Annotated in this window: 60 protein-coding genes (1 of these 60 running past the window's edge); 40 read left to right on the top strand and 20 right to left on the bottom strand. The window is 62.4% G+C overall.

Annotated features, from left to right (window positions below; genetic code table 11):
- Both V474_RS20835 and V474_RS20830 read right to left on the bottom strand, forming a co-directional pair.
- Positions 1-106: the start of a heavy metal translocating P-type ATPase gene (locus V474_RS20835; RefSeq protein ID WP_051187041.1), read on the bottom strand. Its footprint begins 2189 nt before the window's first position; 106 of the gene's 2295 nt are visible here — the first part of the coding sequence; its start codon is at positions 104-106; its stop codon lies off the left edge, out of view.
- A 178-nt stretch (positions 107-284) separates the two neighbouring features.
- The gene (locus V474_RS20830; protein ID WP_021243457.1) at positions 285-1172 is read right to left on the bottom strand and encodes an NAD(P)/FAD-dependent oxidoreductase; all 888 of its coding nucleotides are present in this window, start codon (positions 1170-1172) and stop codon (positions 285-287) included.
- Between the two features lie 313 nt (positions 1173-1485).
- Between V474_RS20830 and V474_RS20825 the strand changes: the two genes are divergently transcribed.
- A complete protein-coding gene (locus V474_RS20825) occupies positions 1486-1758 on the top strand; it encodes a flagellar biosynthetic protein FliQ (RefSeq protein ID WP_021243456.1) in 273 nt (90 codons plus the stop codon).
- Positions 1759-1857: 99 nt separating this feature from the next.
- The gene (locus tag V474_RS20820; RefSeq protein ID WP_021243455.1) at positions 1858-3141 is read left to right on the top strand and encodes a hypothetical protein; all 1284 of its coding nucleotides are present in this window, start codon (positions 1858-1860) and stop codon (positions 3139-3141) included.
- 6 nt (positions 3142-3147) lie between these two features.
- On the opposite strand, the gene copD is transcribed toward V474_RS20820, so the two are convergent.
- A complete protein-coding gene (gene copD / locus V474_RS20815) occupies positions 3148-4083 on the bottom strand; it encodes a copper homeostasis membrane protein CopD (protein ID WP_021243454.1) in 936 nt (311 codons plus the stop codon).
- 4 nt (positions 4084-4087) lie between these two features.
- Complete coding sequence (gene copC, locus V474_RS20810; RefSeq protein WP_051035789.1) at positions 4088-4480, bottom strand: copper homeostasis periplasmic binding protein CopC; 393 nt, start codon at positions 4478-4480, stop codon at positions 4088-4090.
- A gap of 211 nt (positions 4481-4691) precedes the next feature.
- On the opposite strand from copC, the gene V474_RS20805 reads away from it, so the two are divergent.
- The 18 genes from V474_RS20805 to V474_RS20720 all read left to right on the top strand — a co-directional run bounded on the left by V474_RS20805 (position 4692) and on the right by V474_RS20720 (position 20273).
- A complete protein-coding gene (locus V474_RS20805; protein WP_017502273.1) occupies positions 4692-5288 on the top strand; it encodes a c-type cytochrome in 597 nt (198 codons plus the stop codon).
- Positions 5289-5423: 135 nt separating this feature from the next.
- Positions 5424-5705, top strand: a complete 282-nt coding sequence (locus tag V474_RS20800; RefSeq protein ID WP_017502274.1) for a hypothetical protein — start codon at positions 5424-5426, stop codon at positions 5703-5705.
- Positions 5702-6139 (top strand): periplasmic heavy metal sensor, encoded by a 438-nt coding sequence (locus V474_RS20795; RefSeq protein ID WP_031290470.1) that lies wholly within the window; start codon positions 5702-5704, stop codon positions 6137-6139. The genes V474_RS20800 and V474_RS20795 overlap by 4 nt, the downstream gene beginning before the upstream one ends.
- The gene (locus tag V474_RS20790) at positions 6136-6708 is read left to right on the top strand and encodes an RNA polymerase sigma factor (protein ID WP_021243451.1); all 573 of its coding nucleotides are present in this window, start codon (positions 6136-6138) and stop codon (positions 6706-6708) included. Before V474_RS20795 ends, V474_RS20790 begins: the two co-directional genes overlap by 4 nt.
- Before the next feature lie 93 nt (positions 6709-6801).
- On the top strand, positions 6802-8697 hold the full coding sequence (locus V474_RS20785) for a copper resistance system multicopper oxidase (RefSeq protein ID WP_021243450.1): 1896 nt from the start codon (positions 6802-6804) through the stop codon (positions 8695-8697).
- Positions 8694-9959 (top strand): copper resistance protein B, encoded by a 1266-nt coding sequence (locus tag V474_RS20780; RefSeq protein ID WP_021243449.1) that lies wholly within the window; start codon positions 8694-8696, stop codon positions 9957-9959. Before V474_RS20785 ends, V474_RS20780 begins: the two co-directional genes overlap by 4 nt.
- Positions 9950-10675 (top strand): PepSY domain-containing protein, encoded by a 726-nt coding sequence (locus tag V474_RS20775; RefSeq protein WP_031290469.1) that lies wholly within the window; start codon positions 9950-9952, stop codon positions 10673-10675. The genes V474_RS20780 and V474_RS20775 overlap by 10 nt, the downstream gene beginning before the upstream one ends.
- 42 nt (positions 10676-10717) lie before the next feature.
- A complete protein-coding gene (locus V474_RS20770) occupies positions 10718-11164 on the top strand; it encodes a DUF305 domain-containing protein (RefSeq protein WP_017502281.1) in 447 nt (148 codons plus the stop codon).
- 71 nt (positions 11165-11235) lie between these two features.
- On the top strand, positions 11236-11631 hold the full coding sequence (locus tag V474_RS20765; protein WP_017502282.1) for a DUF305 domain-containing protein: 396 nt from the start codon (positions 11236-11238) through the stop codon (positions 11629-11631).
- Positions 11632-11677: 46 nt separating this feature from the next.
- Positions 11678-12121: a DUF411 domain-containing protein gene (locus tag V474_RS20760; protein ID WP_021243446.1), complete on the top strand. Its 444-nt coding sequence runs from the start codon at positions 11678-11680 to the stop codon at positions 12119-12121.
- Between the two features lie 244 nt (positions 12122-12365).
- Entirely contained in the window at positions 12366-12542 is a 177-nt protein-coding gene (locus tag V474_RS26685; protein ID WP_231377893.1) for a hypothetical protein, read from the top strand.
- A 103-nt stretch (positions 12543-12645) separates the two neighbouring features.
- The gene (locus V474_RS20750) at positions 12646-12930 is read left to right on the top strand and encodes a hypothetical protein (RefSeq protein WP_021243444.1); all 285 of its coding nucleotides are present in this window, start codon (positions 12646-12648) and stop codon (positions 12928-12930) included.
- Between the two features lie 135 nt (positions 12931-13065).
- Complete coding sequence (locus V474_RS20745; RefSeq protein WP_017502287.1) at positions 13066-14295, top strand: TolC family protein; 1230 nt, start codon at positions 13066-13068, stop codon at positions 14293-14295.
- Complete coding sequence (locus V474_RS20740; protein WP_021243443.1) at positions 14292-15785, top strand: efflux RND transporter periplasmic adaptor subunit; 1494 nt, start codon at positions 14292-14294, stop codon at positions 15783-15785. The genes V474_RS20745 and V474_RS20740 overlap by 4 nt, the downstream gene beginning before the upstream one ends.
- Positions 15782-18925, top strand: coding sequence for an efflux RND transporter permease subunit (locus tag V474_RS20735; RefSeq protein WP_021243442.1), 3144 nt, complete (start codon positions 15782-15784; stop codon positions 18923-18925). The genes V474_RS20740 and V474_RS20735 overlap by 4 nt, the downstream gene beginning before the upstream one ends.
- A gap of 11 nt (positions 18926-18936) precedes the next feature.
- The gene (locus tag V474_RS20730; protein WP_021243441.1) at positions 18937-19329 is read left to right on the top strand and encodes a copper-binding protein; all 393 of its coding nucleotides are present in this window, start codon (positions 18937-18939) and stop codon (positions 19327-19329) included.
- 262 nt (positions 19330-19591) lie between these two features.
- Complete coding sequence (locus V474_RS20725; protein ID WP_148649496.1) at positions 19592-20020, top strand: hypothetical protein; 429 nt, start codon at positions 19592-19594, stop codon at positions 20018-20020.
- 58 nt (positions 20021-20078) lie between these two features.
- The gene (locus V474_RS20720) at positions 20079-20273 is read left to right on the top strand and encodes an SHOCT domain-containing protein (protein WP_021243439.1); all 195 of its coding nucleotides are present in this window, start codon (positions 20079-20081) and stop codon (positions 20271-20273) included.
- A gap of 19 nt (positions 20274-20292) precedes the next feature.
- Here the strand turns inward: V474_RS20720 and V474_RS20715 are convergent, their stop codons facing one another.
- The 4 genes from V474_RS20715 to V474_RS20700 form a co-directional block, all read right to left on the bottom strand.
- Entirely contained in the window at positions 20293-20679 is a 387-nt protein-coding gene (locus V474_RS20715) for a DUF302 domain-containing protein (RefSeq protein WP_021243438.1), read from the bottom strand.
- A 132-nt stretch (positions 20680-20811) separates the two neighbouring features.
- A complete protein-coding gene (locus V474_RS20710; RefSeq protein ID WP_021243437.1) occupies positions 20812-21570 on the bottom strand; it encodes a sulfite exporter TauE/SafE family protein in 759 nt (252 codons plus the stop codon).
- Positions 21571-21574: 4 nt separating this feature from the next.
- Entirely contained in the window at positions 21575-22111 is a 537-nt protein-coding gene (locus V474_RS20705; protein WP_021243436.1) for a rhodanese family protein, read from the bottom strand.
- Positions 22108-22440 carry an ArsR/SmtB family transcription factor gene (locus tag V474_RS20700; protein ID WP_021243435.1) on the bottom strand — a complete coding sequence of 111 codons (333 nt, stop codon included), beginning with the start codon at positions 22438-22440 and terminating at the stop codon, positions 22108-22110. The genes V474_RS20705 and V474_RS20700 overlap by 4 nt, the downstream gene beginning before the upstream one ends.
- A gap of 67 nt (positions 22441-22507) precedes the next feature.
- Here V474_RS20700 and V474_RS20695 point away from each other — a divergent pair, with 67 nt between their 5' ends.
- On the top strand, positions 22508-23395 hold the full coding sequence (locus V474_RS20695) for an MBL fold metallo-hydrolase (RefSeq protein WP_081659623.1): 888 nt from the start codon (positions 22508-22510) through the stop codon (positions 23393-23395).
- 203 nt (positions 23396-23598) lie between these two features.
- Here the strand turns inward: V474_RS20695 and V474_RS20690 are convergent, their stop codons facing one another.
- Positions 23599-24465 (bottom strand): undecaprenyl-diphosphate phosphatase, encoded by an 867-nt coding sequence (locus V474_RS20690; RefSeq protein WP_021243433.1) that lies wholly within the window; start codon positions 24463-24465, stop codon positions 23599-23601.
- A 65-nt stretch (positions 24466-24530) separates the two neighbouring features.
- Positions 24531-24890, bottom strand: coding sequence for a hypothetical protein (locus V474_RS20685; protein WP_236711371.1), 360 nt, complete (start codon positions 24888-24890; stop codon positions 24531-24533).
- Here V474_RS20685 and V474_RS20680 point away from each other — a divergent pair.
- Positions 24867-25631, top strand: coding sequence for an IS6-like element IS6100 family transposase (locus V474_RS20680; RefSeq protein WP_001389365.1), 765 nt, complete (start codon positions 24867-24869; stop codon positions 25629-25631). The two genes, V474_RS20685 and V474_RS20680, sit on opposite strands and share 24 nt — an antisense overlap.
- A gap of 18 nt (positions 25632-25649) precedes the next feature.
- Here the strand turns inward: V474_RS20680 and V474_RS20675 are convergent, their stop codons facing one another.
- Entirely contained in the window at positions 25650-26921 is a 1272-nt protein-coding gene (locus tag V474_RS20675) for an SNF2-related protein (protein WP_236711370.1), read from the bottom strand.
- Between the two features lie 503 nt (positions 26922-27424).
- On the opposite strand from V474_RS20675, the gene V474_RS20670 reads away from it, so the two are divergent.
- The 7 genes from V474_RS20670 to V474_RS20645 all read left to right on the top strand — a co-directional run bounded on the left by V474_RS20670 (position 27425) and on the right by V474_RS20645 (position 32549).
- On the top strand, positions 27425-27817 hold the full coding sequence (locus tag V474_RS20670; protein ID WP_037508254.1) for a DUF3768 domain-containing protein: 393 nt from the start codon (positions 27425-27427) through the stop codon (positions 27815-27817).
- Positions 27818-28003: 186 nt separating this feature from the next.
- Positions 28004-28180 (top strand): hypothetical protein, encoded by a 177-nt coding sequence (locus V474_RS26315; protein ID WP_020820482.1) that lies wholly within the window; start codon positions 28004-28006, stop codon positions 28178-28180.
- A gap of 13 nt (positions 28181-28193) precedes the next feature.
- Positions 28194-28958, top strand: coding sequence for a ParA family protein (locus V474_RS20665; RefSeq protein ID WP_037508252.1), 765 nt, complete (start codon positions 28194-28196; stop codon positions 28956-28958).
- Positions 28958-29890: a ParB/RepB/Spo0J family partition protein gene (locus V474_RS20660; protein ID WP_051924112.1), complete on the top strand. Its 933-nt coding sequence runs from the start codon at positions 28958-28960 to the stop codon at positions 29888-29890. Before V474_RS20665 ends, V474_RS20660 begins: the two co-directional genes overlap by 1 nt.
- 251 nt (positions 29891-30141) lie before the next feature.
- Entirely contained in the window at positions 30142-30678 is a 537-nt protein-coding gene (locus V474_RS20655; RefSeq protein ID WP_007684581.1) for a plasmid mobilization protein, read from the top strand.
- Positions 30671-31777, top strand: coding sequence for a relaxase/mobilization nuclease domain-containing protein (locus V474_RS20650; protein WP_007684583.1), 1107 nt, complete (start codon positions 30671-30673; stop codon positions 31775-31777). Before V474_RS20655 ends, V474_RS20650 begins: the two co-directional genes overlap by 8 nt.
- 139 nt (positions 31778-31916) lie before the next feature.
- Positions 31917-32549, top strand: coding sequence for a DUF6088 family protein (locus V474_RS20645; protein ID WP_007684585.1), 633 nt, complete (start codon positions 31917-31919; stop codon positions 32547-32549).
- Here the strand turns inward: V474_RS20645 and V474_RS20640 are convergent.
- The gene (locus V474_RS20640) at positions 32529-33185 is read right to left on the bottom strand and encodes a hypothetical protein (RefSeq protein ID WP_021223787.1); all 657 of its coding nucleotides are present in this window, start codon (positions 33183-33185) and stop codon (positions 32529-32531) included. The genes V474_RS20645 and V474_RS20640 overlap by 21 nt on opposite strands.
- A gap of 209 nt (positions 33186-33394) precedes the next feature.
- On the opposite strand from V474_RS20640, the gene V474_RS20635 reads away from it, so the two are divergent.
- Positions 33395-33598, top strand: a complete 204-nt coding sequence (locus V474_RS20635; protein ID WP_007684590.1) for a hypothetical protein — start codon at positions 33395-33397, stop codon at positions 33596-33598.
- Between the two features lie 177 nt (positions 33599-33775).
- On the opposite strand, the gene V474_RS20630 is transcribed toward V474_RS20635, so the two are convergent.
- Positions 33776-34324, bottom strand: coding sequence for a hypothetical protein (locus tag V474_RS20630; protein WP_007688040.1), 549 nt, complete (start codon positions 34322-34324; stop codon positions 33776-33778).
- A gap of 373 nt (positions 34325-34697) precedes the next feature.
- On the opposite strand from V474_RS20630, the gene V474_RS20625 reads away from it, so the two are divergent.
- On the top strand, positions 34698-34961 hold the full coding sequence (locus tag V474_RS20625; RefSeq protein ID WP_059153294.1) for a hypothetical protein: 264 nt from the start codon (positions 34698-34700) through the stop codon (positions 34959-34961).
- A gap of 6 nt (positions 34962-34967) precedes the next feature.
- Here V474_RS20625 and V474_RS20620 read toward each other — a convergent pair whose 3' ends face one another.
- Positions 34968-35882: an NAD(P)/FAD-dependent oxidoreductase gene (locus tag V474_RS20620; RefSeq protein ID WP_059153293.1), complete on the bottom strand. Its 915-nt coding sequence runs from the start codon at positions 35880-35882 to the stop codon at positions 34968-34970.
- Between the two features lie 4 nt (positions 35883-35886).
- Positions 35887-36888: an SDR family oxidoreductase gene (locus tag V474_RS20615; RefSeq protein WP_059153292.1), complete on the bottom strand. Its 1002-nt coding sequence runs from the start codon at positions 36886-36888 to the stop codon at positions 35887-35889.
- 349 nt (positions 36889-37237) lie between these two features.
- Between V474_RS20615 and V474_RS20610 the strand changes: the two genes are divergently transcribed.
- Positions 37238-38035 (top strand): DUF2189 domain-containing protein, encoded by a 798-nt coding sequence (locus tag V474_RS20610; protein WP_007688037.1) that lies wholly within the window; start codon positions 37238-37240, stop codon positions 38033-38035.
- Positions 38036-38041: 6 nt separating this feature from the next.
- Here V474_RS20610 and V474_RS20605 read toward each other — a convergent pair whose 3' ends face one another.
- A complete protein-coding gene (locus tag V474_RS20605) occupies positions 38042-38947 on the bottom strand; it encodes a LysR family transcriptional regulator (RefSeq protein WP_059153291.1) in 906 nt (301 codons plus the stop codon).
- A 101-nt stretch (positions 38948-39048) separates the two neighbouring features.
- On the opposite strand from V474_RS20605, the gene ilvD reads away from it, so the two are divergent.
- Positions 39049-40902 (top strand): dihydroxy-acid dehydratase, encoded by a 1854-nt coding sequence (ilvD, locus tag V474_RS20600; protein ID WP_007688035.1) that lies wholly within the window; start codon positions 39049-39051, stop codon positions 40900-40902.
- 247 nt (positions 40903-41149) lie between these two features.
- Here ilvD and V474_RS20590 read toward each other — a convergent pair whose 3' ends face one another.
- Together V474_RS20590 and V474_RS20585 are read right to left on the bottom strand one after the other, a co-directional pair.
- Positions 41150-41437 carry a MarR family winged helix-turn-helix transcriptional regulator gene (locus V474_RS20590; RefSeq protein ID WP_236711369.1) on the bottom strand — a complete coding sequence of 96 codons (288 nt, stop codon included), beginning with the start codon at positions 41435-41437 and terminating at the stop codon, positions 41150-41152.
- Positions 41438-41518: 81 nt separating this feature from the next.
- Positions 41519-42283 (bottom strand): IS6-like element IS6100 family transposase, encoded by a 765-nt coding sequence (locus tag V474_RS20585; RefSeq protein ID WP_001389365.1) that lies wholly within the window; start codon positions 42281-42283, stop codon positions 41519-41521.
- On the opposite strand from V474_RS20585, the gene V474_RS20580 reads away from it, so the two are divergent.
- The 3 genes from V474_RS20580 (at position 42260) to V474_RS20570 (ending at position 46348) form a co-directional block, all read left to right on the top strand.
- Entirely contained in the window at positions 42260-44230 is a 1971-nt protein-coding gene (locus V474_RS20580; protein ID WP_236711368.1) for a helicase-related protein, read from the top strand. The two genes, V474_RS20585 and V474_RS20580, sit on opposite strands and share 24 nt — an antisense overlap.
- Positions 44227-45990: a hypothetical protein gene (locus V474_RS20575; protein WP_007682682.1), complete on the top strand. Its 1764-nt coding sequence runs from the start codon at positions 44227-44229 to the stop codon at positions 45988-45990. The genes V474_RS20580 and V474_RS20575 overlap by 4 nt, the downstream gene beginning before the upstream one ends.
- 67 nt (positions 45991-46057) lie before the next feature.
- Positions 46058-46348 (top strand): hypothetical protein, encoded by a 291-nt coding sequence (locus V474_RS20570; protein ID WP_236711367.1) that lies wholly within the window; start codon positions 46058-46060, stop codon positions 46346-46348.
- A 217-nt stretch (positions 46349-46565) separates the two neighbouring features.
- On the opposite strand, the gene istB is transcribed toward V474_RS20570, so the two are convergent.
- Entirely contained in the window at positions 46566-47375 is an 810-nt protein-coding gene (istB, locus tag V474_RS20565) for an IS21-like element helper ATPase IstB (RefSeq protein WP_009823666.1), read from the bottom strand.
- On the bottom strand, positions 47375-48880 hold the full coding sequence (gene istA / locus V474_RS20560; protein ID WP_009823667.1) for an IS21 family transposase: 1506 nt from the start codon (positions 48878-48880) through the stop codon (positions 47375-47377). The genes istB and istA overlap by 1 nt, the downstream gene beginning before the upstream one ends.
- A 258-nt stretch (positions 48881-49138) precedes the next feature.
- Between istA and V474_RS20555 the strand changes: the two genes are divergently transcribed.
- The 4 genes from V474_RS20555 to V474_RS20540 all read left to right on the top strand — a co-directional run bounded on the left by V474_RS20555 (position 49139) and on the right by V474_RS20540 (position 56090).
- Positions 49139-50455, top strand: a complete 1317-nt coding sequence (locus V474_RS20555; protein WP_236711366.1) for a hypothetical protein — start codon at positions 49139-49141, stop codon at positions 50453-50455.
- Complete coding sequence (locus V474_RS20550; RefSeq protein ID WP_007682678.1) at positions 50433-52901, top strand: phospholipase D-like domain-containing protein; 2469 nt, start codon at positions 50433-50435, stop codon at positions 52899-52901. The genes V474_RS20555 and V474_RS20550 overlap by 23 nt, the downstream gene beginning before the upstream one ends.
- A 131-nt stretch (positions 52902-53032) precedes the next feature.
- On the top strand, positions 53033-53578 hold the full coding sequence (locus V474_RS20545; protein WP_007682677.1) for a hypothetical protein: 546 nt from the start codon (positions 53033-53035) through the stop codon (positions 53576-53578).
- A gap of 646 nt (positions 53579-54224) precedes the next feature.
- Positions 54225-56090: a reverse transcriptase/maturase family protein gene (locus V474_RS20540; protein ID WP_059153288.1), complete on the top strand. Its 1866-nt coding sequence runs from the start codon at positions 54225-54227 to the stop codon at positions 56088-56090.
- Positions 56091-56159: the final 69 nt, after the last annotated feature.

Genomic DNA, 56159 nt, shown 5'->3' with positions numbered 1-56159 from the left:
AACCCGCGCTGCAGAAATGATAGTCCTCGCCGTCATGCGAGGCATGATGTGACGTTCCCGTCGGATCAACCATCATCCCGCAAACCGGATCTTTGACCGTTTTCACGTCCGTGCCGCCACCGTGCTTGCCGGCGCAGCAGCTATGGGCGCCCGAATTGCTAGCTGGAACAGGATCAGTCACAGGCTCGTCTCCTTATCGACGAAATGCAATCTGGGGTCTGACATCGTGTCAGGGTCAAGCCCGACATGCATATATTTTTGATGGCTGATTCTGCGCTGGCGTCTCAGCCGGGCAACAGATTGTGGATCGCCGTTGCAGCCTTGGCGGCCTGACCGGCCGCAACAGCAATTTGATCCAGCCCTTCGACCATGTCGCCAGCAGCGAACAGGCCGCTGACCGTCGTTTGTTGATGCTCGTCGACGACAATGCACCCTGCCTGGTCCAGTTTCGCACCGGCCATGTGCGCGAGTTCCGAGCGAGGGGAGGTTCCGAGGGCAACATAAAGGGTGTCGAAGCGAAGCGATCGGCCATCGGTCAATTGAGCGATCAGATCCTTTCCATCGATCGACAAATCTCGGACAGGGGCGCGTTCGACCGCGATACCGCCTCGAGCCAGATCTGCCTCTTCGGCCTCCGACAGTTGCGAGCCGTCCTGCGCGAGCAAGGTGACGGTGTCGCTATAGTGCCGCACGAACACAGACTCGGCGGCGCCATGGTCTGAGCACCCCAGCACGGCCACCCGCTTGCCGCGTACCTCATAGCCGTCACAGATCGGGCAATAGCGTATCAGACCTTGCACGAGGCCTCGATCATGCGTTTCCAGCGCCATTCGCGGACGATGATTTCTCACGCCTTGGGCAAGCAATATCGTGCGGGTATTGACGGCCTCGACACCTGTAGTGACCAGGAAGCCCGTCCGGGTCTGTACAATCCCATTGGCTAAACCATCGGAGAGCTTCGCGCCGTAACGCAGGGCATGCCGGCGCATCCGCGACAGCAGATCGTCGCCCGATATGCCGTCTGGAAAACCCATCAGGTTGTGCGTGGCTGGAATGGAGGACGCGCGGCCGTCGCCGGCATCGATGACCAGCGTAGAACGCAGAAACCGGCCCAGATAGGTGGCTGCTGTCAGCCCTGCCGGGCCACCGCCTATGATGACGCAATCGTACATGCGAGCCTTTCGCTGACCTCGGCCGTCACTGATATTACGCGGTACGATGCCTCTTCCCTCGAACAGAGACACGCTCTTCCAAAAAAAGATCGGGTCGTGAGGGGTAAACGCCAGCGCTGCGTAAATTGAGATGAAGCCCATCGCCTGGCAGGATGGACAGCCGAGGTGCCCACGGGTCGCAGCGTGGCGCCGGGGCGAGCGGATGTGGGGAAGACGGATTGGAATCAACCGATCGCGCTCCGTGTCGCTCGCCCCGCAACAAAGGTTGCAGCATCACGGGCAGGGGCGTCAGCATCATAGTCGGGTGGGAGCAATGGAGACCTACAGCCCTTTCTCGGCCTCGATGGGCCAGGCGCTTTGGGTGATCATGATCGTCGCTGGCCCCCCGCTGATAATCATGTTGGTGGTGGGGCTGATTATCTCAATGATCCAGGCTGCTACATCGATCAACGAACAGACCGTGAGCTTCGTCCCCAAGCTCCTGACGTTCATCTTGTTCCCCGCGCTTTACGGGGCAACCGCTGGCGATCTCCTGATCGACTATACCCGTGACCTGCTGACGCATATTCCGGACGATATCAAATAATGAGGACCGATTTTCATTCGGGGCGACCACGCAAAAACTGGTCGAATACGGGACGGAGTGCTAGCGTCGGAGAGGATCGGCGCGAAAGGGGAGCGGGGTTTGGCGGAGTTTGAATTGCTGGCGCGGCAACTGATCCAGCGATGGAAGGAAGACCCGAACGCGACGTACCAGAGCTGGTTTCTATGGGATGAGCGCATCAAGAACTTTCGCTCGATCAGGCGTGGTCTGGCTCAGGTGGTTGCTGAGATCGAAGCCGGTCGGTTTGGCGTGGCCTATCGCGGTTCTTCTCTGGAGACGGTCGTTCATTCAGTCGCCGAGCAGAGGCAGATCTTCAAGGGCGCGGACCATGCGTTTCTCTGGAAGCCCAAATTGCGCATTCCCGACATCTATGAAAACCCGGCGAACCAACGCGCGTTTGGTCGATTGCTGGACCATTGCGCCTGTTGCGACACCGCGGAAGAGATCATCGCAGGTATTCACACGATTGATCGTCTGAACATCAAAGGGCTGGGGCCAGCGGTGGCCAACCTCCTCTATTTCCTGCATCCAACCCTCGTGCCGCCGTTCAACACGGCGATCGTCAACGGCTATAACAAGCTGACCGGCGGCAAGGTGAAGCTCGGAAGCTGGCAGCATTTTCTCGCAATGCGCTCGGGCGTGCTCGACCTGAACGAGCGTTTTCGCGATCTGCTGTCGAACGATCTGGGCGCCATTGGTGGCCTTCTGTTCGACATCGGCTCGGGCCGCTATCCCGCGCCCCCGCGCGACGAGGAAGACCAGACTCTAAGATCCTGGGCCGCGCGCCTCGAGCAAGCCCGGGCCGAAGCTCAAACCCTCAACAAAGCGCTGCAAAAGCAGGGCGAGAGTGACCGCACCCATTCGGAAATCCAGGCGTGGCTGCGCGATATCGGTCTAGCGCTGGGGTATAACATCTGGATCGCATCCAATGACCGGGGACGGCTGCATGACGGGGTGCGCTTGGGGGAGGGGTGCCTCGAGAGCCTGCCAACTTCCATTTCGACATCGACGGGAGCGGATGCGATCCGCCTCATCGATGTTTTGTGGCTGGAGCAAGGCGGCGACCGGGTCGCGGCAGCCTTCGAAGTCGAACATTCGACCTCCATCTATTCGGGTATCGTCCGGATGCTGGACCTTGCGCTGAGCGGCAGCGATCTTCACGCGACAGCCGGATTGTTTCTTGTCGCTCCTGACGCTCGCGAAAGCGAAGTCCGCGCGCAAATCGCAAGGCCCGCGTTCAACCGGATCGCGGACCTCGAAATCGCCTATCTTCCCTATGGCGAGCTCGAACGGCACAAGGAGGCGATTTCCCGGTTTGGCTCGGGTCTAAAGGCGATCAAGGCGATATCGCGCGCGCTGCCTTGATGCCTTTTACATCCCGGAGGCAGGTGGCGCCAACAGCCCCAACCAGGCAACTAAGATAAGAATGGTAACGGCGCAGCCGGTCTCGATTGCGAGGCTGCGGCGGAGCGACCCTATCGCCGAGGAGGTGTTGCCTGTCTCGATCGCCGCCGCGAGCGACGGCGTCAGAAAGTAGCGATTGGCCGCCGCCAGCAACAGCATCAAGCCGAACAGCAGCAGCTTTGCCACCAGCAGCAGGCCATAGAGGCTGGTAAACATGGATCCCAGATTGGAGGGGCCGATCAGTATCCAACTATTGATCAAACCCGACACGATAAGCAGCGCCACGACCACCGATCCGACCTTCGCAAATCCATCCAGCGCGCGGTGCGAGAGGTGAATGTGATCCACCGCCATGCGCGCGGCAGGGCGGAAAACGAGGAGGCAAAGCGCGAACAACGCGCCTACCCAGATGCCAGCTGCCCAGAGATGGATGATATCGGCACCAAGATGGACCCATCCCCGCAAGCCTTCGTCGGCAGCGCCATGCCCCGTCCAGGCCAAGGTCGCCAGAGCGACAGCGGCGGTCGCTGACAGCGACCACAGGGCGAAAGCGGGACGCCGCCAACCGACGATGGAAAAATAGAGCACGAGCAGGAGGGCCGCGACCCGTACCTGCCAGACCGTCCCGATCGCAGTGCCCGATATGAGAAGATTGACCGTGGCGCGGTCTACCTGATCGAGTGGCACGCCCCCCATCGAGGCCGCCAGGACCATCATGCCCAGGATAGATAATACGATACCGGCCAGCGCGATTGTCGCCAACACCGACCGGAAACGCAGGACCGAGCCGGATGCCCGCTCAGTCCCGCGCAACGTGTAGAGGCCGAACATCGGCAACCCGAAGAGGAGCATGAGATCGAGGAAAAGTCCCAGCCTCACTGCGATCGCTATGATGTCCGGCACGGTCTTACTGGACCTTGAAGGTGTAGCTGCCCTGGATGCGATGGGTGTCAGCAGAGACGACGTGATAGTCGACCTTGTAGGTTCCAACCGGCAACGGCTTGGCAAGCGTCGCGACGAGCGTCTTGCCATCGGCGCCCACGGTGGCCTTGACGCCGTTCATCTTCATCGGCGCCATCTTCATGCCTGGCATTTCGGTCATCGTCAGGTCGAGCCCGGAAAATTGTGCGACGAGCGCTTCAGAAAAGACGAGCTGAATTCTGGTCGGGGCGGCGACCACGGCATTTGCGGCAGGGGTGGCGGCATTGAGCTTAGGGTGAGCCTGCGCAGCGGTAGCGGTGAGGACAGACGCCGCCATGGCGACGGCAAAGATTGTTTTACGAAACATCGATTTCTCCATGGGCGGCGAGACTGCCGACACATCGAATTACGCACCACGCGGCGCCACCCCTCATCAGGCGCGCAAGAATTCTGCAAATCAGAACCCCGGCGGGATTTGCGAATGAGATCTGCGCGACAGATGAGGGATCGAAGCTTGCAGTGCGTATGGACAATTGGATGGGTGTGAGAACCACCCGGATCCAAGGGACGCTGCCGCTCGGGAGGAAGCTATGGAGAATGCTAGGACGACTTGGCTGCGCAGGCACTTTCCAAGTGTAGGTTTTATCGCTGCGACAGCGCTGGTCGGCGGCGCGCTAGCGGGGATCGTCGTCTATGTGGGTGCCTATGACATCGGGGCGGATTCGCCGCACACCAAACCGGTCTATTGGCTGATCGAGCAGCTCCGAGATCGTTCCATCGCCGTGCGATCTCGTGATGTGAATGTCCCGGCCAACCTTGGGGACGTGAAGCGGCTGCAGAGCGGGGCGGGGCTCTACACCGAGATGTGCAGCGGCTGCCATCTCGGGCCAGGACTGGAAAAGTCCGAAATCAGCCAGGGACTCTATCCGAGGGCGCCGGAGCTTTCCCGCGAGGAGCAAAGATCGCCAAAGGAGCAATTCTGGATCATCAAGCATGGGGTCAAGCTGACCGCGATGCCAGCTTGGGGTAAGACCCATAGCGACGAACTGATCTGGGATATGGTGGCTTTCGTAAGGCAACTTCCGCGTATGTCACCCGCCCAATATCAGGCGGCAATAGCCAGTGCGCCCGAAGACCATGACGCGATGATGAAGGATATGCCCGGCATGACGAAGACGGCGCCATAGCGTTGCGGCTGCTCCGTCGCTGTTGCTCAGATCTGCCCGCTATGTGCGATGCTTTGACGGACAGGCTGATAGAGGGGAAAGTAAAGAACACGTCCTGGGCCGTTGCCCCGGATTGATTGAGGATTGGACTTTTCGATGGATACCGACCTGGACCGGCTGCTGAGCCGCTTACGCAACGAACCGACGCATCCGGGGCTGATTGGTCTGGAGGATGCTGTGTTCCGACGCATAGCGGCATTGCCGCAGGTTTCGACCGCGTCTCAATTCCGCCTCGGTGCGGTCGCGGCTTTCGGAGCGGTACTGCTGGGTATCGCCAGCAATGGCTTTACGCCGCGTGCCGAGGCGTCGGTCACGCTATCGCCTTTCGGGCCATCAAATCCGCTTGCCCCTTCGACGCTGCTGGTAGGTTCTCAATGAAGCCCAAATTGCTCCTCCTCGTCGCCATCGTCGCCTTTGCATCGGCGGTTGCGGGCGTGTTCCTGGGCCGCTACTTTTTCCCGCAGCCCAAGGCAGCCGGCGTCGAGCTCCACGATGTCTTGCACAGCAAGCTCGATCTGGATGATCGTCAGAAGGCCAAGATCGAGCTGCTAGAGCAGGGTTTCGCCGTGCGTCGGCGCGCGCTGGAGCTTGAACTGCGATCGGACAATGCGCGTCTCGCAGCCGCGATCGAGGTCGAACATGGCGAAGGGCCGCGTGTGACCGCGGCCGTCGATCAGTCGCATCAGGCAATGGGCGAACTGCAAAAGGAAACGCTCGGGCACATCTTCGCCATGCGGCAAATCCTTCGCCCCGATCAGGCCAAGACCTTCGATCAGGCGGTGGTTCATGCGCTCACCGACGATGCACGGTGAGTCTGGATCTCCAGGCGTGTTCGGACGGTGAACTAGCGGCACTGACGCTTGCCGGTCGGCAGTCGGCTTTCGCCGAGATTATGCGTCGGCACCAGACAGCGATATTTCGACTGGTGCGCGGCCTGGTCGGGAATGCCGAGGAAGCACTTGATCTCACGCAGGACTGCTTTGTATCCGCGTTCAGCCATCTGCGGAAATATGATGGTGCGCGTCCGTTGCGCGCCTGGCTATCCCGGATCGCGATTAACAAATGTCGCGATTGGCGCCGCCGCCAGAGGGTGCGGCAGCTCTTCACATTTGGCTCCGCGCCGTCGGATGATGAGATTGAGCAAGTGCCGGATGACGCACCCTCCGCACATGCCAGTGCTGAATCGAAAATAGAGGTGGAGCGACTGTCGGCGGCGATCAGCGCATTGCCTGCCACGTTGCGTGAAGTCCTGATGCTCAGGACCGTCGAAGGGCTCAGTCAATCAGAGGCCGCCAAAGCGCTTTCCGTCAGTAGCAAGGCTGTGGAGACGCGCCTGTATCGCGCGCGCGCGCGCCTCGCAGAAATACTCGCTGAGGAATGAGGGGTGCGCGCTGCTCGCGCGTAAGGATAAAGAGATACCGCGCTTAAGCGTCTTTTCAGACCCAAAGTGCTGCACGTTGAACAAGGAGATATTATGTCCCCCGGATTGAACCGCCGCGACCTTTTCCGCGGCGCTGCGCTGGCCGGCGGTGGCCTCGCATTGTCGGCATGGCTGCCGGCATGGGCTCAACCCATTTCGTCCGGGATTGCCAAGCCACTGCCAACGGTCAGCGGGAACGATATCACGCTCAAGATCGCGCATCAGATGATGATGATCGACGGCCGACAAAGCCATGCCATCGGCATCAATGGCACTGTGCCTGCGCCCCTCATCCGTCTGCGTCAGGGCCAAAACGTCCGCCTGTCGGTGATCAACGATCTCGAGGAAGACAGCTCGATCCACTGGCACGGCCTGCTTTTGCCGTTCCAGTTCGACGGCGTGCCCGGCATCAGCTTCCCCGGCATCAAGCCCAAGTCGACCTTTGTCTATGAGTTCCCCATCGTCCAGGCTGGCACCTATTGGTATCATAGCCATTCGGGGCTGCAGGAGCAGTTAGGTCATTACGGACCGATTGTCATCGACCCGGAAGGCGAGGATCCGATTCAGTCGGATCGAGAGCATGTCATCGTGCTCTCCGACCATAGCCAGATGCATCCGCACGCAATTTTCCGGAAGCTCAAGCAGGTCGGCGGTGGCTATTTCAATTATCAGCGGCAAACGCTGGCCGGTTTGCTGGCCAAGGAAGACCAACCCCTCAAGGACCGACTTGACTGGGGCAATATGCGGATGGATCCGACCGACGTGTCCGATGTCACGGGCTCGACCTATACCTATCTCGTGAATGGGCATGGCCCACGGGACAACTGGACCGCGCTTTTCAAGCCAGGTGAGCGCGTTCGCCTGCGTTTCGTCAATGCCTCCGCGATGACGACGTTCAATGTCCGGATTCCCGGTCTCAAACTTACGGTTGTTCAGGCCGACGGGCTCAATGTCAGGCCGGTCGAGGTCGACGAGTTTCAGATCGCGGTTGCCGAGACCTATGATGTCATCGTTACTCCGACCGATGATCGCGCCTACACGCTGGTCGGTGAATCCGTTGATCGTTCGGGCATGGCACGCGCCACACTGGCTCCGCGTGAAGGCATGACGGCCGAAGTTCCGCCGCTCCGCAAGCGGCCCCTTGCCGATATGAAGGACATGGGCATGGGGGACATGGATATGAGCGGCATGTCCGGCATGGACCACGCAGCAATGGGGCATGACATGTCTGCCGGCGGAGCTGCCGCGGGCGGGATGGCAGGCATGGATATGGGGGCCGGCGCGTCGATGCCAAGCATGCAAAAACCGGCGGATAGTTCCATGGCCAACATGCCCGGAATGGGCAGCGGGTCCGGTGATACAATGGGCGGCATGGCGATGGGCGGAATGGGCGGCATGAACATGCGCGACGCCAGCAAAGCGCCGCAGGTTAAGATGGGACCGGGTGTCCAGACGATCTCGCCCATGCCGATGGATCGCACGGGAGAACCGGGACAGGGTCTCGAAGACGTTGGCCACCGCGTCCTTGTCTATCGCGATCTCATGGCGGTGGAGCGCAACCCCGATGTTCGCGCGCCAGACCGCGCGATGGAAATCCACCTGACCGGGAATATGGAACGCTATATGTGGTCGTTCGATGGGGTGAAGCTCAGTGACAAGCGCGAGCCCATTCCCTTTATCGAAAACGAAAGGGTCCGCGTCACGCTCGTCAATGACACGATGATGTCGCACCCGATCCATCTTCATGGGCATTTCTTCGAGCTGGTGACCGGGCATGGCGAGTATTCGCCGCGCAAACACACCGTCAATGTCGCACCAGGAGGCAAGGTAAGTTTCGACGTCACCGCAGACGCAGTCGGCGACTGGGCGTTTCACTGCCATATGCTCTATCACATGCATGCCGGGATGATGCGCGTCGTCTCTGTCCGTCCCCGGGGAGATGCCGCATGAAGTCGCTTCTCCTTCTGATCGGCGCGGCCCCGCTCGCCTTGGCGACCCCAGTCAGCGCGCAGTCGATGCAGAATATGCCGGGCATGAACATGCCTGCTGCTCAGCCAGCGGCGAAGAAAAAGCCGGTGGCCAAGCCAGCAAGCCAGCCCAGGCGCGCCGCTGCGCCCACGGCTAAGGGCAAGCCTGCCACCCCGAAGCGCCGGGCACCGGCAGCAAAACCCAAGTCGGCGCCGCACGACATGTCGGGCATGGGGGCTATGTCCGGCATGGAGATGCCCGGTAACAAGACGCCTCCAATGGCTGACCCGCATGCCGGCCACGACATGTCCGGCATGCCTGGCATGACCATGCCCGATGGGGCGGGCGGTACGATGAAACACGACATGCCCGGCATGGACATGCAGGCGGCACCCGGCGGTCAGCCGATGCAGCACGATATGTCGTCGATGCCCGGCATGGCGATGGATGGGCCGATGGCAGCCCATGGCGCTGGTGGCACCAGTCTCATGCCCGGCAACGCCCCTGCACCCCAACCTCCTACCGACAACTATGCCGACCGCGTCTACAAAAACGGCGAGATGGCGGCTTCGCGTATCATGCTGCATAAGGAACATGGCGGCTCATCCAGCTCGATGATCCTGTTCAATCTGGCGGAATATCAGGTCCGTAACGGCCGCGACGGCTATCGGTGGGACGGGGAGGCGTGGTTCGGCAAGGATCTCGATCGGCTGGTGGTCAAGACAGAGGGTGAGGGCGTTCTTGCTGGCAGAAGCGGCACCTACATGGAGACCGCAGAAGTTCAGGCGCTCTACAGTCGTGCACTCGACCCTTATTGGAACCTCCAGGCGGGTGTCCGTTACGATTTCAAACCCAACCCATCCCGTACTTATGCGACGATCGGTATTGAGGGGGTGGCGCCTTACTGGTTTGAGACCGAGGCTGCCCTGTTTCTGTCGAACAAAGGCGAGGTGTTGGGGCGGATCGAGGGCTATTATGATCAGCGTATCACGCAACGCCTCATTCTCCAGCCGCGCCTGGAAGTGAACCTTTCAGCACAAAATGTCCCGGAGACGCGGATTGGAGCGGGCATCACGAACGCCGAATTGGGACTGCGTTTGCGTTACGAACTGCGCCGCGAATTTGCCCCCTACATCGGCGTTTCTTACGACCGAAAGTTCGGGCGGACGGCGGACTATGCACGCTCAGACGGAGGGGACGTGAAGGCGGCCAGCTTTGTAATCGGTGTTCGGACCTGGTTCTGAGAAGCGCCAAACTCCGCTTCCACATCGGGGCTAGCCGCGTTCATCGCTGGTTAGCCCTGGTTATCGGCGTCCAGCTGCTGCTTTGGTTTGCGAGCGGTCTTGTCATGAGCCTGTTGCCGATCGAGCGAGTCCGCGGTGAACATCTCGTCGAGCGATCGTCGCCGGCGATATTGGAACAGTCGAGATCGCGCGCGCCGTTGGACCTAGTGTTGCGCGCGGCGACCAGACCCGTGCGTGAAGTCCGATATCGCGCGCTGCTCGGCCGCGAGATTGCGGAGGTCGAGTCTATCGATGGGACGATCTCACTCCACGATGCAGAAACAGGTCGTCGACTTGGTCCCGTGAACGCTGCGATGGCTCGCGCGGTGGCGATACAGGCCTACCGTGGTACGTCGGAGCCGCCGAGCGTGCGCCTGGTTGTGGCGTCGACCCCAGAATTCAAGGGCGTCCTGCCGGCCTGGCGGGTGGACTTCCCTGACCGCGAAGCGACCCGCGTCTATGTTGCCCAGAATAGTGGTCGGATCGTCGCTGTGAGAAATGGAACGTGGCGCCTGTACGATTTCTTCTGGGCGCTCCACATCATGGATTGGAAAAACCACGAAAATTTCAACACGCCGTGGTTGATGGCGTTTGCCGCAGGTGGTCTCGCATTGGCGATCGCGGGTTCGGCACTTTTGTATCTTCGGTGGCCGCGAAAGCGACGCCGCACGGGTTGAATAGTCAAGCAGGATCGGGGCGGGGGCCAAAGGAGACGACCAATGATGAAAAATGCCTATGCGAGCCTCGCCCTGCAGACCTTGGTTGGCGGCGTCATCATGTATCTGGTGATGTTCGTCATGATCGACAGCTTGGGGAGCTTCTACAACAACCTGAATATGCTCTACATGACGCTAATGATGGTGGCGCCCATGGTGGTGCTGATGGTCCTCGCGATGGGCCATATGTTCCCGTCGAAAAAGGCAAACGCGGCCCTTATATTAGGGTCAGTTGCGATATTCGCCGGATCATTTGCCCTCATCCGCACGCAAACAACGATCGGCGATACAGCATTCCTCCGATCGATGATCCCGCATCATTCGGGCGCGATCCTGATGTGCCGCGAGGCCTCCTTGAAGGATCCGGAAATCGTTCGTCTGTGCAGCGGCATCGAGGAATCTCAGCGCCGCGAAATCGATGAAATGAAGGCTATTCTAGCCCGCAAGTAGGCTTCGCGCTCCCGTTCCCGTAAATTTTGTGCCGCCTCACGAGGGAAATGGCGCGCCCATGCGTATTATCAATGCGGGGCGCTGAGGAGAGAATTGTGAAGAAAATAGTCCCCATCATCATCGCTGGATTGGTGGCCGCGCCGGCGATCGCCCAAATGCAGGGCATGGACCATAGCAAGATGGACATGCGCCAGACCATGAACCCCACGCCAGCCAATCCTTACCCGCCTGCAGAAATGGAGATGCATCAGAAGATGATGTCCGCCACGGGCAGCGATGCAACGGAGACCTGGGTGCGCAAGATGATCGAGCATCATCGCGGTGCGATTGCGATGTCACGCATCGTTTTGCGCGACACCAAGGACGCGCAGGTCCGAATGATGGCGAACAAGTCAATCACCGAGCAAACGCGAGAAGTGGGCGAGCTTCAAGGCTGGCTGAGAGCCCACAACAAGCGCGCCCAATAGACCTTTCCTCCCCCGCCCAGGGGCGGGGGAACCAATAAGGGATCGTATGACACTCAAATTTGCCCTCGCTGCGTTCATAGCAGCCTTCTCCGTCGCCAGCGCCGAAGCTGCCCCGATCATCATGCATCGTGACCCTGGTTGCGGTTGCTGCGAACAGTGGGCGGCCCAGGTGCGCAGACAATTTGGACAAAGCGTCAATATCGTCGACGACCAGCAACGCGGCCGCTTTCAACGCGCTCAAGGCGTGCCCGCTGCGCTGGCATCATGCCATACTGCAATTGTCGATGGCATAGTTTTCGAGGGCCACGTTCCCATTGCCGACATGAAGCGCGCGATCGCGAAGCGCCCGAAGGGCGTAAAGGGATTGGCCGTAGCGGGCATGCCGCTGGGTTCTCCGGGGATGGAAGTCCCCGGCCAAAAACCACAACCCTACTCTGTCATCGCCTTCGGATCGGCGGGTCAGACGGTATTTGCCCGACACGGCGGGTGACCATCTCGTTGATCTTTGATGCTACGAGGCGTAATAAATAACGGCTGTGAAACGCGTTTTGCAACTTCTTCTCCTTCTGGGAGCCATGGTTGGCTTGATTGGCCAAGCGGCGGCCTTTGCGTCCGCTCCGCCTGCGATGTCCGCCCCAATGGCCACGTCTGTGCAGGCCGTGGCTGGGATGTCGGAAGACTGCATGAAGATAATGGCACAGCAGCAACAACCTGCTCAGAAGCCTTGCAAGGGCATGACCCTGGAATGCATCGCGGCCATGGGCTGCGTCGTTCCGCTGGCCGTTCGTAATGACGCGCCTATGCTGGAAGCACGCGAAGCCAGTCCAGCTCTGCCCTTCTGGGCAACCATCACTGTCCTGCACGGCAGTGACCTCACTCCCGAACCGGAACCACCGACTCTCCTTGGCTGATCGACACCGGCTGCCAGGCTGACAGGATTCTTGCGTCTATCGCGCATCTGAAAATCCTGTCTGACCCGCGGCTACCACGATATTTTGCCCAAGGATTACAGTCATGAAGAACCGTGTTTTCTATGCCCTGCTGGGCATTGCGCTTGCCGCTCCCGTTGCCGCTTTCGCCGGCGAACCCAACACAAACTCGCAGTCTGGCCATTATGAATGGCGTCAATCGCCAAACTATGGCCCGCGTGCGCCATCTATGAGCCCCCGTCGCGTCTGGGTGCCCGATGCTCCGCAGATGGCGAACTGCAACTGCGACATGATGAAGATGAGCGCGGCGGACTGCATGAAGGAGATGCATAGCATGGCATCGCCTTCGTCGGCTCCCTCGGCCGGCTAGGCACAGCCTCTGGCCGTGTAAGGTCGCATAGACGGCCAGGCCAGCAGTGGCGGCGGGATTGCCCCCATCCCGCCGCCACTGACATGCCTGCCAGAGTGCGCGACGCCGGCCTGATCCTCCGATCAGGAGTTTTCCATGCGATTGTTTGTTTGTCTGCCGCTGCTCGCGGCGATCCCCGGCGTTGCATTCGCTGGTCCCCTCACTTTCGACGCTGCGCTCCAGCGCGCGCGGCAGGAAGCGCCGTCGATCAAGGCCAAGGCGCTCGCCGCCGAGGCCGCTCGTTCCGCTCGTGGCGGCGCCGGATCGCTACCTGATCCGACTCTGGCCGTTGGGCTCGACAGTTTCCCGATCTCGGGGCCATTGGCGTTTGCTCCCGGGCAGGACAATTTCACGATGGCGCGGGTGGGCGTGTCCCAGGATATTCCCAACCTCGCCAAGCGCCGTGCGCAACGCGCCCGCGCTGACAGCGATATCAAGGCTGCAGATGCCGACACCGCATTTGAGGCGCGTTCGGTTGAGGTCGGCACTGCGCTTGCCTGGATCAACCTTGCCTATGCCGAGCGCCGGCTGACCGCGCTTGATGATCTTCTAGCCCGTCTGGAGCGCGTGGTGCGGACAACGCCCAGTGCCGTCGCGTCGGGCAATGCCCGGCCTGCGCAGACTCTTGCCGGCCGACAGGCTATCGCCTCATTAGAAGATCGTCGCAGCGAACTGGTCTCAAACATAGCGCGGGCACGGGCTGCTCTGACGCGATGGACGGGTGACCCGGCGCCTGAAATTGCCGGATCTATTCCCGACTTCCCTGTCGATGGGGCCGAACTGCGCGCTGGCCTGGATCGCCTTCCCACCATGGCAATGATCGACGCCCAGTCCGGTCAGGCAATGGCCGATGTGCGTATGGCCGATGCCAACCGCCGTTCCGACTTCGGGGTGAACCTTGCCTATCAACGCCGCGACCCTCGTTTTGGAGATTATGTGTCAGCCGGTGTGACGGTCAGTCTGCCCTTCTTCACCCGCAGTCGACAGAATGCGGGCATTGCGGCGGCCCAGGAGAATGCCGGACGCATCCTGGCCGAACGCGACGCGGCCCTGCGGGCGCTGGCCGCTGATCTCGAAACCGATCTTGCGGACCATATCATGCATCATGAACAGTGGCTGCGCGCGCGGGACACATTGCTGCCACTCGCCGAGCAGCGGGTGACGTTGGAGACGGCAAGCTACGGGGCAGGTCGCGCCAATCTTGTCGATATCGCGGATGCCTATGCGGCCCTTGCCGACGTCACCCTCAACACTCTCGACCGTGAAGCCCTTGTCGCTGCTGACGGTGTTCGACTGAACCTTACGTATCGGAGCGAATCGCAATGAGCCATTTCACAATCCCTCGGGGCGGCCTTTTCGGTGCCGCGGCGCTGCTCGCGGTCGCCGCTGGCGGGGTCGGTTTCACCATCTCTGAATGGAGAGGAGGATCACCCGACGCTACGGCCGCCAAACCGCCGGCACGCAAGATCCTCTATTGGTATGACCCGATGATCCCCGCTGAGCATCATGACGGTCCAGGCCTGTCGTCGATGGGAATGCAAACAATCCCGCGCTATGCGGATGAGGTGGGGGCAAGCGCGGCACAGCCGGGAATATCGATCGACCCGTCCGCCTCCCAGGCGCTCGGGATGCGAACGGTGGCTGTGCGGCGCGGCGAATTGGCGAGCAGTCTCACCGCCACCGGCACGATCGACTTCAACCAGCGCGACGTTGCGATCGTTCAGGCGCGTGCAGGCGGCTTCGTTTCCCGTGTCTATGGCCGCGCACCTGGTGATGTGATCGGTGCAGGCGCGCCGCTTGCCGATGTTCTGGTGCCGGAATGGGGCGGCGCACAGACCGAGTTTCTGGCGGTCCGCCGCACCGGCAACGCCGCTCTGATCCAGGCCGCGCGTCAACGGCTCATGCTGCTCGGCATGCCCTCCGGCACGATCGCATCGGTCGAGCAAACCGGACGACCGCATAATGTGATCACCATCTCCACGCCCACGGGCGGCGTGATCAAGACGTTGAACGTGCGGGGCGGCATGACCTTGATGGCAGGCCAGACGCTTGCCGAGGTCAACGGGCTCGGCACGGTCTGGTTGAATGCCGCCGTGCCCGAAGCGGTCGCCGGTCCCTTGAAGCCTGGACAAGCGGTGCGAGCCGCGCTTGCAGCCTTCCCCGGCGAAACCATCTCCGGGCGTGTCTCGGCGATCCTGCCCACGACTCAGGTCGACAGCCGGACGCTCACGGTGCGGATCGAGCTGCCCAACCGCGGCGGGCGCTTGCGGCCCGGCATGTTCGCGACCGTGTCGTTCGGCGGCAGTACGCAGCCGGCATTGCTGGTGCCGTCCGAGGCGCTGATCCGCACCGGCAAGCGGACGTTGGTGATGCTCGCGCTCGACAAGGGGCGTTACCGCCCCGCCGAGGTACAAACCGGGCGCGAATCCGGTGACGATACCGAGATATTGGCTGGCCTAAGCGAAGGTGAAAAGATCGTCGCCTCGGGCCAGTTCCTGATCGACTCCGAGGCGAGTTTGTCCGGCGTCGAAGCGCGGCCGATCGGTGGCAGCGCGCCGCCGGCAATTGCCAAACCCACAGCTGTAGCCGCGCTGTACGAGACCGTCGGCAAGATCGAACAGATCACCACCACTTCGGTGACGCTCAGCCATGAGCCGGTGCCCGCCATCGGCTGGCCGGCAATGACGATGACCTTCCAACTTCCAGACCCGAAGATCGCGCGGGGCCTGAAGACTGGCGATCGCGTCCGCTTCGGCTTCGACCAGCCACCGGCCGGACCGACGATCCGGCGTTTGGCGAAGGTTGCCGACCAATGATCGCCCATCTCATCCGCTGGTCGGTCAAGAACCGCTTCTTCGTCCTGATCGGCGTGCTGGCCCTCATCGGTGTAGGCGTCTGGGCGGTGCGATCGACCGCGATCGACGCGCTGCCCGATCTCTCCGACACCCAGGTCATCATCCGCACCAGCTATCCGGGACAGGCGCCGCAGATCGTCGAGAATCAGGTCACCTATCCGCTCACCACCACCATGCTCTCGGTCCCCGGCGCCAAGACGGTGCGCGGCTATTCCTTCTTCGGCGACAGCTTCGTCTATGTGATCTTCGAGGACGGCACCGATCTCTATTGGGCGCGCAGCCGCGTACTCGAATATCTCAACCAGGTGCAGGGACGATTGCCGGCGAGCGCGCGTAGTGCGCTCGGTCCAGACGCGACCGGGGTCGGCTGGGTCTATGAATATGCGCTGGTTGACAAAACCGGCCGGCACGATCTTGCCCAGCTTCGCGGGTTTCAGGACTGGTTCCTGCGCTACGAGTTGAAGACCGTCCCGGGCGTCGCCGAGGTTGCCAGCATCGGTGGGATGGTGAAGCAGTACCAGGTGCTGCTCGATCCGGTGAAGCTCGCCGCCTATGGGATTACCCACAGCCAAGCGGTCCAGGCGATCCAGCAGGCCAATCAGGAAGCGGGCGGCTCGGTGCTGGAGATGGCCGAGGCCGAATATATGGTCCGCGCCTCGGGCTATCTGAAGACGCTCGACGATTTCCGCGCGATCCCGCTCAGAACCGCTGCGGGCGGCGTGCCCGTGCGGCTAGGCGATGTCGCCACGATCCAGATCGGCCCCGAAATGCGGCGCGGCATCGCCGAATTGAACGGCGAAGGCGAGGTCGCCGGCGGCGTGGTGATATTGCGCTCGGGCAAGAACGCCCGGGAAACGATCGCGGCGGTCAAGGACAAGCTGGCGGACCTCAAGAAGAGTCTGCCGCCCGGCGTCGATGTGGTGACGGTCTATGACCGTTCACAGTTGATCGACCGCGCCGTCGCGAATCTCACCCACAAGCTGATCGAGGAGTTCATCGTCGTCGCGATCGTCTGCGGCCTGTTCCTCTGGCATGTTCGCTCGGCGCTGGTCGCGATCCTGACCTTGCCGCTGGGCGTCCTCGCGGCATTTACCGTGATGCGGTTCCAGGGGGTGAACGCCAACATCATGTCGCTCGGCGGCATCGCCATTGCCATCGGTGCGATGGTCGATGCGGCCGTGGTCATGATCGAGAATGCCCACAAGAAGATCGAGCGCTGGGAGCAGGATCACCCGGACAAGCATCTCGAAGGCGAAATGCGCTGGATCGTCATCACCGAAGCTGCTGCCGAGGTCGGACCGGCGCTGTTCTTCAGCCTGCTGATCATCACGCTGTCCTTCATTCCCGTGTTCACGCTCGAAGGACAGGAGGGCAGGCTGTTCGCACCGCTCGCCTTCACCAAAACCTATGCGATGGCGTCAGCGGCGATCCTGTCGGTGACCCTGGTGCCGGTGCTGATGGGTTTGCTGATCCGGGGAAAAATCCCGCCCGAGCAGTCGAACCCGGTCAATCGCTGGCTGACCAATATCTATCGACCCGCGCTCGACTGGACGATGCAGCGACCGAAGACAGTGCTGCTGATCGCGGCACTCGCCTTTGCGACCACGGCCTGGCCGCTCACACGCCTTGGCGGTGAGTTCATGCCGAATATGGACGAGGGCGACCTGCTCTACATGCCGTCAGCGCTTCCCGGCCTTTCGGCGGCGAAGGCGTCGCAACTGCTCCAGCAGACCGATCGGCTGATCAAGACCGTGCCTGAGGTCGAGAGCGTGTTCGGCAAGGCCGGGCGCGCGGAGACTGCAACCGATCCGGCGCCGCTGGAGATGTTCGAGGCCACGATCCAGTTCAAGCCACGCGATCAGTGGCGGCCGGGGATGACGCCCGACAAGCTGGTCGAGGAGCTTGATCGCACGGTGAAGCTCCCCGGCCTCGCCAATGTTTGGGTGCCGCCGATCAGGAATCGCATCGATATGCTCGCCACCGGCATCAAGAGCCCGATCGGGGTCAAGGTGTCGGGTGCCGATCTCGCCCAGCTTGATCGCGTCGCGCATGACGTCGAGGCGGTGGCCAAGACCGTACCCGGCGTCAGCTCGGCGCTCGCCGAACGGCTGACTGGTGGACGTTATGTCGACGTCGACATCAACCGGGCGGCCGCCGCTCGGCTCGGGTTGAACGTCGCCGACGTTCAGGCGATCGTCTCGGGCGCGATCGGCGGGGAGACGATCGGCGAGACAGTGGAGGGGCTTGCGCGTTATCCGATCAGCGTGCGCTATCCGCGTGAGCTGCGCGACAGCCTTGAAGGGCTGCGCACCTTGCCGGTTCTGACCCCGTCGGGACAACAGATCACGCTTGGCACGGTGGCAAATATATCGATCGCAGAGGGGCCGCCGATGCTCAAGACCGAGAACGCACGGCCCTCGACCTGGGTCTATGTCGACGTGCGCGGGCGCGACCTCGCCTCGGTAGTCGGCGACCTGCAACGCGCGGTGGCGAAACAGGTCAGGCTTTCGCCCGGCGTCAGCCTCGCTTATTCTGGCCAGTTCGAATACCTCGAGAGGGCAGTCGACAAGCTAAAATTGGTCGTACCGGCAACGCTGTTGATCATCTTCGTACTGCTTTACCTGATTTTCGGACGGTTCGATGAAGCCGCGCTGATCATGGGGACCCTGCCGTTCGCGCTGACCGGCGGGATCTGGACGCTCTACCTGCTCGGTTTCAACCAGTCGGTCGCGACCGGAGTCGGGTTCATCGCGCTCGCTGGCGTCTCCGCCGAGTTCGGCGTGGTGATGCTGATCTATCTCAAGAACGCATTGGAGGAGCGCGAGAACCATTCGGATGCTGCCGAGGTCGAGGCGGCGGTGCGTGAAGGCGCGCTGCTGCGTGTCCGGCCGAAGGCAATGACCGTCGCGGTGATCCTCGCAGGCTTGCTGCCGATCCTGCTCGGCTCGGGCGCTGGCTCCGAAGTGATGAGCCGGATCGCTGCGCCGATGATCGGAGGCATGCTGACCGCGCCGCTGCTGTCGATGTTCGTCCTTCCTGCCGCCTATCTTTTGCTCCGGCGGCCGAAGAGCAAGCCCTTACCTCAACCTCTCATTTCATGAAGGAGAAGACCATGAACCGTGCACGACTGACCATTGCCCTCGGCCTCGCCGCCCTGACCGCCGCCTGCGGCAAGAAGGCGGAGACGCCCGTTGCGGCCGAGACCAACCAGGCGGCGCCCGCCGCGACCATGAGCGGCGACATGGGCAACATGGCGATGGCGCCAGCGGCGCGCACCGCGATCAAGGCCAAGGGCCACGGCACCGTCACCGCGATCGACAAGACGGCGGGCACGATCACGCTTAACCATGGCCCGATCCCCGAAGCCAATTGGCCGGCGATGGCGATGGCGTTCAAGGCGGCGCCTGCGATCACCGATGCGGCCAAGGTCGGCGACAAGGTCGATTTCGACCTCACGCTGACAGGTAATGCGGGTGAAGTGACTGCGATCCACACGCAGCCCTGACCAGTTGATCGTGGTGCCGTTCGCCACCGCCTCACCATTATGATGCAGCATCGGCCTGCGGAGGCAGCTTCGCCGGCCGATGCTGAAAAAATGCACGTTTGATATCGCGCAATGACGCACCGGCCAAAGGGACCGATTCTATCCCGTGAGGCCGTCGACCAAAGCGAGTTGGCTTGGGACATTTACGGATAGAGCCAAATTCGTTGTTCCATGATCTTCGGCCCCGAATTGCAGATCACTGGAGGGCATGATCATGGTTTCGATGCGCAAGATTACGACCATATTGGCTTTGACCGCTTCTTCCCTTGTGCTGGCCGTTCCGGCCGGCGCGCAGTCGAACGGCGGCCCCGGCACGATGATGGGTCCGGGAATGATGGGTCCGGGCATGATGGGTCCGGGGATGATGGGCCCCGGGATGATGGGTCCGGGCATGATGGGTCCCAATGGGTGCCCCCACTGCGGGATGATGTGGAATCAGCGGCAGGCCAATCTGAACCTTTCGATCGCCGATGTCCGCGCCAATCTCGAGCAATGGCTTCAATGGAATCAGAACACCCGCCTCAAGGTTGGCCGGGTCGTGGAAACCGACGCCAACACGATCACCGCCGACATCGTGACGGCGGAAGGCAATTCGCTGGTCGAGCGCTACACGGTCGATCGTCATTCGGGCTTCTATCGCCCGGCCCGCTAAGATGATGTGGTGGGACCGAGCCTGTGGCTCAGCATATTGGACCGCCGGTTGGGGGGTGATGCACGCGATCATCCCCTTGACCTTGCTTGCATTCCTGGTTTTCGGCGTAATCCTGCTGGTCCGCAAAGGCCGCTCCGACGCGCCGCTCGAGAAACGCAGCGGGCTGGAGATCCTTGACGAACGCTACGCGCGGGGCGACCTCGATCGCGAGGAATATCTGCAGAAACGCAAGGACCTGGAGGTTGGGCCGTAGGTCCGCGCCGCCCCTCTCGTCAGAGGGAGGCGATCGCGCGCTGCAACTTGTCCCTGACCTGCTGAGCTGCCGATTTCAGTTCTGTATTATCGATCGCCTGCATTGAGGCAACGGGATCGATCGCGGCCACCTCGACCTGTCCGTTGCCGACATCCTGCACAATCACATTGCACGGGAGCATGGTCCCAACCTTGTCCTCGATCCGAAGCGCCTCATGGGCCAGCGATGGATTGCAGGCGCCAAGAATGCGATATTCGCGGAAATCAACGTTGATCTTCTTTTTGAAAGTCGCGCTGATGTCGATGTCGGTTATGATCCCGAAACCCTCTTGCTTCAGGGCCTCGGTCGCACGCTGGACTGCTTCGGTGAAGCCCATCGACAGCGTCTTGGCAAAATAATAGCTCAATGTTTGTCTCCGATGTGCGGTTGAGATGACAGGCAATGACCGAATGCGGCGCGCATGCTGATCACCCCCTTACGGGCCATTGCAGTAAGGCACTGTTAGTCGAAGGCGGTCGCCGGTTAAGTTGCCTCTCCTTCATTTAAGCAAGATGTAAAGACCGACCGCGACCACCATGGCAGCAAAGCCGCTTCGCGCGACCGTCACGCGCGTGGCGAGCCAGCGCGAAACCGGCAAGCCCAGCGTCGCACCCGCGACACCGCCCGCCACCAACGGGGTGAACAGTGCCCAGTCGACCAATCCCGAGACGGAGTAGCTGATACTCGTTGCCCCGCCGAACAGGGTGACGGACACGAGGCTGGACGCCGATGCGTTGGCAAGCGTCATGCCGGTCGAGGCCATGAGGCCGGGCGCAATCAGGAAGCCGCCGCCGATGCCGAAGAATCCGGCCGCGAAGCCGGCTGCCAAGCCCACAGGAGCCAGCTTCCACACCATCGGCGGGGTCAAACGGACGCCGGGGTCACCCTCACTCTTGCGCGGCATCAGCATCGAGATGGCGATCGCGATCATCGCCAATGCGAACCAGTGCAGCAGGGCCGCACCGTCGATCATCTTTCCGACCTGCGCTCCGGTCAGTGCGCCGACGAGTCCGGCCGCAGCAAAAACGCTGGCACAGGGCCATTTGACGGTGCCCGCACGCGCCTGGGCGGCAAGGCCGGTGGCGGCGTTGACCGCGACGGCCGCGGCAGAGGTGCCGATGGCCACATGCGTATCCGCGACGCCCACCACATAGATCAGCCAGGGCGTCGCCAATACCGAGCCCCCGCCGCCAAAGACGGTGAGCAGCAGGCCGATGAGGACGCCGCCGAGGGCCGCAAGGAGGAGCGTTTCCGTCACGATGTCAGGCAGCGCGAGCGCGGCGGTTCCAGGGGGCCAGCATCAGAAGCCGCGCCATACCGCAAAAGCCGGTGGCCCCGGCAAAGGTCAGGCCCGCGCCGACAAAGGCGGACAGGCCGAACCAGCCGGGTGCCACGACGAAGCCAAGGATGACTCCGATGAGGACGAGCAGGCCCGCCGCAATCTGGACCTGCCGCATGATTTCCAGCGGTGCCTTGGCGTCCACGGCGACCGGCAGGCCCGCCTTGCTCCACGCGTCGATGCCGCCCTGAAGCACATAGGCCTGGCCGGAGACGCGCGCGGCGAGGCGATCACAGGCTCCAGCCGTGCGCATGCCTGACCGGCAGGTGAAAATGACCTCACGATCGGGCTCGACAGTCAGGCGGGCCGCCTCCCAACCCGATAGCGGCTGGGAAACCGCGCCGGGAATATGGCGTCGGGAAAATTCGTCCGGTTCCCTGATATCGACCAAAATGGCGCTGCCATTTGCGAGCCGACGGCGGGTGTCGTCGGGCGAGAGTGGGATCAGACCCGCAGTCATGGCGTTGGCTCCTCATCGGTTGGGCAGAACAGTTCGGCGAGCGTGGCGATGACGCGCAGCGCGGCCGGATCGACAATTCGGTAATAAATGGTTTGCGCAGCGCGCCGGGTAGCAACGATGCCCTCTTCACGCAGCAACGCCAGATGCTGCGACAGCGCGGACTGGCTAAGCCCGACGCGCGGCTGGATCTGACCTACGGAGAGTTCCCCATCGGCAAGCTGACACAGGATCATCAGTCGCCGCTCGTTGGCGAGCACGCGCAGGAGCGTGGCGGCGCGAGCAGCGTTGGCCTCGAAGGTTGTCAGGTCGAATTTGGCGAGATCGAGCATGCTCCAATTATATTCATTGATTCTAATTTAGCAAGTGTTAATATGAAGGATATTAGGAGGTAACCTCGTGTCTCATGCTCTCCCCGTCTCCGCAGCCAGGCCCGCCGTGCAAGGGTTCTTCGATCCCGCGACCAATACCGTCAGTTACATCGTCCATGATCCTGCGACCAAGGCGGCCGCGATCATCGATCCGGTGCTGGATTTCACAGCGCGCAATGGGCGTACCAGCACTGCCAGTGCGGACGCGCTGCTGGCGGCGGTCCGCGAGCAGGGACTGGATCTGCGCTATTTGCTGGAAACCCATGCCCATGCGGACCATCTTTCCGCCGCGCATTATCTGCGGGCGCAGACCGGCGCCCCGGTCGTCATCGGCGCGCGCATCACCGAGGTTCAGGCGATCTTCGGCGATCTGTTCGAGGCGAATGACGTCGCACGCGACGGCAGCGCTTTCGATCGGCTCGTGCGCGAAGGCGATGTGCTGCCGCTCGGTGAGCAGAACTTGCATGTCATGGACACGCCGGGACATACGCCCGCCTGCGTCAGCTATCTGATCGGTGATGCCGCGTTCGTCGGCGACACAGTGTTCATGCCGGACTACGGCACTGCCCGGGCGGATTTCCCCGGCGGCGATGCCGCAACGCTTTATCGCTCGATCCGCAAAATACTCGACCTGCCCGCCGCGACGCGCGTTTTCACCGGGCATGACTATCCCCCGGCATCCCGCGCCAAACCTGCTTGGGAGGCGAGCGTCGCCGAGCACCGAAGCAACAACCTTCATGTTCGTGATGGTGTTGGAGAGGCCGAATTCGTGGCAATGCGCAAAGCTCGCGACGCCGGGCTCGAAGCGCCGCTGCTCATTCTGCCCTCCCTGCAGGTAAACATTCGCGCCGGTGAAATGCCGCCGGCTTCGCCTTCGGGACATGTTTACCTACGCTTGCCGGTCAACGCGATTTGAGGCTTCACGAGCTGGTGATGAATTCGCGAGCGCTTTGCCTTTCGTCGCGCCTACGACGTCAAGCGCGCCATCCCCCCGGCTCGGCGCGCGGGGGGGAAGGAGGGCATGCGGACCTGACTTCGCTTCCGCAAGGCCAGTTAAATACGGTTGGTCTCAGCGCACTTCACACGGTCTCGATCTTCAGGGCAATTGAAGTTCCGACACTATAAGATGTTGGCGGTCGTAAGGAGCAGAAGGACGCCGAGCATCCCGCGATAGACGACGAATGGCCATGCAGAAAAGCGCTCGAGGAATCGCATCAGCGCCCAGATAGCCACAAAGGCCGAGATCGAGGCGGTAAAGAGGCCGAGTGCCAGCACAGACCAGCCATGCAGGTCGAGTCCCACCCGATGAAGTTCCCACAGCTCCTTGAACCCGGCGAGCGCGATCGCCGGGATGCCAAGCAGGAATGAGAACCGGGCCGCTTCTTCGCGCTTGAATCCGAGCGCGAGCGCGGCGGTGAGGGTCGATCCGGAGCGCGATACGCCGGGGATGAGTGCGCCAACCTGCGCGAGACCGACGAGCAGCGCATCGGCCAGCGATGAAGCCTCGATGCCACGGCGATGGCGTGCCAAAATCTCGGCGAGACCCATCAGCACTGCCATCGCGATGCAAGCCCAACCGATCACCGGCAAGGCGCGAAAGGGCGAGTTGCATGTGTTGAGGCTGTTCGACAGCAGAGCGCCCGCTAGCACGATCGGGACCGTCGCGAGAGCGATCCAGATTGCCAGACGAAGATCAGGATCAGCGAACTGCCGACGACCGATTGCCGATACTGAACCGACCGCTAGGCGGCGGACATCCTGCCAGAAATAGCTGATGACCGCGGCGAGCGCGGCGAGCTGCATCGCGGCTGAAAAAGCCGAGCCGGGATCCCGCCATCCCAACAGAGCCGGGACGACCCGCATATGGGCTGTTGACGAAATCGGCAGGAGTTCGGTGATACCTTGCACCACGCCCAAGAAGGCGACCTTGGCATAGCCCAGTGTCACGAAGCCCGTGTCGACGCCCGCGGCACATTGTCCGGTCATAGCAGTGCGGTCCTATTGGGTGGTGGGTGAGCGTAGATCGTTGCTTCGCTGCCTGGGTAACCGGATTATCGAACTCGCTGGTCGCGACCGACAAGACGCATACCATTGAGCACGACCAGGAGCGAAGCGCCGACATCCGCCGCGATCGCGCCCCAGAGCGAGGCCATGCCAAGCAGAGTCAGACCTGCGAAAACGAGCTTTACCGTCAGTGAGAAGCCGATGTTCTGCCGGATGACGGCGAGCGTCGCCCTGGAATGCCGAATGAGCCACGGCAGGCGGGAGAGATCGTCCTGCATCAGCGCGATATCCGCCGTCTCGATCGCCGCATCGCTGCCAATCGGGCTCTGTTGCAAAAATCGTGAAGCTTGAGCATGCTTGGCGGAGATTGGACGGACGGAACGATGACGGATTTCAAGTGGCGCCATTTCCAGGGTGATGTGATCCTGTGGGCGGTGCGCTGGTATTGTCGCTATCCGATCAGCTATCGCGACCTTGAGGAAATGCTGGCGGAACGCGGCATTTCGGTCGACCATACGACGATCTATCGCTGGGTCCAGTGCTACGCCCCGGAGATGGAGAAGCGGCTGCGCTGGTTCTGGCGGCGTGGCTTTGATCCGAGCTGGCGCCTGGATGAAACCTACGTCAAGGTGCGGGGCAAGTGGACCTACCTGTACCGGGCAGTCGACAAGCGGGGCGACACGATCGATTTCTACCTGTCGCCGACCCGCAGCGCCAAGGCAGCGAAGCGGTTCCTGGGCAAGGCCCTGCGAGGCCTGAAGCACTGGGAAAAGCCTGCCACGCTCAATACCGACAAAGCGCCGAGCTATGGTGCAGCGATCACCGAATTGAAGCGCGAAGGAAAGCTGGACCGGGAGACGGCCCACCGGCAGGTGAAGTATCTCAATAACGTGATCGAGGCCGATCACGGAAAGCTCAAGATACTGATCAAGCCGGTGCGCGGTTTCAAATCGATCCCCACGGCCTATGCCACGATCAAGGGATTCGAAGTCATGCGAGCCCTGCGCAAAGGACAGGCTCGCCCCTGGTGCCTGCAGCCCGGCATCAGGGGCGAGGTGCGCCTTGTGGAGAGAGCTTTTGGCATTGGGCCCTCGGCGCTGACGGAGGCCATGGGCATGCTCAACCACCATTTCGCAGCAGCCGCCTGATCGGCGCAGAGCGACAGCCTACCTCTGACTGCCGCCAATCTTTGCAACAGAGCCTTCCGCCTCATTCATCGGCCATTTTACCGTCTGGGGGCGGCGCTCGACCTTGAATTCCGCAACATCGCGCCGTCGCGTACGATTGATCGTGGATCCCAGCAGCGACATCTCTTCGATCCGCGCTGCCAATTTCACGCGGTTTGCCGGGGTATCGACGATGCCTTTTTCGAGCTCTTCGCGCAGGCGTTTCAGCCGTTCGCCGGTCTTGAGAACCCGTCCCTCGGGGAGATCCCCGACAAGCTCCGCCAATTCGTGCATCGGCACGCGCGTGTCGCGTGCCGCTTCCCAAGCCCGCACCAGCGGGACATTTTCTTCCTGGAGGATATCGAAGAGATATTCCCGTTCGAACGTGTCCGGATCGATGAGCTTCAAAAGCGCGCGCAGGTCGTTGGCGCGCAGATTGATCGGGGTGGCCGAAAGAAACAGCGAATAATCGCTCACATCGGTCACAAGCTTTGCCAGCTTGTGGTTCATCGTCTCGGCATTGCGCAGATGATGTGCCTCATCGAAGATCGCGAGATCGAACAGATCCTGAGCCGAATCATTGAGTAACCGCGCGAGGTCTGCGCGCGCACCCGAGGCGGGCTCGTCAGGATCGTCCCACCCGCGCGGCGGACGGATGGCGGACAGCGATGCGATGACCTGAAAACCCTCGCGACGCTCCTGGTCGTCACGCAGCGTGTCGAGCAACTCGGCGGCACCGCAGATACGCGCGTCGACATTGAATTTGTTGCGCAGCTCAGCCCGCCATTTTTCGACGAGCGGCTTGGGGCAGACCACCAGCAGTCGACGGCAATCGTGATTCCGCGCCACCAGCTCTGTCCAAATGAGCCCTGCTTCGATGGTTTTACCGAGACCGACTTCATCGGCGATGAGCAAGCCACGAGAGGGCGCGTTCAGGAGCTTGAGGACCGGCTTGAACTGGTAAGCGTGAAACTCGGTGTTCGTCGCGCCCATGCTGTAGATCATGTCGGCAAGGCGGCCCGTCATGCGCAGATGGGTCAGAGCGCGTCGCAAATCGGTTGGGGCGGAGAGTTTGCCGTTTCGCAGATCCACGAGCGCATCGGGGGCGGCCAGGACATGTTCGAGCTGGTTTGCCGGCAGACTTCGGCGGCCTGTCGGAAGCTCAATCTGAAAGAAGGTGCGTCCTGCTCGTTCTTCGGGCGGCCGGTCGGTTACGACACCGACAACCGCCGGATCGTTTTTCAGCCGTACCCGTTCGCCTGCCTCGAACATAGTGAAACTTCCCCCCTAACAGGATGATCAATAGAAAGCCGACAGCGTCAAGTGTCAGGCGAATGTTAAATCATTCAAAATCTGCGCCATTCACTTTGGTAGATGCTGGCATTGATAGATGTGCGCCGCACTCTCTTGCGACGGGCGGAAGTAACTTCCCGGACCGTTCGGGCATGCAGGAAATTCATCGAGTCGATCCTTCGTCGTCCTGGGTGGGGCTATTATAGCTTGCATGGGTGACAAATTCTGTCGCTGCCGATGGACCGCTCGGCTCGGCGATGGTCAGCGTCTGTCTGCTGGGTGCAACCGGAAGGAGCAACGCCATCAGGTTCCTTGTCCGTTGTCGGCTTCCTGGTCGGCGCGCGGGGCCGAGCAAGCCCGCATAGCGGGCTTCTCCACTGCGTTGCGACCCTCCGGGTGCACGACCCCGCTATGACGCCGCCCTTGGGGCGCCTGTCGGAAGGCCCCGATGGGCGGGGCTGATCCAGACCGGAGTCACAGCCATGCCGCAGCCTTCTCAACAATCGGCAGACCGAGCCGAGCGGATCGACCGCATCGCCGCACTGAATGACAGCCTGCGGAGATCTATTTGCAGCCCTGGCCGAAACCAGATCGTCATGACCGCGGGCGTTGCCGCGCTGGTCGGGGATGTTTCCCTCTTCCGCGGATTTCGCAGACGCGCTGAGATCCTGCGCACGGTGCGAAACTATGACAGCTTCAATTCCGACAACGATCCATTGGGCGAGCATGATTTTGGTCGCTTCGAATATGGCAGCGCCATTCTCTACTGGAAGATCGACTATTATGATCTCGAGCTTGCCTGGGGCTCACCCGATCCAGCCAATCCCGACGTCACCACTCGGGTTCTGACGATCCTACTCGCCGAAGAATACTGATCGGCACGGCCATCCCCCTGACCGGGGGGATGGCCGTGAAAAGTCTGCTTGAGCAGACTGCGCGCAAAGGATCTCCAAGCGCCAAGCGCGCTTGAGGAGGGGAGGGCGCACTGGAGCGTCGCCCCCGTGCGGCCAGTGCAAAGCTGTGAGCCGACGCGGGATCAGACCGTTTGAGGAGCTACCGTCATGTCCGCTTATTTCGCCGCCCATCCCGATCACGCGATCCTCTTTGCGTTCGGCTGTTTTGCGCTCACCGTCTACCTGTTCCGCTATGTCGGTCCCGGCATTGGCGGTGGCGGCGACTGGTCATCGCGTGACCATTATGAGCGCAATCTACGCGATGGTCCGGACGACTATTGTTGAGCTGGCCGCACCGATGAGAACGATCGCCGTGAGCCTTCTCAAGGGCGGGGTAGGCAAGACCTTCCTCGCCACGCATCTCGCCTGGTATCTGGCCGAACCGGCAGGACGCCGGGTCGTGTTCGTCGACCTGGACCCGCAAGGCAGTTCGTCGCGCCGTCTGGCCCGCGAGCGGCCGGGTGGCTTCGCGGCCGATCTCTTCGATCCATCGGCGGCGTTTGCCGCCGATGGCCGGGTCGGGCTCACTTTGCTCGCCGCCGACCAGCGTTTGCAGATGATCAAGTCGGCGCAGGATGTGCGCGACTTTCTCGGCCGCTTTCCTGCGCTTGCGCCCCATTTCGACCTCTGCGTGATCGATACCGGTCCCAAATGGGATGAGCTGACCCTGAGCGCTCTCGCGGTCGCCGATGCAGTGATCGCGCCGGTCCAGGTCGCCGAAGATTCGGTCGAATGCGCCAAGATGCTGCTGACCGCGCTGCGCAAGGCCGAGGCGGCGAGGGCAGGGCGCAAGATCGATTTCCTCGGATTGCTGCCATCGATGGTCAACCCGTTCGACCGGCGCGAAATAGACAATGCCGTCAAGCTCGCTCACGCGGTGGGCGAGCGGCTGATGTTCCCTGCGTTCATCAAGGCGCGACCGACCTACAAGCATGCGGCGGAAAATCATCGACCGGTCTGGATGGAGAGTGGTGGCGGCGCCAAGGCGGCGGCCGAGGAAATTCGGCCGATCCTCGCCGAGATCGAACGGCGACTTGGTTCAGCGCCAGCGGCCGCCACCTGATGGGTAAGTTCGATGAACGCATCGAGGAGTTTGGCCTGCTCGTCGGCGCGCATGAAATGGCGCGCCGGGTCGAGGATATTCCTTTGGAGCGGGTGATCCCCGACCCCGGCAATCCCCGGCGCAGTTTCGACGATGACGCCCTGGCCGAGCTTGCGGCCTCCATAGCGGCCCGCGGGGTCTTGCAGCCGATCACGGTTGCGCCCGCCGACGCCGCCGGCTTGCATCGCATCCGTTTGGGCGAGCGGCGCTTTCGTGCCTCCCAGCTCGCGGGCCGGGTGACGATCCCGGCGATCGTCGTGGCCGAGGGGGAGGGAACCCATCTGCTCGCCGATCAGATCGTTGAGAACGATCAGCGTGCGAACCTGTCTTCGGTCGAGCTCGCTCATGCGATTGCCCGTATGCTCAAGGGCGGCATGAGCCAGGTCGAAATCGCCGCTGCGCTGGGCCGCTCCAAGCAGTTCGTCTCGCTCTATGCAGCCTATGGTGACATGCCTGCCTATCTCAGGGAGGTGCTCCCGCGCGCGCCGATCCGGCTGCTCTATGACCTGCATCGCACAGCCAGGGATTATCCTGCGGAAGTCGAGGCCTATGTGGGCGCCTGGGATGAGAGCGGCGCGACATTGGCGGAAGGCGCGCGGTTCATTGCCGGGCTGAAGAGTAAGACGGACGTTCCCAGCATTGAGGCAGCGCCGATGCAGGCCGCGGCGGTGACCGTCGCCCGTCCCCAACCGCGGGCAGGGACTGAGCCAGTCGCGCGACCAGGGGAGCAAACGCCAGAGGCCAGCCTTGCCGTTGAAGTCGATGGCCGTCCCGCGCGTCTTGTCCTTGGCCCGCGTGTTGTCGTGATCTTCGGCGATGGTTCTCGGCAAGAGGTGGCGACCGAACGACTTTGCGCCGCGTCTGAGGGACGTCCCGACGCCGCGATGCTCTGATCCTCTTCCTCCGCGTTCGCATATCCTGTTCGTGTGGATGTCGGCCGCGCCCCTTTCGGGGCGCGGCCTTTTCCGTAGGTCCGAGCTGGGGCGGCGCCGTTGGCGCCGCCCTTCGTGGATCAGGCGTAAATGATAGGCGCATTTTACCAAATAGTGTCGAAGTCTGCTCAAGCAGACTATCAGATGAGTTGAGTGAAGGTGAGGGCCGGATAGGCGTGACGCCGGGGATGTATGACAATAGCCTTTGATGCATGCCCGTCTTCACCTTCCGTCTCGACGATGACATCGCCCAGCGCTTCGATGCTGCGGCGGACAGCGCCGGTGGCCGCTCGGCTTTGCTGCGGCGCCTCGTCATGACTGCAGTGGACGCGGAGGCGGGCGGGACGCCGGGACCAGTCCGCCGGCGGGAGCGAACAACACGGCGGTTTGAGATCCGGCTGACCGATGCGGAAATTGCCGCGCTGGATGCCGAGGCCGATGCTTTGGGTATGAAGCGCACCGACTGGGTGACGAGGCTTGTGCGGCGCCGCCTGCATTCTGCGGCGCCGCTGCCGCTTGAAGAGCGGGCGGCAGTGGCTCAGGCGTGGCGCGAGCTCAACCGGATCGGCATCAATCTCAATCAGGCAACGCGTGCGCTCAATGCTTCGGTGATGGTCGAATCCGGGCTCGATGTCGCGCGCGAGGCGGCGCGGGTGGCAAGCTTTCGGACGGAAATCCGGATCGCGCTTGCCGGTCTCGGCGCCGCGCTCAAGGGCGATCTTGCCTATTGGGACAGCCTTGATGCTTGAGGAGGAGGGCATCCTGCCGCTGCCCAGCCTCATGGAGGCATGGCGGCCGCCCACCGGTGGGAAACGGATACTGCGGGGGGCTTATGTGCGCGTCGGACGGGGCGGATCGGGCCGGGGAGGGCAGGCGCGCGCCGCGCCGCTGAGCCAGTCCGAGGCTCGGGCCAAGCTCGAGCGGATCGTGCGCAAGGCCCCGGAGGTCATGGTCAAGGTCTCGGGCAAGCAATATGGCGCGCATCATCTATCCGAGCATTTCGACTATGTTGCTCGGCACGGGAAGCTCGCGGTGCGCTCGAGCGAGGGTGAGATCATTGACGATCCCAAGCGCCTGAAGGAGATTGCGCAGGACTGGACCATGCTCGACGAGGCGATGAACGAGCATGGCCGCGATCGGCCGACCTCGCTGTCGCTGGTCCTCTCCATGCCCGGCGGTTCGACCGATCCCGAGACGCTGCAGGACGCCGCCCAGGCGTTCGCCCGGATCCTGTTCGAGGACAATCACGCCTATATGCTGGCGCTCCATACAGATACCGATCATCCGCATGTCCATCTGACGGTGGCCACCGAAGGTGCGGACGGCACGCGGTTCAATCCGCGCAAGGCCGACCTCCATCATATGCGAGAGACATTCGCGCATGAGCTACGGGTGCGCGGCATCGCGGCTGAGGCGACGCCCAGACGCGCACGCGGTCACGTTCAAAAGCGTGTGCGCTCAGCAGCGCTGCATCTCGATGCTCGGATCGGTCAGGAGGGGCGCCGGCTCAATATGGATGAACTCAACGTGCTGCGCGCTCGGGCCTTTGCGCGCGCGCGCGATGAGGAACGGCGGCCGCAAGACGTGATGGCGCTGGTTCGCCAGAAGCAGATACGCGGTGCTTATGCGGAGGCGGCAGTGGCGCTTGCACGCACCGGCGAGGCCGACGACCAGGCGCTTTCCGACGAAATTGCGGGTTTCCTGGCGGCTATGCCGCCGGCGGTCTCCCGACGTCTGGCCCTGGCCCGCGAGATGATGCAGGGGCGGCAAGCGACAGAGCCGGCGCGCGAGCTGGAGGGTGGAGCTGGTCCCGAGCGGCCAGCGCCGGAGCGTGGGCGGGAGCGTTGATTTGCATGGGGCGGTTGATCTTGCGAAGGGATGCTCCCACTACCATGTGCTGGAATGTCTTGGAAAATCGAGAGAACTGGCGCTTTCTGTGGCCATGGCTTGTTAGAAAAAACCATGCTACTATCTAACAGACAGGAGCATGGACATGTCTGCGGTGGCTGACCGGATTATGAAGCGTGTGCGCGGCAAGGGCTGTGGCTGGGTGTTTACGCCCAAGCAGTTCGTCGACTTCGGTACGCGCGGCTCGGTCGACATGGCGCTGTCGCGTCTCGCGCATGCCGGTGACATCCGTCGGATCGGCCGCGGTCTCTACGACTATCCCCGCCAGCATGACAAGCTTGGTGCCCTGAGCCCGGATCCCGGGCAGCTGGCCCAGGCGCTCTCCGCGCAGAGCGGCGATGCGCTCGCGCCGTCGGGAGCGGCGGCGGCCAATAGCCTTGGTATCTCGACGCAGGTGCCCGCCCGGGTGAGCTACGCCACCAGCGGCCGCACCCGCACCGCCAAGGCTGGCGGCCGCAGCGTTACCTTGAAGCACAGCCGCGCGCCGGTGCTCGACGCGCCGGAGTCTGTGAATGCGATCGTCCAGGCGCTCGCGCATCTAGGGAAGGGCAATATCGACGCGGATGTGATCGGGCGCTTCGCCGCGCGCCTCGACGATGCCGGTACGCGCGCGCTGGTCGCGGCCCGCTCGGCCATGCCGGGCTGGATGGGCGACATTGTCCTCAAGATCCAGGCGTCGCGGAGAGATAGGTCATGCAGGGAGAAAGGGTAGCGCCGCTGGCGCCACCAGCAAATCTCCAGATGCAGGGTCGGGCACAAGGATGGGTACGGCCGGATAAAGTGTCGGCCATGTCGAATACTTGGCGATCCATGTCGCGGCGCTTGGAGACAGCCAGCCCGTCAAGGTCGTGATACTCGCATAGCGCTGCGCGAGCGGAAGCGCGATGATGGGTTCATAGTGGGCGACGCGGTTGCGCAATATACGCAGGTCGCGCAAGTCCCGCGCGATCACACCGCGCTGTACGCCTTTGGCCTGAAAGATGGGTCGCAGGCTTTGCCAGAGGTGGTGTGACTTGGGGCCGAAGAGTGACGCCCAGAAGCCGAAGTTCAACTCCGCTACGATCTGCGGACGGGTCGCTGCCTTCCCGTCTTTCTGCAGCGTTTGCCGTGCTTTTGCGATTGCGCCCGTCTGATAGTTCGTCACAAGGATCGCAGGATCGTCGATCCAGGCGGCGCCATGTTGGGCCGCAAGCCGCGCGTCCGCCATGTTACGCAGCACGACCTCGAGCATGTGTAGAGGGCCATAGAGGGCTGCGGAAAGCTGCACATTATAGGTGTACAGGCGCTCTGCGAGCGTCTGATCGGCTCCGGCCCACTTCAGATAAGTGTCGAAGCGGTCAGCGGACAAGGCATGAACGAATGTTGGCACGGGAACCTTTTCACTTGATTTTTAGGCACCCTTGCGCCATATGAGCTGGGTATCCCCCGGCGGTCCCTGCTTTGCAAACCGTCGGGGCACTTTATTTCTAGACATCGTCGATTCGATCTTCAATGCCGTTGCTGGAGCAGCGCAGCGTGAATGAACTCGCGCGCCGCCGGCATGCGAGGAGATTTTGCGTGATCACAGCGAAATACATCCCGTGGGACCCGATTGGCGCGATGCCCGACGACCGAAAAGACGGTCGCCTCATGCTGCTCTGGGAAGGAGATCGTCCCGTAATCGGCCGGTGGGATGACGGGCGTAAGGGATGGGAAGATCCGGAAGGCATGCACCTTTTCGAGGAGATCACCTATTGGGCGGATATCAATTCACCGGAATGACCCTTGCTCGTCGGATGATAAATGATTGATATAAAACGATAAAAGGTTGATAATGTTACTTATGTTAAATCCGGACAATGTGCGGACGGGAGGGAGAGGATGGGAGTTCCGCCCTCAATGGCAAGAACCCGACGCCTGCCAGACGAGGATTGCTGAACTCCGGTCATCCCATGTCCCTCAATGGCGCTGGAGCGCCCGCTTCGCCTCGGCCGTGATCGTATAGACGGCTTCGCGCTGGGCGCCGCGATTGGGATGATCGACCCGATACCCCTGATAGTGGCGGCGCAGCAGGCCGGCGCGGACCAGGTCGGACACGACCCGGCTCACATTCGTCCGGCCGGACCGCAAGATCCGCGACCGAACCTCCTGTTCGAGCCGGCGTTCCATCTCTTCCGGGTCGACCATGCCTGCCCGCGAGATGAGATCGGCGCGTACCGCGTCGATCATGGCGCGCCGCCGACAATCCCGTTGCGCAAGGGGCGCGAGCGCCTGGCAAAGCCAGTCGCGCACCGGCACCCTCCCCTTGCCGCTTCCGACATAGGGACCGACGCTGTCATGAGAACCGGCTTCCTGCGCGATCAGCTTCAGCACCAGCAATGCATAGCGCGGCCGTTTCGATACGGTCGATATGCGTTCGACAAGGTCCGGAAGCGCGGCCGCCCCGCGTCGCGATGACGGGCTGGATGGCGGCGGAGATTGCTCGAAGAGATCGGGCTGGTAGAACATATGCGGAATCTAGCACATGCTGAGTCCGTGTGAATCCCCTCTGCGGCGATCCTCCAACAAAAAGCACGGATGACACTTTACCCGACGGGCGCGGGATTTCGCCGGCACTTTTCACGACATAGGCAAATTTATATCGCTCAGCGGTCATTATGCCGGCGATGTCGCAGGGATGGCCCATTCCGCTCCCCTCCCCGAAATCAACCGTGACACTTTGGCGCACATGGCCGGAACTCGGTAAAGTGTCACCTCCGTCATTTTCCGCCGTCCGACCCGGCGGCGCGGGCTGATATAGTTTTATATGGAGGCGGATTTGCGGGAACGGCCCTGAAATTGGGCCGTTGCAGAATAACAGTCATCAGAGGGTAATGAAGCGATGAAAATGGCCGCTCCCGCATTTCTCCTTGTCGCGCTGGCCGCATGCGCGCCATCCGATCAGGCCGATTCCGGCGATTCCACCTTCGCGCCCAGCAACACGACCGCCGGCACCGTGCCGGACGGCATTCCCGGCGAAGGCCCCGGCACCGCCATGACGGATGGAGAGACCAGCACGCGGGGCGCCGTTTCCGCCGCCGACAGTCCCACGGCGACGCAAGGGTCTTCGGGTGCATCCGCGGCGCAAAACGGGTCCGGGCGATAGGCCAGCCTATCGAAGCAGCGAAATCCTCGCCGCCAGGTCGTTGCGGATCGTGGTGGCGGCGACGCCGCCCTCACCCATGGCGTGGCTGATCTGGTCCAGGCCCTTGGCGACGTCGCCGGCGGCGTAAAGGCCCGGCACGCTCGTGCGCTGATGGTCGTCGACGACGAGGCAGCCGTCGTCCGTGGCTTCGGCGCCCAGCATCATCGCCAATTCCGACCGGATGATCGATCCAAGCGCGGGATAGGCCGTATCATAGGCTTCGGCCTCGTTCGGCGTCGGCACCAATATGCGCTCGCCCTCGATGCGGAGGGGTTCGCAAGGGCCGTTCACCAACGCGACGCCCGCCTCCTCCAGCCTTATCCTCTGGTCGGCGGACAGTTCATGATCTCCCTGGGGTGAAATCAAGCTGATGTCGGCCGAATAGGTGCGCAGGAACATCGCTTCGTTCGCGCCGCGCTCGCCCGTCCCGATGACGGCGATGCGCCGGTCCGTGGCTTCATATCCATCGCAGATCGGGCAATAGCGCAACAAGCCCTGCCGCAGCGCCGCATCGTGAATGTCGGGCGACATGGGCGGCGCGTTGTTCACCACGCCGGTCGCCAGCAGCACGCTGCGCGCCTGCCATGCCCCGGTCTCGACATGCGCCAGGAAAATGTCGCCGTCCTTCTCCAGCCCCGTGACCAGTCCTTCCGTCACCTCGCCGCCGAATTCCGCCGCCTGGCGACGCATCAGCGCGAGCAGTTCCCGGCCCGATATGCCGCCCGGATAGCCTGCATGATTGCGGGTATGCGGGATCAACGCGGCGCGGCTGTTGCCCGCGTCGACGATGGCGATCCTGAGATGGAAGCGGGCGAGATAAATGGCCGCCGTCAGGCCGGCTGGGCCTGCGCCCACCACCAGGCAATCCAGGGGCGCCGTCATTCCGCTATCGCCCGAACGAACGTCGCGCCGACAGCAGGCCAAGGAGCAGAACCCCGGCCGCCACGCCTGCGCCCACCGACAGAACCGCCCTCCGCCGTTCCGGCGCGGGCTTGCGAAAGCCGCCATCGATGCCGCCGTTGTCCCGAGGCGGATCGAACAGATTGCCCCGCGAGACCGGCGCGCGTTCCGCCGAGGCGAAGTAGCGCCCGAAGGCCAGATTCCCGATCCGGCTGAGCAGCGAGGGCGCAAGCGGATGGGCGAACCGCACGAACCAGGTCGGCGCCCCCAGCGGCACGCTGTCGCGGGGCCGGTCGGCCAGGCCGACGATGGCGGCCGCCACCCTCCTCGGGTCCAGCATGGGCGGTGGAGCGGTCAGCGCCTTGCCCGTATAATTGCCGGCATGGCGCAGCGCGGGCGTGTCGACGAAGGCCGGATAGACGTCGCAGATATGGATGTCCGGCCATTCCGTCATTTCGGCGCGCAGTGCCTCCGAAAAGCCGCGCAGGCCGAATTTGCTCGCTCCATAAGCGGCGGCATGGGGCGTGCCGGTCAATCCGCCGAGCGAGATCATGTTGACGAAGATCCCATGCCGCTGCGCCATGAAGATCGGGAGCACCGCATGGGCGTCATTCATATGGCCGATGAGGTTGGAGCGGATCGTCCGTTCGTGCGCCTCGATCGGGACGTCGACGAACTTGCCGACGGCCCCGACGCCGACATTGCTGAACCAGAGGTCGATCGATCCGCAAAAATCGCGCGCCGACTGGGCAAGTTGCCGCACCGCCTCCGCATCCGCGATGTCGAGCGGCACGGTCAGCACCTCCGCGCCGGCCCGTCGGCACCTTTCCGCCACGGCTTCCAGCGCCTCGCCATCCCGCGCCGCCAAAACCAGCTTTGCGCCCCGGCCCGCGAAAGCCTCCGCCGTGGCCTGGCCTATGCCGCTCGACGCGCCCGTGATGACGATATGCGTGCAGGGCGTTCGCGTGCTCCTGCGGCTCTTGTCCATGATCGCTCCTGTCCGCCTGTTCACCGATAAGCGCGAGGAGGGGATTCCCGTTCCTTGTCCCGGTTCCGAAAACAGATTTTCATTGCCATGGGTTAACCCGCTTCGCAAAGATGGCCGAGAAGAACGCTATGCGTTCCGGTTCAGGACCACCCATGAGCGAAGGCGGAAATGTCGTTGCGGCCCGGGATCGGAGGGACTGGCGGATGCGGTGTTCCGGGTGTAGGATGCCGCCATTGGCCATGAGGCGCATCCCTCATGCCGAGAGATGCTCGCCCGGAAGGCGCGCATGTCCCGACAGAGGACAGATCGGAATAAAGGGCTTCATGGCGTTCGGTCAGGAGAGCGCACCATGGCAATGGCTCACCCGTCCCAGGCGGCGTCCGCCGGGAAAGATATTTCCGTCCGCACCATCACGTTCGACGATCTGCGCATCGCCCTGCGCCAGGGCTGGGACGATTTCCTCGCCAAAAGGGGCGATCTGCTGTTCATCGGCTTCATCTATCCGATCATTGTCGCGCTGGCGATCATGTCCGCCAGCCAGATGTCGATCCTGCCGCTGATCTTCCCGCTGGTGGCGGGCGCGATCCTGCTGGGGCCAGCCTTCGCCAGCGGCTTCTACGAACTGGCGCGGCGGCGGGAGGCGGGGCTGGACGCGCGCTGGCGCCATTTCCTGGACGTGATCCGCAAGCCGGGCGGCTCCGCCCTGTTCGACCTGACCTGCGTGCTGGCGCTGCTGTTCATGGCGTGGATGGCGGCGGCCTGGTTCATCTATCATGCGACGCTGGAAAATGTGCCTGGGTCGACATCCTCCCCGGGCGCTTTCCTTTCGGCCCTGTTCGGCACGTCGCAGGGCTGGCGTATGATCGTGGTCGGCAATCTGGTCGGCTTCGGCTTCGCCCTGCTGACGCTGGCGGTCAGCGTCGTTTCCTTTCCCATGGCGGTCGACAAGCCGGTCAACTGGGGCGTCGCGGTGCGCACATCCTGCCGCGTGGCATGGCATAATCCGGTGACGGTCGCGGCCTGGGGCCTGATCGTGGTGGCGCTGCTGGTGCTGGGCGCCCTGCCCGCGCTGGTGGGGCTGGCGGTGGTGCTGCCCGTGCTGGGCTATGCGACCTGGCACCTTTATACCCGCGCCGTCGTCCGGTAAAGGCGGTCAGCCCTCGGCCATGTCGAGAGCGATGCCCAGCAAGGCGCGCAGCGTCGGCGCCTCGTCCGACCGGCGCCATGCCAGGCCGGTTTCCAGCAGGGGAGCGGGGCCGGCCAGCGGCAGGTAGCGCACGCTCGTCCGGGCAAGGTTGCGCAAGGACGCGGGGACCAGCGCCAATCCCATATCGGCGGACACCAGGCTGATGATCGTCTGCATCTGGATCGCCCGCTGGCGCACATGCGGCTCCCGCCCCCTGACCCGATAATGGTCGACGATCAGGTCGTGGAAGGTGGGCGAAACGTGGCGTGGGAAAAGCAGCAACGGCTGGTCGAGCCAGCTCTCTCCCGTCAGCCTGCCCTCCTCCACCAGCAGGCGGCCGTCCTTCGCCCAATTCTCCGGCACGGCGGCGACCAGCGGCTCGCGCAGCAACGGGCGATAATCGATGGCGGCGGGCAGGCCGGACGCGGGCGGGATCAGCAGGCCGGCGTCGGTCCGCCCTTCGACCAGCGCCTCCACTTGCACGTCGCTCGTCGCTTCCATCAGCGTCATGTCGACGTCGGGAAAGGCATTGGCATAGCGCCGCACCAGCGCGGGCAGGATGCTGTAGTCCGCCGAACTGACGAAGGAGAGGGCAAGCCGCCCGACCGTCCCCGCCCGCAGCCGCCGCGCCGCGGCAGCCAGGTCGGCCACCGCGCCGACGGCCGGCCGGACATGCTCCAGCCATTGCCGTCCAAAGGGGGTGAGCGCCACCTGCCGCTTGGTCCGGGTGAAGAGAGGCGCGCCCAGTTCGCGCTCCAGCGCCATGATGGATTGGCTGAGCGGCGGCTGGGTCATGCCCAGCCGTTCGGCGGCGCGGCCGAAATGCAGTTCCTCCGCCACGGCGAGGAAATGGTTGAGTTGGCGCAGATCCATGTCATTCATTCATCCTGCGACCTTATAGCGCGCCCGCAATATATTTCACAACCTGTCCGCAATGGCGTAAGGCGGGCCGGAGAGGAACCGAGGACAGACCCATGCCGCATTATCGTTCACGCACCAGCACCCACGGCCGCAACATGGCGGGCGCGCGCGGCCTCTGGCGCGCCACCGGCATGAAGGACGAGGATTTCGGCAAGCCCATCATCGCCATCGCCAACAGCTTCACCCAGTTCGTGCCGGGGCATGTGCACCTCAAAGATCTGGGCCAGCTTGTCGCGAGGGAGATCGAGGCGGCGGGCGGCGTCGCCAAGGAATTCAACACCATCGCGGTCGACGACGGCATCGCCATGGGCCATGACGGCATGCTCTATTCGCTGCCCAGCCGCGACTTGATCGCGGACAGCGTCGAATATATGGTGAACGCCCACACCGCCGACGCGCTGGTGTGCATCTCCAACTGCGACAAGATCACGCCCGGCATGCTGATGGCCGCGATGCGCCTCAACATCCCGACCATCTTCGTTTCGGGCGGTCCGATGGAGGCCGGCAAGACCGAGCTGCGCGGCAAGACCGTCGCGCTGGACCTGGTCGACGCCATGGTCGTCGCGGCCGACGACAGCTATACCGACGAGGAAGTGAAGGTCATCGAGCGGTCCGCCTGCCCGACCTGCGGTTCCTGCTCCGGCATGTTCACCGCCAATTCGATGAACTGCCTGACCGAAGCGCTGGGGCTGTCGCTGCCGGGCAACGGGTCGACGCTGGCCACCCATGCCGACCGCGAAAAGCTGTTCCTGGAGGCGGGCCGCACCATCGTCGACCTCGCCAAGCGCTGGTACGAGCAGGATGACGCGTCGGCCCTGCCCCGCAACATCGCCACCTTCGCCGCGTTTGAGAACGCGATGAGCCTGGACATCGCCATGGGCGGGTCGACCAACACGGTGCTTCACCTGCTCGCCGCCGCCTATGAGGGCGGGGTGGATTTCACCATGGCCGACATCGACCGTCTGTCACGGCGCGTTCCCTGCCTCTGCAAGGTCGCCCCGGCCAAGAATGACGTGCATATGGAGGACGTCCATCGCGCGGGCGGCATCATGGCGATCCTGGGCGAGCTGGAACGCGCCGGGCTGGTCGACGCGACCCTGCCGACCGTCCATGCGCCGACGCTGGGCGACGCGCTCAACCGCTGGGACATCGGCCGCACCAATAGCGAGGAGGTCCGCAACTTCTTCCGCGCCGCCCCCGGCGGCGTCCGCACCACCCAGGCGTTCAGCCAGAACGCCCGTTGGGAGGAACTGGACACCGACCGCGAGACCGGCGTGATCCGCAGCGCGGAGCACCCCTTCTCCAAGGATGGCGGGCTGGCCGTGCTGTTCGGCAATATCGCGCCGGAAGGCTGCATCGTGAAGACGGCCGGAGTGGACGAGTCCATCCTGACCTTCCACGGCACGGCCCGCGTCTATGAAAGCCAGGATGCGGCGGTCGCCGGCATCCTGGGCAATGAGGTGAAGGCGGGGGATGTCGTCGTCATCCGCTATGAAGGGCCGAAGGGCGGGCCGGGCATGCAGGAAATGCTCTATCCGACCAGCTATCTGAAGTCGAAGGGGCTGGGCAAGGCCTGCGCGCTCATCACCGACGGGCGCTTTTCCGGTGGCACGTCGGGCCTTTCCATCGGCCATGTGTCGCCCGAAGCGGCCGAGGGCGGGCTGATCGCGCTGGTCGCGACCGGCGACCCCATCCTCATCGACATTCCCAATCGCGTCATCAGGCTGGACCTGGACGACGCCGTCATCGCGGCCCGCAAGGCGGAGATGGAGGGACGCGGCGCGAAGGCGTGGAAGCCGCTCGGTCGCAAGCGCAATGTTTCCCCTGCCCTGCGGGCCTATGCGGCGCTTACCACCAATGCGGCGCGCGGCGCGGTGCGGGACGTGGGCCAGGTGGAAAAGGACTGATATTCAGCTTGCGCGCCGCATTCGACGATGCGGCGCGGCCTTGCCGATGCTCGCCCGCAGGCGATCAGTGGAGCAGGATATAGAGCGTGCCGGTCAACGCCAGGGCCGATGCGCTGCACAGGCTCAGCAACCCGACGCTGCATTGGCACATGCTGTAATGCATACGCTCCATAGCACTCTCCCCTGCCGCCGGGCTTATGCCGGTCGACCGGGCGATGATAACAGAGAATATCGCGCGGATCAAAGGTCAGGCGTCAGCCAGTCCCTGCAGTAATTTTTGCAGCGCAGCATGAAAATGCCGCCTGTCGGACGGCGTCAGGGCGTTCAAAAGCCTTGCCCCCAATTCCACCCGCAGGGGTTCCGTCACGGCCACCGCCGCCTCTCCGGCGGGCGTGATGGCAAGCCGCTTCACCCGCCGATCCTCCTTGTCCGGCACGCGCTGGATCAGCCCTTCGCGCTCCAGCCCGTCCAGCGCCTCCGTCACCGTGCGGGGCGCAAGGTTCATGATTTCGGCCACGTCGGCGGCGCGCGCCATTCCCATCTGCGCCTTAATGCACATCAAGGCTCTGTTGCAAAGATTGGCGGCAGTCAGAGGTAGGCTGTCGCTCTGCGCCGATCAGGCGGCTGCTGCGAAATGGTGGTTGAGCATGCCCATGGCCTCCGTCAGCGCCGAGGGCCCAATGCCAAAAGCTCTCTCCACAAGGCGCACCTCGCCCCTGATGCCGGGCTGCAGGCACCAGGGGCGAGCCTGTCCTTTGCGCAGGGCTCGCATGACTTCGAATCCCTTGATCGTGGCATAGGCCGTGGGGATCGATTTGAAACCGCGCACCGGCTTGATCAGTATCTTGAGCTTTCCGTGATCGGCCTCGATCACGTTATTGAGATACTTCACCTGCCGGTGGGCCGTCTCCCGGTCCAGCTTTCCTTCGCGCTTCAATTCGGTGATCGCTGCACCATAGCTCGGCGCTTTGTCGGTATTGAGCGTGGCAGGCTTTTCCCAGTGCTTCAGGCCTCGCAGGGCCTTGCCCAGGAACCGCTTCGCTGCCTTGGCGCTGCGGGTCGGCGACAGGTAGAAATCGATCGTGTCGCCCCGCTTGTCGACTGCCCGGTACAGGTAGGTCCACTTGCCCCGCACCTTGACGTAGGTTTCATCCAGGCGCCAGCTCGGATCAAAGCCACGCCGCCAGAACCAGCGCAGCCGCTTCTCCATCTCCGGGGCGTAGCACTGGACCCAGCGATAGATCGTCGTATGGTCGACCGAAATGCCGCGTTCCGCCAGCATTTCCTCAAGGTCGCGATAGCTGATCGGATAGCGACAATACCAGCGCACCGCCCACAGGATCACATCACCCTGGAAATGGCGCCACTTGAAATCCGTCATCGTTCCGTCCGTCCAATCTCCGCCAAGCATGCTCAAGCTTCACGATTTTTGCAACAGAGCCAGGCGGAAGACGCCTTCTATCAGCGGGCGACACAGCGCATCGAGGCATATGCCTTTGCCAACGACATCAACGAGCGGTTCCTGCTCGCCCAAACCCAGCGACTCCTCGCCTCGAGCCTGGCCACTGCCTATCGCCATTGGGGCGAAAGAAGCGGTTTCCTCACGCTCGACGAGGAGGACGATGCATCACCCCCTGGAGCGTTGCCAGGCCCGCTGATTAGCGCGCTTGGAGAAATCTGCGATGATCCCGCCGTTCTAGCGGGACTGGAAGCCGCCGATACCAAGCTTGCAAAGCTGCTCGATTGGCTATGCCAGTTGCGCGAGCGGGACCCCGATCAAAAGTTCATCGTCTTCTCGAGCTTTCGCCGCACGATCAGCTATCTCGCTGCGAAGCTCCAGGCTGCCGGCTTTGCGATCATGGAACTCCATGGCGGCGTCAAAGCTGACCGCCAGGAAATCGTCTCGCGTTTTGCCGACGCTCCCGCAGGCTCGATCCTGCTGACGTCCGAGGTCGGCGGTGAAGGCCTCGATCTTCAATTCTGTCGCATTCTGATCAATTGGGACCTGCCCTGGAATCCCATGAAGGTGGAGCAGCGGATCGGTCGTATCGACCGTATCGGGCAGCGATCGCCATCAATCGACATCATCAATCTGATCGCCGCTGAAACGATCGAAGAGCAGGTCTATGACCGGCTCTATCTGAGGCTGGGGATCATCCAGGAGACGCTGGGCGACTTCGAACCCATCCTGGGTGAGATCATCCGCGACATCGAATTCATCCTGACCAACCCCGAGCTTTCTCCAGAGGCACGGGCACGTGAATTCGATCGCTCTATCCAGGCTGCAGAGCAGAGGAAAATGCAGGCAGAGGAGCTTGAGCGGGAAGCCCCTGGACTGGTGGCGCATGGCGACAGCATTCTTCAGAAGGTCAAGGAAGCCTATGCGCCGCACAAGCGGCTGACCGAAAGCGACCTGCGCGATTATATCGCCGGCATTCTGGTCAATACGTTCGAGGGCACGCGCTTCGAACCGATCAACGGCATCGACATCGAAGCATATGACGTTCGCCTGTCGCCAAGAGCGCAGGCCGAATTTGGGCACTTTCGGAATCTGAAAGCCCGGCGCTACCCGACCCGCTTTTCTCGAGACGCCGCCAGCGGCGTGAAAGCCGTGTTCGGCAGCAACCCAGACCCGCTGCGCCATCGCAATCTGGAAGCCATTCCGATGACCCATCCGCTGGCGCGCTTTTGCGCCCAGCTCCTCGACGGTCGGCAGGTCGGTGTCGCGCCCCGGCCCGTAACCGCATATCGCGTGCCTCATCAGCCGCATTGGCCTCTGCCCGTAGGCCGATATGTCGTGGCAGTCGAGCGTTGGTCGATCGATGGCCTTTTGCCTGTCGATCGCCTAGCATTCGCTGGCGTCGACTTCGCCACCGGCACAAGCTTGGAAGAAGATGCCGTCGAGCAAGTGCTGATGGAATCGCTGGCCAGCGCCCCTCAGCTCCGACATCTCGAACCGGCCGATCTACCCCATGTCGCGGATGTGATGGCATCGCACCTTTTGCCGGCACTCAAGGAACGCCGAACCGACTTCGAAGGGGCGGAAGCCGCCCGGCACTATGACGACGTCGCCACCCAGCGCGCGCTCATCACGCAGCACAAGGAACGAGAGAAAAGCAGGGCCGAAACCCAGATCCGCGAATTGCGCGCCTCGGGCAGCGCCAAGAAAATGAACATCACATATGCCATACAGGGCAAGCTGAATGCCTTTCTCGCCCGGATGGATCTCAAGCTGGAGCAGATAAACCGTAAGGAAAATGACCTGAGCTTTGACGAGCCAATGCTCGTCGGTATCGCAGTGGTCGAGGTCGCGGAGGCCGGCGCATGAGCAAGAAAGGCAAGAGCTTCGCAAGCTTGGCTGATGCCGCTTCCGCCCTGATGGACCTGCGCACGAGCTTGGCCGGAACAAATGCCCCGTCCCGAAGCCCTGACCGAAAGCCCCCGGCAGCGGACGGCGATTTTGCCGATATCGAGCAACAAATGCTCGCGAAGCAGGCGGTAGGGCAAGGCGAATCGACGTCGTGTCCTCCTCTTTCAACTTTTCCGGCGCGGAACGGGGCAGGCCAACGAGCCTCCAAACTGGGGGCCAAAGCGCAGAAAGCAAAAAACAAGAAGGCCCAGCCACAACCCAAGTCCAAAGGCCCGAAGAAAATCATCCTCAAAGGCCCAGGGATGAAGGCCGCCTATCAGGCCATCCTGGAAGCCGAGCGGGCCGCCGCCGCTGTGAAGCAGCCTGCTCCAGTCGTAGCGGAGCCGGCCATTCCGAGGGACACAATATTCCGCAAGGTCATTGCGGCAGTGAGCAACACCACGCCAATGATCGAGCCACGTCCGGTTTCGATCACGCCCCAGAACCAGGCGATGATCAACCGCGCAATCGTTGATGGCGCGGCGCAGCTCGCGAAAAAGCTCCAGCCTGACCTCGACGACGGTTTCATCGTCGGCTTCGATTTCGGAACGAGTTCGGTCAAGCTCGCCGTGAGCCAGCCCTATCATGCGGATAACCCGACCAAGGCCATGCCCGCGTCTGAAGGCCTACAGTCCTTCGGGCATCCTTATCTTTGGCAGACTGCCTTGTGGCTTGACCCCAAAACTGGCCGTTTTTCGCTTTACCCCCTGCCTGGTGCGGTAACGCTCGAGGGCTTCAAAACCGGTATCATCGGAGCCCATGGGGGCGAGCTGGTGAGGCCCGACGTCAGCATCACCCGGGTCGAAGCGGCTGCCGCCTTTCTCGCCCTTCATTTCGCGCATTTCTTCGGATGGTACAGGCAGGCCAAGCCGCTCGGTCCGGCGGGTGCGGATCAGTTCATGGCCGTGAATGTCGGTATCCCCGTTGCCGCGCATGATGATGCGAGATCTTTCTCGATCTTCAAAAGGATCGTTGCCGCAGCTGTCGAGCTCGCCCCTTTTGCTTCGCGATTGACCCCAGATCTGGTGCGGCAGACACATTCTCGATCGCCGGACCGATTGCCGACAGGCTTTTACCTCGTGCCGGAATTGACCGCGGCAGTCGCGGGCTATGCGTTCGCGCCGACCTCCCAACCAGGCTCCCACATGCTTGTCGATGTTGGAGCATCGACTCTCGATATCGTCGCTTTCAATCTCGTGGGCCGCGAGCGTGTCGCGGTGTTCTCAGCCGCCGTCGAACTTCTCGGCGCCGCTGCGCTAGACAGCGCGCTTAGTCGCCAGCTGAGCGCAGGAGATTTCAAGCGCGCATGCGACCATGAATTCGAGGAGGTCTTTGGCCGGGCGCGCTCGCCTGAACGCGCTCAGGACGGCTTTCACGCCGCCTACCGCAGAAAGCCGGTCCAACTGCTCGTGACCGGTGGCGGCTGCAAAACAGAAGTCCATGACCGGTTCATCGCTGAAATGCCGACGGAAAGGGTGCTGGGCGCAGCCCCGACGATCCACCCGCTCCCGCCGAAGGCCATGACCGACATGTCATGTGATCGATCACGGCTGCTGCTCGCCTATGGCCTGACCCGCGATCTACCGGATCTTCCTGAGATCAAGCTGCCATCACAAGTGCCCTCCATCACGCCGCTGGTGCGAATGGAATCCAGCTTCGTCGGGCCGGAGATGACATGATGCTCGCGCACATTCTTTGCCGAGCCACTGCCTAGAACCACGCCAATATGATTGTGGAAGTATCAAAGTGGCATTCTCCAGCGTCAAAATAATGGAAAATGGGAACGAAGTGAGCGTAGCACTCGAATTATCTGAACAGGACGGCGATCCCTATTGGACGAAGACCGGCAGCTGGACGATGGGCCTCGACCCTCTTGGCCTCCAGGCGACGAGCATCAGGATTTACCAATCTCTGGTTCCGAACATCACGAACATCACCAATCGCCTCAGATATTATGCCTATTTCCCATGGTTGATTGAACTCTACGAAAAGAAGTGTAGCGCGACGATTACGGAGTCCGGTCGGCGTCAATTATGATGGCCGATAGGTGGCCGCGCCGGTTGGTGAATTCTGGCTACCATTTGCTGTTGCGGGGAGCAACCGTCGAGCGACAATTACGACGCTGGGTAATTGTCGCTGACGCTGGCCGGAAGCGAGGGTCTGAAGCGCATGGGATGGTTGGCATGTAATTGCCGCTGGCGACAATTACCCGTTGCCTCAGCAAGGGTGCTCCCGAGCGCGAAGCCAGCGACAATTATGATGGCCGGTCCGGGGCGCCATTCGGCGGGTCGTAATCGCCGGCGTTGATACGGGCGACGGCGGAACGTTTGCGGTAGCTTTCGCCGTTCATCTCGATGATGATCGAGTGGTGCACGAGGCGGTCGATCGCGGCGACAGTCATAGCGGGATCAGGGAAGACGTTGTCCCATGCCGAAAATGGCTGGTTGGCGGTAATGGCGAGCGAGTGGCGTTCGTAGCGGTGGGCGATGAGCTCGAACAAGGCGCTGGTCTCGACCTGGTCCTTGCGGACGTAGGACAGATCGTCGAGCACGATGAGATCGAACTTGTCGAGCTTGTCGAGCATGGCGGGTAGGCTGAGGTCGCGGCGCGCGGACTGGAGCTTCTGGACCATGTCGGTGGTGGAGCAGAACAGGACGCGCCGCCCCGTGTCGATGAGGGCATGACCAATGGCAGCAACTGCGTGCGTCTTGCCGGTCCCGCTCTGGCCGAACAGCAGCAGGTTGCCGCCGCTCTCGATCCAGTCGTCACCGGCGGCGAGGGACAAGAGGTGCGGTTTGCGGATGCCGGGGGCTGCGTCGAAATCGAAGGTGGCGAAGGTCTTGCCTGCGGGCAAGCCGGACTGGTCGCGATGGCGCTGGATGCGCCGGGAGGAGCGATCGGCCATCTCGATCTCGAGAAGCGAGGCCAGCAGGTTGGCGGCCGGCCAGCCATCGCGATCGGCGGTGTCGGTGAGGCGCTTCCAGTTGCGGTTGATACTCGGCAGGCGCAAGGCCTTGAGCAGGGTAGGCAGCACGGCGGCGGCCTGGTCCTTGGTGCGGGTCATCAGTACACCTCCCCGCTGGCGATCAAGCTGTTGTAGCTGTGCAGATCGGGAGGCGGGATAGTGACATCGCGCTGCGATCTTGCGGTTGGCAGGAACTCGTCCCTGAGCGCATCGACATCGGGCAAGCGCCCTCTGTCGAGTGCCTCATCGATCCGCCGGGCCAGCACGTCGACACAGTCGCCCCTGGCGGCGATATCGAGCAGCGCGACGGCATCGCGGCAGGCCTGCCGTCCATCGAGTTGGGCATCGAAGGCTTGCCAGGCCCGCCGGTAGGCGTGATCGGGGAACAGGGCTTCGCGGTAGACGAGGTTGCGCAGCGCACCAGGCTTGCGGCGCAGGTTACCGATCATGTGCCGGAAATCGATGCTGTGCCCCCGGTGGGGATGGCTGATCCGCACACGCGGCGTGGACATTACCCTGTCCGGACCGAGGAAGAGCTCAATGCGATCGTCAAAGAGATGCGCGTTGAGGCGCCGTCCGACGAGGCGGGAAGGCACCGAATAGGTAACCCGATCGATGGCGACGGTGCCGTTGCGGGTGACATCGACGGTGACCATGGCGAAATCGGTGGTTCGCCTTGCGGGCAGCGCCTTGAGTACCCTGCGTTCTGCATCGATGTGCGCAGCATGCCGCCGGTTCTGTCTGGCGACCTGCGCCTCAACGAACTCGCGCCAGGCCTCGATGCTGACGAAATCGCGGCTTCCCCGCCGGCGTAAGGCCTGATCGAGCCGTCGCTTGAGATGGGCATGGGGACCTTCGATCGATCCGTTCTCGTGCGCCTCGCCGCGGTTGTTGCGGGTAGCGAGCATGCCGTAATGACGGCACAGCTCGTCATAGCTTCGGGTAAAATCCCGCTGCGCATCGGCGTCGAGGTTTTTGTAGGCGGCTGACAGGGAATCGCTGCGGTGTTCGGCCGGCGCGCCGCCCAGCTTCCACAAGGCATCCTGCAGGTGCTCCGAAAGGGCGGCAAAGCTCTCCCCGCCCAGCACGACAGCCGCATGCTCCCAGCCACTCGCCGCCAAGCGGAAGTGGTAAAGGCGATAGGCCAGGGTCTCGCCGGCAACGGTGACCTTGAGACTGTCGCATACCGTGAAATCCGACAGGCCCTGCCGACCGGGCTCATGATGCTGCGGGAAGAAGATCTCCTTCTCGCCGCCGTGCAGTGCCCGCCAGCGGGCGATCCGGCGTTCAAGTGTTCGTCGTATCGCATCGGGAACAGCATCCTCGCCGAACTCGTCCTGGAGCGTCTCGAAGACCGTGACGGCAATGATACCGTCGATCTGGAGCAACTCCTCGACGCGTGGCCAGAATGGCTCGAGCGGATCGGCGCGGGTGCGCCAGTGGCGCTCCTTCTTCTTCTGGGACGGAAGCTGCGGATCGTTCTCGATCCGGCGTGCGCTGCGCTCGCTGATACCGGCCTTGGCAGCCGCGACGGCCTGGGTGTGTTGGCGACGATGGGTCATGAAGAGAAATACCTGCTGATCGGAAATGTGGTGGCCCGGCATCGCAAACCCATCGCTCGTTGTTCGATGAGTGTTCCGATACCACCGCCCGCCACAGCCCCGATCAGCCCCCCCGAAAGAAGGGGAAAAAGATCGCCACCGGTTGTCTGGTCCGCTCTCCGGTCGGGGCTACGCCCCTCCCTACGATCAGCCCAGACAACCGATCCTACCGGCCATCATAGTTGCCGCTCAACCGGCCATCGTAGTTGTCGCCACGCAAAGAAGCACCACTCGGATGATCCAGCCCGCTTTGCCCGCTTCATGAGACGGGGCGAGGCGCTTTACGCGCTCGCGACGGTTATCAATGATATGGACGGCAGCGATGGATTGGGCGGAGCAAATTGGGCCAACCAGCAGCGCGACGTAGCGCGCAGCAATGGCATCGACTTCAGGCCGTTCACCGACGACCGAACATCCGAGAAAACCTATCTGCAAGCGGCGCGGGGGAACTATGGGGCGGCTTATGCGCCCACTTTGACCGAAATGGGCTGGCTCACCGCATCTTCCGTGCCGGTCACCCAGGGTCAGGGCCAGCTGGTTTCTGCCGCTTTTGCAGGTTCGATCGGTCCGATAGCAGATGAGATCGAGACCGTCCTGCTTTCTGGAACAGCGACATCGCAGCAGCTCCAAAACATTGGTGCGGCCATCCACCCTGCACACATTCCGCACGGTTCGCCCGAACAGGCCGCGTTGCGCGACTTTCTGCTCGGGCAAGGAGACCAATCCAAGGCGAGTTTAGCGCGCCGGGCGTCTATCTGGCTCGTGCTCGACCTCTATCGCAACGGCATCGAGCCTGGCGACATCAACGGGTTGCGCCAAGCGCTTTACACGCGCGCACTTCCAAACGGGCAACCGTATCAGCCCCCGGGCAAGACCGTCGACCGATGGCGCGCCTATCAAGCCAATGAATATGGACATATTGCCCTGGAGTGCGCCCTCAATGGCCTGATAGGCCTACAATGCGAGAGCTACACCAACGGCATCGAACCACGACAACTCGTCGCCAAACTGGTGGATGAGGCGATCCCGCAGAACACATCAACCTGGTCGGATTGGGCGGACGCTCTGGTCGGGCTCGCCGACAATGACGAGGCGCTTCACGCCGAAGTCGTCCTTGAAAATTTGAGGTCGGGCTTGCAGCCAACACCGGGGACACTACTCGATGCATTCAAGCTGCTCGGCATCCTCTGGGCGAAATGGGCCGAGAACGAGGGAAATGTCCGACCTATCATCGCCGCCGTAGCCGGGCGTGACGGTCGGTCGCTGGACGGCATTTTGCGCACGCTCGATACGGCACGACAGGAGCCCGTTCAGCAAGCGATCGCCGCTGTTCTGTTCAGGCATATTATCATCGATCATCAGATCATCGCCGGCCGCAAGCTTTCGGCGGCGGGCACCTTCACCTATCATTTCCTGGTTGAAGACGGACTGCTGAGCGAAGGGCGGTTGGGGGAGTATGGCTACACCACGCCCCGGCTCTTCAATCTGACCCGGGTGCTGCGCGATGCGGGATACCTGCATGCCAGCGGCGTGACAGCGGACGGGGAGGCGTTCCTTGAACAGAATCAGCCTCTTTAAGGATCTGGCGCGGACCGGATTCCATACCTCGATCACAACGACCTACTCTGTAGACGCGGCATTCTATGATGGATCGCTCCATCATCGGCTGCGCAGCTATGGCTGCGACAACAACATCCTCATGGCCGATGCCAACATGCTGCAGCGCGCGATCGCGCAGACACCGGAATCCTTTGCGCGAGCGGGCTCAGCCTATGCCCTGCTGCCGATTTCCGTGCCCGGCGCCTTCCATCCGAAAGTCAGCATCCGCTTGGGCAGCGATGCCGGTTGCGTGATCATCGGTTCAGCCAATGCGACGGCAGCGGGTTGGGGACGCAACCGGGAGATCGTCGGTCAAATCGAATGGTGGCGCAAACGCGACGATGAGGATGCGAACGCCAGTCGCCAGCTGATCCGCAAGGCCTTCGACTATGTCGCGCCCTGGTTGAAGGACGCTGGACTTGAAGCGATGAAGCGCAAGCTTGATCTGATCGAACGCGATGCGGCCTGGCTGTTTGAGATAGACGCCAATGACGCGCCGCTCGCGCTAGGCGATGGCTCGTTTGTCGATTTGCTGTGCGAAGCCGGAAAAGGCGAGGCTGGCATCCTCATGCGCCTCGCTGGGCTTGTCGGCACCGTGCCCGTAACCCGGCTCATCGTCATGTCCCCTTACTGGGACGCAAATCTCGACGGGTTGCTCGGCCTGATCGATGCCATGCGCCCCCAGGAAATCATTATCGCGCTCAGCGCCCACCGGCCCCAATTCCCACTCGATGGCTTGCCGCTCATACCCGATGCCCGGTTCGCAAGCATCTTTGATGGTAATGACCGCGCGCGCTTCATCCATGCCAAGGCTTTGCTCATCCAGACCGAGCACTGGGATCATCTCGTTTATGGTAGCGCGAATTGCTCAGATGATGCCCTTGGCCTCGCCGACAAAGCGGCCCGCAACGCGGAGTGTTCGATCTATCGCCGGCTCAAGGCGGGCACCGGCCTAGGCGCTCTGGGTCTGGATATTTCGGTGCCGATTGATCGTAAGCATCTATATCCGCAAGCCAAGCAACTGACCGATACCCAGTCCGACGCGGGCATCCCTCCTGGCACGTTGGAAGCCGCCGGCAACACCATCCGATGGACACCCTCGAACCGCATTACGGAGCCGGAGGGTGCCACCCTCGTCATAGCAGAGGGTGAATTTCCATTCCATCCGACCCGCAGCCGTGGCCGGTCAGTCGAGCTACCCAGTAAGCCCCGCCCTCCTCTAATCGCGCGGGTGCGATTGGCCGATGGAACGCTAACCAGCGCCGTCATCGTCAACGATGAGGTCAGCTTGACCCATGCCGCACCTGGCATGGGCGACAAGCGCCTGCGCTCAGCCTTTGCGAAGGTCGAACTGGAGGATGGCGACTTTCTTGAACTGGCAAATCTGGCCGCCATCATATTTTCCGAGACGCCGCAGGGCCGACGAAAAGCGGTGACACCTGCCACGTCGGCGGGACAGGCACGAACGAAGAGCAGCGGCAGCGATGCCGAGCACGAGGTCTATGATTATGATAGCCCGGAAGCTTTCCGAACGGCCATGGCAGCAAATGTCCCGGCGACGGGCGACAGCGGGCGGCTCAATTTTGATGATCCGGACGCAGTCAACCTCCTCAGGATCATCTTGCGTGGGATCAACCTGCCCCAGCAAGAAGAGGGTGATGATGCCGACGACGATACGCTCTACACCGACGAGATGCCGCAAAGCGACGATGATCCCGGCCCGGATCATGGCAACCGCTTAGAGGATCCATCGGGTAGCGAAGACGGCAATCCACCTCCGCGAGAGCCACGGGTTTACCGCCGCGATGAAGCCGAGAGGCAAAGCCTCGACATTTTGAAGGCTCTGGATAGCTTCGAGGCCTATATTGCCCGCCTGGCCAGCGAAGAGACGCCTCCACCACGCAAACTCACGGCCGAAATCTGTTTCATCCTTCGGTTGATGGTCGAGGCCTGCCGCCGTCCCCTCCAGATCAAGGATGGCGATCAGCGCGACGAGCTCTTCGCGCTCGACCTCGTTCCCAAACAGCACGATCGTGAACGTGCCTTCGTCGTTCGCGCCGGGCGCATCCTTCAACGGTTGTGGCTGGGCAGCCGATCGGAAGCAGCGCTGCTATCCCGTATCTCTATCGGGCAGCATCAAACCGAGCTGCCCTATGACTGTTTCGCTCTGATCGTATTGAGCCGTTGGGCCCTTGCCCGCTCGGTAATGGCGGCCGATGGCAGCAAGCAAACCCAGCTTGCGGCATTCGTGACCCGCAGCACGGTCGCCATCTGGAAAACCACCCAGAACTGGCCCTCGCTTGACGGCAGCGCCGAACAGGATTTCGTCCGCAAGCTGGACGGTGCGCTTGGCATTGATCCAGAAGAAACCGAGCGTCTGCTGGGTCATTACAGCCAGCTTAGCCAGCAGATCCAAACAGGCTGAAGGCGTGTCGTCACCTACGGGTGGCGATCGCGGAGGCCAAGTTGATCACCCGTCCGGACTGACCGTTCCGGATCACGACGGCATCTGGGACACTTGAAGCGCGCCGCCTCATCTGATTTCAGCGACAGACTATGTACGATCCAACATCGATCCTCGCCCAATTGCTGGGGACGGCGCCCGCCCGCCTTGAGACGGTTCCGCAGGGCCAGGGCATATACGCGCTCTACGATCATGAAGGCCATGCGCGCTACATCGGCATTACCGCCAAATGCCTGAACGACCGGATCTTCAAGCGCCATGTGGGCGGTGATAACAACAGCCACAAATTTTCGACCGTCTACAATGCTGGCCGGATGTTTCACGCTCGCAAGGCAGCGGCCTCCTGCCCGAGGGATGGCAAAATCGCCAAGGAATTGCGCCGTCTCTTCGTCAGGGAACATTGCCGTGCGGTAGCGATTGCGCTTCCTGGCCTTTCTCGGGCGGAGCTGCTTTCGCTTGAAGCCAATGTCCTGGCAGCGGCGCCTGCAGATGCGAAGCGTTGGAATGATGCCCGCGTGCTCAGCGCCGCTGAGCCTATAGATCAGCTCAATGCCTTTCTGGCGACGATTGAATGGCCGCCTGAAAAGCACTTGGCCGTCAATCGGCAGGCAGAGCGTTGGCAATCTCTTGCGCGTTAGGCGGGAACCGCGCGGCAGGGATCGTCACCCGAATGGGCGTGCGCCGTTGTGGCGCGAAGAAGAAAGGAGTGTTCGAATGAACTGAGCTTATTGGCATAGCTCATGCCTGACCGACTTACCGGGGCCGGTGATGAATCGGCTGAGACCCCGAAAGGGGGACGGGACCATAGCATGTCGGGGTAGGGATCGAAGTTGGGCGCCGCAGCCTGACAGCTGACCAGCAGGCAAGATGCGCATGGTGAAGACTGGATTGTCTGAATCCCAGTTTCCAACGACCACTAGGTAGGTGACGGTGAACGCGGCTGACACATCGTCTCGAGCGGAGCGAGGAGCACGTCCCAGTGAATCGCTGCCAATCCGTTCGGCGTGGCCCCTGTCAGGGGACTAAGGAAACGAACGGGGCACCTAACCGCATCGCGACTCCTCACTCGCGCAACTGCGGGATCGCCTAAACAGGACGGCTCGCCGGACCTGCATGGCGACGGAGCCGTCATAGTAGTCAAACGCCCGGTGTAATGGCCGGGACAGCCGCCGCGAGGCGGACGGGGTAGCGGTATAAGCGGGAGCGATCCTTGTCGAAATCCGCTGCGTCCGGGCGAAGGACGGCAGTTCTGTAACTCGATGGATCAATGGAAAGGGACTGCTGATGCAGACCGCTACTATCCTGAGACGGATCGAGAAGCTTCCGGCCCTGTCGCGGGCGGGCAAGCGGATCAATGGTCTCAACCGCCTCATGCGGTCCCGCTGCTTATATGAGCGGGCCTATGACAGAGTATCCCGGAATCGGGGTGCGATGACGCCGGGAGTGGACGGACAGACCTTCGACGGCATGACGCTGGCGAGGCTCGACCGTCTGGTTCAAAGCGTGGCGGAAGGCCGTTACCGCCCTCGTCCAGTGCGACGGGTCTATATCCCCAAGGGCAATGGTAAGATGCGCCCATTGGGTATCCCAACGGCGGATGATCGCATCGTTCAGGAGGCGGCGAGGATGGTCCTCGCGGCGATCTATGAACCTGTGTTCTCGAAACACAGCCATGGGTTCCGCGCGGGTCACTCCTGTCACACGGCTCTCGAAGAGATCCGTAAAACCTGGACGGGCGTAAAATGGCTGATCGAGGTGGATGTCCGCGGGTTCTTCGACAACATCGACCATGACATCCTGCTCGGCCTCTTGGCCCGGCGGATCGATGATCCAGTGTTCATCGATCTGATCGGGACAATGCTTAAAGCCGGGTGCATGGACGACTGGAAGTTCGAACGGACTTATAGCGGCACCCCACAGGGCGGGGTTATCTCGCCCCTGCTCGCCAATATCTATCTCCATGAACTTGATGAGTTCATGGAGTCGATGCGGCGGGGCTTCGACAAAGGCGACAGACGGCGGGCGAACCCCGCGTATGTTGCCTGCTCTCAGCAAATCGCCGCTCTCCGCAAGGAGATCGATGCAGTCCGTGCCGATGGTGCGGGCGATGGCGAGGTTCGCGTCCGATTGGCGCTAATCGAAGCTGTCAAACAGGATCGGCGGAAACTCTCTTCCGTCGATGACATGGACCCCAACTTCCGCCGCCTGCGGTATTGTCGCTATGCTGACGACTTCCTCGTTGGCGTGATCGGCAGCAAGGCGGACGCTGTCCGGATCATGGCCGATATACAGCGCTTTCTCGCTGATCGGCTCAATCTGGCGGTGTCACCGGAGAAAACCGGGGTTCGCGATGCATCGAAGGGATCGCCGTTCCTTGGCTTCCATGTATGCGCCTTCACGTTGCGCTCCGCCGGAACAATGGCGGGGCGGCAAAAGACCGGCGGTGGAACGCGTAGCGTTCTTCGTCGGCCGACGCGAGGGAATATCAAGCTGTGGGTGCCACGGGATCGGGTCTATGCGTTCTGCAGGCGCAAAAAGCTCGGCAACCTCGACATGAGGAATGGTCGGGTGCGCCCGCAGCTCATGGAATCCAGTGTGCCGGAGATCATCGTAGCCTACAACTCGGAGTTCCGAGGCTTCGCGAACTACTACGCGATCGCCGATGGCGTGAAAGCGTCACTCGACAAGTTGGAACTGGTCATGCTCAGGAGCCTCTTCGCGACTGTGGCATGCCGGCGACGCTCGACGAGGCGGCAGGCCGAGGAATATCTGAAGATGGGGTCGGACCACGGGATTACGACCGTGGTCCGGGGCGAGCCGCGCGTTCATAAGGTGTGGAAACTGAAGCATCTGATCGTGAAGACGTGGGATAACCCCATCGTCGACACCATCACGGTAGGCTCTCGCCTTGCGCAGAGTCCGAACGATCTGGTCACGCGTCTTAGTGCCGAGCAATGCGAGGCATGTGGCGATACCGATGGTCCGTTCGAGATGCATCATCCCAATCGCTTGAAGGACAAGCGGCGCGACCAACTGACGCCTTGGGTGCAATCGGCACGACGGCGCAGGACAATCGTCCTGTGCCGAAAGTGTCACGTTGCCCATCATGGCGGCCGGATGCCCAGCGGAATGGAGAGCCGTGTGCATTGAAAGGTGCAAGCACGGTTCGGGGGGAGGCGCTGGGGCGTCCTCGAAAGAGGCGTCTCGCGTCTACCCTAC

Source organism: Novosphingobium barchaimii LL02, from assembly GCF_001046635.1.
Taxonomy (GTDB): Bacteria; Pseudomonadota; Alphaproteobacteria; order Sphingomonadales; family Sphingomonadaceae; genus Novosphingobium; species Novosphingobium barchaimii.
Note: the sequence above shows the minus strand (reverse complement) of the source record. Positions and strands in the feature narration are given on the sequence as shown.

Excerpts from the sequence above, each read along its gene's own strand:
- V474_RS20585 (WP_001389365.1), bottom strand. The coding sequence starts at position 42,283 with ATGACGGATTTCAAGTGGCGCCATTTCCAGGGTGATGTGATCCTGTGG.
- V474_RS20665 (WP_037508252.1), top strand. The coding sequence starts at position 28,194 with ATGAGAACGATCGCCGTGAGCCTTCTCAAGGGCGGGGTAGGCAAGACC.
- V474_RS20645 (WP_007684585.1), top strand. The coding sequence starts at position 31,917 with ATGGACATGTCTGCGGTGGCTGACCGGATTATGAAGCGTGTGCGCGGC.
- V474_RS26685 (WP_231377893.1), top strand. The coding sequence starts at position 12,366 with ATGACCCTGGAATGCATCGCGGCCATGGGCTGCGTCGTTCCGCTGGCC.
- V474_RS20785 (WP_021243450.1), top strand. The coding sequence starts at position 6,802 with ATGTCCCCCGGATTGAACCGCCGCGACCTTTTCCGCGGCGCTGCGCTG.
- V474_RS20540 (WP_059153288.1), top strand. The coding sequence starts at position 54,225 with ATGCAGACCGCTACTATCCTGAGACGGATCGAGAAGCTTCCGGCCCTG.
- V474_RS20615 (WP_059153292.1), bottom strand. The coding sequence starts at position 36,888 with ATGGACAAGAGCCGCAGGAGCACGCGAACGCCCTGCACGCATATCGTC.
- V474_RS20675 (WP_236711370.1), bottom strand. The coding sequence starts at position 26,921 with ATGTTCGAGGCAGGCGAACGGGTACGGCTGAAAAACGATCCGGCGGTT.
- V474_RS20705 (WP_021243436.1), bottom strand. The coding sequence starts at position 22,111 with ATGACTGCGGGTCTGATCCCACTCTCGCCCGACGACACCCGCCGTCGG.
- V474_RS20605 (WP_059153291.1), bottom strand. The coding sequence starts at position 38,947 with ATGGATCTGCGCCAACTCAACCATTTCCTCGCCGTGGCGGAGGAACTG.
- V474_RS20765 (WP_017502282.1), top strand. The coding sequence starts at position 11,236 with ATGCGGGGCGCTGAGGAGAGAATTGTGAAGAAAATAGTCCCCATCATC.
- V474_RS20735 (WP_021243442.1), top strand. The coding sequence starts at position 15,782 with ATGATCGCCCATCTCATCCGCTGGTCGGTCAAGAACCGCTTCTTCGTC.
- V474_RS20795 (WP_031290470.1), top strand. The coding sequence starts at position 5,702 with ATGAAGCCCAAATTGCTCCTCCTCGTCGCCATCGTCGCCTTTGCATCG.
- V474_RS20655 (WP_007684581.1), top strand. The coding sequence starts at position 30,142 with ATGCCCGTCTTCACCTTCCGTCTCGACGATGACATCGCCCAGCGCTTC.
- V474_RS20580 (WP_236711368.1), top strand. The coding sequence starts at position 42,260 with ATGGCGCCACTTGAAATCCGTCATCGTTCCGTCCGTCCAATCTCCGCC.
- V474_RS20610 (WP_007688037.1), top strand. The coding sequence starts at position 37,238 with ATGGCAATGGCTCACCCGTCCCAGGCGGCGTCCGCCGGGAAAGATATT.
- V474_RS20590 (WP_236711369.1), bottom strand. The coding sequence starts at position 41,437 with ATGGCGCGCGCCGCCGACGTGGCCGAAATCATGAACCTTGCGCCCCGC.
- copC (WP_051035789.1), bottom strand. The coding sequence starts at position 4,480 with ATGGAGAAATCGATGTTTCGTAAAACAATCTTTGCCGTCGCCATGGCG.
- V474_RS20725 (WP_148649496.1), top strand. The coding sequence starts at position 19,592 with ATGCGCAAGATTACGACCATATTGGCTTTGACCGCTTCTTCCCTTGTG.
- V474_RS20555 (WP_236711366.1), top strand. The coding sequence starts at position 49,139 with ATGAGACGGGGCGAGGCGCTTTACGCGCTCGCGACGGTTATCAATGAT.
- V474_RS20545 (WP_007682677.1), top strand. The coding sequence starts at position 53,033 with ATGTACGATCCAACATCGATCCTCGCCCAATTGCTGGGGACGGCGCCC.
- V474_RS20760 (WP_021243446.1), top strand. The coding sequence starts at position 11,678 with ATGACACTCAAATTTGCCCTCGCTGCGTTCATAGCAGCCTTCTCCGTC.
- V474_RS20620 (WP_059153293.1), bottom strand. The coding sequence starts at position 35,882 with ATGACGGCGCCCCTGGATTGCCTGGTGGTGGGCGCAGGCCCAGCCGGC.
- V474_RS20685 (WP_236711371.1), bottom strand. The coding sequence starts at position 24,890 with ATGGCGCCACTTGAAATCCGTCATCGTTCCGTCCGTCCAATCTCCGCC.
- V474_RS20625 (WP_059153294.1), top strand. The coding sequence starts at position 34,698 with ATGAAAATGGCCGCTCCCGCATTTCTCCTTGTCGCGCTGGCCGCATGC.
- V474_RS20825 (WP_021243456.1), top strand. The coding sequence starts at position 1,486 with ATGGAGACCTACAGCCCTTTCTCGGCCTCGATGGGCCAGGCGCTTTGG.
- istB (WP_009823666.1), bottom strand. The coding sequence starts at position 47,375 with ATGACCCGCACCAAGGACCAGGCCGCCGCCGTGCTGCCTACCCTGCTC.
- V474_RS20830 (WP_021243457.1), bottom strand. The coding sequence starts at position 1,172 with ATGTACGATTGCGTCATCATAGGCGGTGGCCCGGCAGGGCTGACAGCA.
- V474_RS20730 (WP_021243441.1), top strand. The coding sequence starts at position 18,937 with ATGAACCGTGCACGACTGACCATTGCCCTCGGCCTCGCCGCCCTGACC.
- V474_RS20630 (WP_007688040.1), bottom strand. The coding sequence starts at position 34,324 with ATGTTCTACCAGCCCGATCTCTTCGAGCAATCTCCGCCGCCATCCAGC.
- istA (WP_009823667.1), bottom strand. The coding sequence starts at position 48,880 with ATGCCGGGCCACCACATTTCCGATCAGCAGGTATTTCTCTTCATGACC.
- V474_RS20720 (WP_021243439.1), top strand. The coding sequence starts at position 20,079 with ATGCACGCGATCATCCCCTTGACCTTGCTTGCATTCCTGGTTTTCGGC.
- V474_RS20690 (WP_021243433.1), bottom strand. The coding sequence starts at position 24,465 with ATGACCGGACAATGTGCCGCGGGCGTCGACACGGGCTTCGTGACACTG.
- V474_RS20780 (WP_021243449.1), top strand. The coding sequence starts at position 8,694 with ATGAAGTCGCTTCTCCTTCTGATCGGCGCGGCCCCGCTCGCCTTGGCG.
- ilvD (WP_007688035.1), top strand. The coding sequence starts at position 39,049 with ATGCCGCATTATCGTTCACGCACCAGCACCCACGGCCGCAACATGGCG.
- V474_RS20800 (WP_017502274.1), top strand. The coding sequence starts at position 5,424 with ATGGATACCGACCTGGACCGGCTGCTGAGCCGCTTACGCAACGAACCG.
- V474_RS20660 (WP_051924112.1), top strand. The coding sequence starts at position 28,958 with ATGGGTAAGTTCGATGAACGCATCGAGGAGTTTGGCCTGCTCGTCGGC.
- V474_RS26315 (WP_020820482.1), top strand. The coding sequence starts at position 28,004 with ATGTCCGCTTATTTCGCCGCCCATCCCGATCACGCGATCCTCTTTGCG.
- V474_RS20750 (WP_021243444.1), top strand. The coding sequence starts at position 12,646 with ATGAAGAACCGTGTTTTCTATGCCCTGCTGGGCATTGCGCTTGCCGCT.
- V474_RS20650 (WP_007684583.1), top strand. The coding sequence starts at position 30,671 with ATGCTTGAGGAGGAGGGCATCCTGCCGCTGCCCAGCCTCATGGAGGCA.
- V474_RS20770 (WP_017502281.1), top strand. The coding sequence starts at position 10,718 with ATGATGAAAAATGCCTATGCGAGCCTCGCCCTGCAGACCTTGGTTGGC.
- V474_RS20700 (WP_021243435.1), bottom strand. The coding sequence starts at position 22,440 with ATGCTCGATCTCGCCAAATTCGACCTGACAACCTTCGAGGCCAACGCT.
- V474_RS20740 (WP_021243443.1), top strand. The coding sequence starts at position 14,292 with ATGAGCCATTTCACAATCCCTCGGGGCGGCCTTTTCGGTGCCGCGGCG.
- V474_RS20745 (WP_017502287.1), top strand. The coding sequence starts at position 13,066 with ATGCGATTGTTTGTTTGTCTGCCGCTGCTCGCGGCGATCCCCGGCGTT.
- V474_RS20670 (WP_037508254.1), top strand. The coding sequence starts at position 27,425 with ATGCCGCAGCCTTCTCAACAATCGGCAGACCGAGCCGAGCGGATCGAC.
- V474_RS20575 (WP_007682682.1), top strand. The coding sequence starts at position 44,227 with ATGAGCAAGAAAGGCAAGAGCTTCGCAAGCTTGGCTGATGCCGCTTCC.
- V474_RS20680 (WP_001389365.1), top strand. The coding sequence starts at position 24,867 with ATGACGGATTTCAAGTGGCGCCATTTCCAGGGTGATGTGATCCTGTGG.
- V474_RS20805 (WP_017502273.1), top strand. The coding sequence starts at position 4,692 with ATGGAGAATGCTAGGACGACTTGGCTGCGCAGGCACTTTCCAAGTGTA.